Annotated in this window: 53 protein-coding genes and 1 tRNA gene (2 of these 54 only partly in view); 21 read left to right on the forward strand and 33 right to left on the reverse strand. The window is 66.2% G+C overall.

Annotated features, from left to right (window positions below):
- On the reverse strand, window positions 1-522 hold the start of the coding sequence (ispG, locus tag CZ674_RS07165; RefSeq protein ID WP_086991842.1) for a flavodoxin-dependent (E)-4-hydroxy-3-methylbut-2-enyl-diphosphate synthase. The gene continues 621 nt to the left of window position 1, outside the view; 522 of the gene's 1,143 nt are visible here — the first part of the coding sequence; the start codon lies at window positions 520-522; its stop codon lies beyond the left edge, outside the window.
- Window positions 523-571: 49 nt separating this feature from the next.
- On the opposite strand from ispG, the gene CZ674_RS07170 reads away from it, so the two are divergent.
- On the forward strand, window positions 572-1,279 hold the full coding sequence (locus CZ674_RS07170) for a ribonuclease H family protein (RefSeq protein WP_086991843.1): 708 nt from the start codon (window positions 572-574) through the stop codon (window positions 1,277-1,279).
- Between the two features lies 1 nt (window position 1,280).
- Here CZ674_RS07170 and CZ674_RS07175 read toward each other — a convergent pair whose 3' ends face one another.
- From CZ674_RS07175 to CZ674_RS07225, 11 genes are read right to left on the reverse strand one after another with little or no spacing between them, the layout of a single operon-like run.
- Entirely contained in the window at window positions 1,281-1,772 is a 492-nt protein-coding gene (locus CZ674_RS07175; protein WP_086991844.1) for a GNAT family N-acetyltransferase, read from the reverse strand.
- 8 nt (window positions 1,773-1,780) lie between these two features.
- Window positions 1,781-3,112 carry a M50 family metallopeptidase gene (locus tag CZ674_RS07180; protein ID WP_086991845.1) on the reverse strand — a complete coding sequence of 444 codons (1,332 nt, stop codon included), beginning with the start codon at window positions 3,110-3,112 and terminating at the stop codon, window positions 1,781-1,783.
- Window positions 3,113-4,786 carry a ribonuclease J gene (locus CZ674_RS07185; protein ID WP_086991846.1) on the reverse strand — a complete coding sequence of 558 codons (1,674 nt, stop codon included), beginning with the start codon at window positions 4,784-4,786 and terminating at the stop codon, window positions 3,113-3,115. It lies immediately after the preceding gene.
- A gap of 11 nt (window positions 4,787-4,797) precedes the next feature.
- On the reverse strand, window positions 4,798-5,769 hold the full coding sequence (gene dapA, locus CZ674_RS07190) for a 4-hydroxy-tetrahydrodipicolinate synthase (protein WP_086991847.1): 972 nt from the start codon (window positions 5,767-5,769) through the stop codon (window positions 4,798-4,800).
- A gap of 17 nt (window positions 5,770-5,786) precedes the next feature.
- Window positions 5,787-6,275 carry a dihydrofolate reductase gene (locus CZ674_RS07195; protein WP_234988485.1) on the reverse strand — a complete coding sequence of 163 codons (489 nt, stop codon included), beginning with the start codon at window positions 6,273-6,275 and terminating at the stop codon, window positions 5,787-5,789.
- Between the two features lie 13 nt (window positions 6,276-6,288).
- On the reverse strand, window positions 6,289-7,089 hold the full coding sequence (locus tag CZ674_RS07200; RefSeq protein ID WP_086991849.1) for a thymidylate synthase: 801 nt from the start codon (window positions 7,087-7,089) through the stop codon (window positions 6,289-6,291).
- A 9-nt stretch (window positions 7,090-7,098) separates the two neighbouring features.
- Window positions 7,099-7,539, reverse strand: a complete 441-nt coding sequence (locus CZ674_RS07205; protein WP_086991850.1) for a hypothetical protein — start codon at window positions 7,537-7,539, stop codon at window positions 7,099-7,101.
- Window positions 7,536-8,249: a 4-hydroxy-tetrahydrodipicolinate reductase gene (gene dapB, locus CZ674_RS07210; RefSeq protein WP_234988486.1), complete on the reverse strand. Its 714-nt coding sequence runs from the start codon at window positions 8,247-8,249 to the stop codon at window positions 7,536-7,538. Before dapB ends, CZ674_RS07205 begins: the two co-directional genes overlap by 4 nt.
- Before the next feature lie 20 nt (window positions 8,250-8,269).
- On the reverse strand, window positions 8,270-8,872 hold the full coding sequence (locus tag CZ674_RS07215; RefSeq protein ID WP_086991898.1) for a histidine phosphatase family protein: 603 nt from the start codon (window positions 8,870-8,872) through the stop codon (window positions 8,270-8,272).
- A 13-nt stretch (window positions 8,873-8,885) separates the two neighbouring features.
- Window positions 8,886-10,217, reverse strand: a complete 1,332-nt coding sequence (locus CZ674_RS07220; protein WP_086991852.1) for a M16 family metallopeptidase — start codon at window positions 10,215-10,217, stop codon at window positions 8,886-8,888.
- Window positions 10,218-10,225: 8 nt separating this feature from the next.
- Window positions 10,226-12,445, reverse strand: coding sequence for a polyribonucleotide nucleotidyltransferase (locus CZ674_RS07225; protein WP_086991853.1), 2,220 nt, complete (start codon window positions 12,443-12,445; stop codon window positions 10,226-10,228).
- Between the two features lie 256 nt (window positions 12,446-12,701).
- Between CZ674_RS07225 and CZ674_RS07230 the strand changes: the two genes are divergently transcribed.
- Window positions 12,702-13,811, forward strand: coding sequence for a hypothetical protein (locus CZ674_RS07230; RefSeq protein ID WP_086991854.1), 1,110 nt, complete (start codon window positions 12,702-12,704; stop codon window positions 13,809-13,811).
- 119 nt (window positions 13,812-13,930) lie between these two features.
- Entirely contained in the window at window positions 13,931-14,965 is a 1,035-nt protein-coding gene (locus CZ674_RS07235) for a hypothetical protein (protein ID WP_086991855.1), read from the forward strand.
- A 63-nt stretch (window positions 14,966-15,028) separates the two neighbouring features.
- Here the strand turns inward: CZ674_RS07235 and rpsO are convergent, their stop codons facing one another.
- From rpsO to CZ674_RS07255, 4 genes are all read right to left on the reverse strand, one after another.
- Window positions 15,029-15,298 carry a 30S ribosomal protein S15 gene (gene rpsO, locus CZ674_RS07240; protein ID WP_086991856.1) on the reverse strand — a complete coding sequence of 90 codons (270 nt, stop codon included), beginning with the start codon at window positions 15,296-15,298 and terminating at the stop codon, window positions 15,029-15,031.
- A gap of 130 nt (window positions 15,299-15,428) precedes the next feature.
- On the reverse strand, window positions 15,429-16,706 hold the full coding sequence (locus tag CZ674_RS07245; protein WP_086991857.1) for a PrsW family intramembrane metalloprotease: 1,278 nt from the start codon (window positions 16,704-16,706) through the stop codon (window positions 15,429-15,431).
- 53 nt (window positions 16,707-16,759) lie between these two features.
- Entirely contained in the window at window positions 16,760-18,244 is a 1,485-nt protein-coding gene (locus tag CZ674_RS07250) for an aspartate ammonia-lyase (RefSeq protein ID WP_086991858.1), read from the reverse strand.
- A 42-nt stretch (window positions 18,245-18,286) separates the two neighbouring features.
- Window positions 18,287-19,090: a nitrilase-related carbon-nitrogen hydrolase gene (locus CZ674_RS07255; RefSeq protein ID WP_159456926.1), complete on the reverse strand. Its 804-nt coding sequence runs from the start codon at window positions 19,088-19,090 to the stop codon at window positions 18,287-18,289.
- Window positions 19,091-19,127: 37 nt separating this feature from the next.
- On the opposite strand from CZ674_RS07255, the gene CZ674_RS07260 reads away from it, so the two are divergent.
- Genes CZ674_RS07260 through CZ674_RS07275 form a run of 4 tightly spaced genes read left to right on the forward strand, consistent with a single transcriptional unit; the run spans window position 19,128 to window position 22,127 of the window.
- Window positions 19,128-19,439, forward strand: a complete 312-nt coding sequence (locus CZ674_RS07260; protein WP_086991860.1) for a thiamine-binding protein — start codon at window positions 19,128-19,130, stop codon at window positions 19,437-19,439.
- Window positions 19,440-19,479: 40 nt separating this feature from the next.
- Window positions 19,480-20,568: a trypsin-like serine peptidase gene (locus CZ674_RS07265; protein ID WP_086991861.1), complete on the forward strand. Its 1,089-nt coding sequence runs from the start codon at window positions 19,480-19,482 to the stop codon at window positions 20,566-20,568.
- Entirely contained in the window at window positions 20,565-21,509 is a 945-nt protein-coding gene (locus tag CZ674_RS07270; protein WP_143244674.1) for a hypothetical protein, read from the forward strand. Before CZ674_RS07265 ends, CZ674_RS07270 begins: the two co-directional genes overlap by 4 nt.
- 9 nt (window positions 21,510-21,518) lie before the next feature.
- Complete coding sequence (locus CZ674_RS07275; RefSeq protein ID WP_086991863.1) at window positions 21,519-22,127, forward strand: DUF4333 domain-containing protein; 609 nt, start codon at window positions 21,519-21,521, stop codon at window positions 22,125-22,127.
- Between the two features lie 52 nt (window positions 22,128-22,179).
- Here the strand turns inward: CZ674_RS07275 and CZ674_RS07280 are convergent.
- The 3 genes from CZ674_RS07280 to CZ674_RS07290 form a co-directional block, all read right to left on the reverse strand.
- Window positions 22,180-22,256 (reverse strand) — tRNA-Met (locus CZ674_RS07280).
- A gap of 60 nt (window positions 22,257-22,316) precedes the next feature.
- On the reverse strand, window positions 22,317-25,289 hold the full coding sequence (locus tag CZ674_RS07285; protein WP_234988487.1) for a UPF0182 family membrane protein: 2,973 nt from the start codon (window positions 25,287-25,289) through the stop codon (window positions 22,317-22,319).
- 53 nt (window positions 25,290-25,342) lie between these two features.
- The gene (locus CZ674_RS07290) at window positions 25,343-26,407 is read right to left on the reverse strand and encodes a YlbL family protein (RefSeq protein ID WP_086991864.1); all 1,065 of its coding nucleotides are present in this window, start codon (window positions 26,405-26,407) and stop codon (window positions 25,343-25,345) included.
- A gap of 99 nt (window positions 26,408-26,506) precedes the next feature.
- Between CZ674_RS07290 and CZ674_RS07295 the strand changes: the two genes are divergently transcribed.
- Window positions 26,507-27,853, forward strand: a complete 1,347-nt coding sequence (locus CZ674_RS07295; protein ID WP_086991865.1) for a zinc-dependent metalloprotease — start codon at window positions 26,507-26,509, stop codon at window positions 27,851-27,853.
- 688 nt (window positions 27,854-28,541) lie between these two features.
- Here the strand turns inward: CZ674_RS07295 and CZ674_RS07300 are convergent.
- Window positions 28,542-30,293: an ATP-dependent helicase gene (locus CZ674_RS07300; protein WP_086991866.1), complete on the reverse strand. Its 1,752-nt coding sequence runs from the start codon at window positions 30,291-30,293 to the stop codon at window positions 28,542-28,544.
- Entirely contained in the window at window positions 30,290-31,162 is an 873-nt protein-coding gene (nudC, locus tag CZ674_RS07305; RefSeq protein ID WP_086991867.1) for an NAD(+) diphosphatase, read from the reverse strand. Before nudC ends, CZ674_RS07300 begins: the two co-directional genes overlap by 4 nt.
- A 62-nt stretch (window positions 31,163-31,224) precedes the next feature.
- Here nudC and CZ674_RS07310 point away from each other — a divergent pair, with 62 nt between their 5' ends.
- Complete coding sequence (locus CZ674_RS07310) at window positions 31,225-32,412, forward strand: phosphotransferase (RefSeq protein ID WP_086991868.1); 1,188 nt, start codon at window positions 31,225-31,227, stop codon at window positions 32,410-32,412.
- Here the strand turns inward: CZ674_RS07310 and CZ674_RS07315 are convergent.
- Both CZ674_RS07315 and CZ674_RS07320 read right to left on the reverse strand, forming a co-directional pair.
- Window positions 32,409-35,579, reverse strand: coding sequence for an ATP-dependent helicase (locus CZ674_RS07315; protein WP_086991869.1), 3,171 nt, complete (start codon window positions 35,577-35,579; stop codon window positions 32,409-32,411). The genes CZ674_RS07310 and CZ674_RS07315 overlap by 4 nt on opposite strands.
- A complete protein-coding gene (locus CZ674_RS07320; RefSeq protein ID WP_086991870.1) occupies window positions 35,576-38,614 on the reverse strand; it encodes an ATP-dependent DNA helicase in 3,039 nt (1,012 codons plus the stop codon). Before CZ674_RS07320 ends, CZ674_RS07315 begins: the two co-directional genes overlap by 4 nt.
- Window positions 38,615-38,687: 73 nt before the next feature.
- Here CZ674_RS07320 and CZ674_RS07325 point away from each other — a divergent pair, with 73 nt between their 5' ends.
- Together CZ674_RS07325 and CZ674_RS07330 are read left to right on the forward strand one after the other, a co-directional pair.
- Window positions 38,688-38,906, forward strand: coding sequence for a DUF3107 domain-containing protein (locus tag CZ674_RS07325; RefSeq protein WP_086991871.1), 219 nt, complete (start codon window positions 38,688-38,690; stop codon window positions 38,904-38,906).
- Entirely contained in the window at window positions 38,906-39,205 is a 300-nt protein-coding gene (locus CZ674_RS07330) for a hypothetical protein (RefSeq protein ID WP_086991872.1), read from the forward strand. The genes CZ674_RS07325 and CZ674_RS07330 overlap by 1 nt, the downstream gene beginning before the upstream one ends.
- A 16-nt stretch (window positions 39,206-39,221) precedes the next feature.
- On the opposite strand, the gene CZ674_RS07335 is transcribed toward CZ674_RS07330, so the two are convergent.
- On the reverse strand, window positions 39,222-39,953 hold the full coding sequence (locus CZ674_RS07335) for a ferritin-like fold-containing protein (protein ID WP_086991873.1): 732 nt from the start codon (window positions 39,951-39,953) through the stop codon (window positions 39,222-39,224).
- A 74-nt stretch (window positions 39,954-40,027) separates the two neighbouring features.
- Here CZ674_RS07335 and CZ674_RS07340 point away from each other — a divergent pair, with 74 nt between their 5' ends.
- A complete protein-coding gene (locus tag CZ674_RS07340) occupies window positions 40,028-41,410 on the forward strand; it encodes a DEAD/DEAH box helicase (protein ID WP_086991874.1) in 1,383 nt (460 codons plus the stop codon).
- Here CZ674_RS07340 and CZ674_RS07345 read toward each other — a convergent pair.
- Window positions 41,379-42,275, reverse strand: coding sequence for a PHP domain-containing protein (locus tag CZ674_RS07345; RefSeq protein WP_086991875.1), 897 nt, complete (start codon window positions 42,273-42,275; stop codon window positions 41,379-41,381). The two genes, CZ674_RS07340 and CZ674_RS07345, sit on opposite strands and share 32 nt — an antisense overlap.
- 86 nt (window positions 42,276-42,361) lie before the next feature.
- Here CZ674_RS07345 and CZ674_RS07350 point away from each other — a divergent pair, with 86 nt between their 5' ends.
- Entirely contained in the window at window positions 42,362-43,372 is a 1,011-nt protein-coding gene (locus CZ674_RS07350; RefSeq protein WP_086991876.1) for an endonuclease/exonuclease/phosphatase family protein, read from the forward strand.
- Here CZ674_RS07350 and CZ674_RS07355 read toward each other — a convergent pair.
- Together CZ674_RS07355 and CZ674_RS07360 are read right to left on the reverse strand one after the other, a co-directional pair.
- Window positions 43,366-44,070, reverse strand: coding sequence for an esterase/lipase family protein (locus CZ674_RS07355; RefSeq protein ID WP_086991877.1), 705 nt, complete (start codon window positions 44,068-44,070; stop codon window positions 43,366-43,368). The genes CZ674_RS07350 and CZ674_RS07355 overlap by 7 nt on opposite strands.
- Window positions 44,067-44,903 carry an alpha/beta fold hydrolase gene (locus tag CZ674_RS07360; RefSeq protein WP_086991878.1) on the reverse strand — a complete coding sequence of 279 codons (837 nt, stop codon included), beginning with the start codon at window positions 44,901-44,903 and terminating at the stop codon, window positions 44,067-44,069. The genes CZ674_RS07355 and CZ674_RS07360 overlap by 4 nt, the downstream gene beginning before the upstream one ends.
- A gap of 47 nt (window positions 44,904-44,950) precedes the next feature.
- Here CZ674_RS07360 and CZ674_RS07365 point away from each other — a divergent pair, with 47 nt between their 5' ends.
- On the forward strand, window positions 44,951-46,408 hold the full coding sequence (locus CZ674_RS07365; RefSeq protein ID WP_086991879.1) for an aminopeptidase P family protein: 1,458 nt from the start codon (window positions 44,951-44,953) through the stop codon (window positions 46,406-46,408).
- On the opposite strand, the gene CZ674_RS07370 is transcribed toward CZ674_RS07365, so the two are convergent.
- Window positions 46,405-47,136, reverse strand: a complete 732-nt coding sequence (locus CZ674_RS07370; protein WP_086991880.1) for a general stress protein — start codon at window positions 47,134-47,136, stop codon at window positions 46,405-46,407. The genes CZ674_RS07365 and CZ674_RS07370 overlap by 4 nt on opposite strands.
- 71 nt (window positions 47,137-47,207) lie before the next feature.
- Here CZ674_RS07370 and CZ674_RS07375 point away from each other — a divergent pair, with 71 nt between their 5' ends.
- From CZ674_RS07375 to CZ674_RS07385, 3 genes are read left to right on the forward strand one after another with little or no spacing between them, the layout of a single operon-like run.
- Complete coding sequence (locus tag CZ674_RS07375) at window positions 47,208-48,449, forward strand: magnesium transporter MgtE N-terminal domain-containing protein (RefSeq protein ID WP_086991900.1); 1,242 nt, start codon at window positions 47,208-47,210, stop codon at window positions 48,447-48,449.
- On the forward strand, window positions 48,442-48,939 hold the full coding sequence (locus CZ674_RS07380) for a DUF1003 domain-containing protein (protein ID WP_086991881.1): 498 nt from the start codon (window positions 48,442-48,444) through the stop codon (window positions 48,937-48,939). Before CZ674_RS07375 ends, CZ674_RS07380 begins: the two co-directional genes overlap by 8 nt.
- Window positions 48,929-50,032: an Mrp/NBP35 family ATP-binding protein gene (locus CZ674_RS07385; RefSeq protein WP_200810058.1), complete on the forward strand. Its 1,104-nt coding sequence runs from the start codon at window positions 48,929-48,931 to the stop codon at window positions 50,030-50,032. Before CZ674_RS07380 ends, CZ674_RS07385 begins: the two co-directional genes overlap by 11 nt.
- A gap of 30 nt (window positions 50,033-50,062) precedes the next feature.
- On the opposite strand, the gene CZ674_RS07390 is transcribed toward CZ674_RS07385, so the two are convergent.
- Window positions 50,063-50,434 (reverse strand): Sec-independent protein translocase family protein, encoded by a 372-nt coding sequence (locus CZ674_RS07390; RefSeq protein WP_234988488.1) that lies wholly within the window; start codon window positions 50,432-50,434, stop codon window positions 50,063-50,065.
- A 75-nt stretch (window positions 50,435-50,509) separates the two neighbouring features.
- Here CZ674_RS07390 and CZ674_RS07395 point away from each other — a divergent pair, with 75 nt between their 5' ends.
- Window positions 50,510-51,142 (forward strand): O-methyltransferase, encoded by a 633-nt coding sequence (locus CZ674_RS07395; protein ID WP_234988489.1) that lies wholly within the window; start codon window positions 50,510-50,512, stop codon window positions 51,140-51,142.
- A 63-nt stretch (window positions 51,143-51,205) separates the two neighbouring features.
- Here CZ674_RS07395 and CZ674_RS07400 read toward each other — a convergent pair whose 3' ends face one another.
- Window positions 51,206-51,379 (reverse strand): DUF3117 domain-containing protein, encoded by a 174-nt coding sequence (locus CZ674_RS07400; RefSeq protein ID WP_086991883.1) that lies wholly within the window; start codon window positions 51,377-51,379, stop codon window positions 51,206-51,208.
- A gap of 74 nt (window positions 51,380-51,453) precedes the next feature.
- The gene (gene dapE, locus CZ674_RS07405; protein ID WP_086991884.1) at window positions 51,454-52,536 is read right to left on the reverse strand and encodes a succinyl-diaminopimelate desuccinylase; all 1,083 of its coding nucleotides are present in this window, start codon (window positions 52,534-52,536) and stop codon (window positions 51,454-51,456) included.
- Window positions 52,537-52,553: 17 nt separating this feature from the next.
- On the opposite strand from dapE, the gene dapD reads away from it, so the two are divergent.
- The 3 genes from dapD (at window position 52,554) to CZ674_RS07420 (ending at window position 55,863) form a co-directional block, all read left to right on the forward strand.
- Window positions 52,554-53,465: a 2,3,4,5-tetrahydropyridine-2,6-dicarboxylate N-succinyltransferase gene (gene dapD, locus CZ674_RS07410; protein ID WP_086991885.1), complete on the forward strand. Its 912-nt coding sequence runs from the start codon at window positions 52,554-52,556 to the stop codon at window positions 53,463-53,465.
- 62 nt (window positions 53,466-53,527) lie between these two features.
- Complete coding sequence (locus tag CZ674_RS07415; RefSeq protein WP_086991886.1) at window positions 53,528-54,304, forward strand: ABC transporter ATP-binding protein; 777 nt, start codon at window positions 53,528-53,530, stop codon at window positions 54,302-54,304.
- The gene (locus CZ674_RS07420; RefSeq protein WP_086991887.1) at window positions 54,286-55,863 is read left to right on the forward strand and encodes a hypothetical protein; all 1,578 of its coding nucleotides are present in this window, start codon (window positions 54,286-54,288) and stop codon (window positions 55,861-55,863) included. Before CZ674_RS07415 ends, CZ674_RS07420 begins: the two co-directional genes overlap by 19 nt.
- A gap of 25 nt (window positions 55,864-55,888) precedes the next feature.
- Here the strand turns inward: CZ674_RS07420 and CZ674_RS07425 are convergent, their stop codons facing one another.
- Window positions 55,889-56,668: a hypothetical protein gene (locus CZ674_RS07425; RefSeq protein ID WP_143244675.1), complete on the reverse strand. Its 780-nt coding sequence runs from the start codon at window positions 56,666-56,668 to the stop codon at window positions 55,889-55,891.
- Window positions 56,653-56,736 carry part of the coding region annotated (locus CZ674_RS07430) for a hypothetical protein (RefSeq protein ID WP_234988490.1) on the reverse strand (this coding region is incomplete at its 5' end). The annotated region continues 547 nt past the right edge of the window, so 84 of the 631 annotated nt are shown. The genes CZ674_RS07430 and CZ674_RS07425, both read right to left, overlap by 16 nt.

The raw sequence follows: 56,736 nt of genomic DNA on the forward strand, positions 1-56,736 counted from the left end.
CGCCTCCCACACGGCGCTCTCGACGAGTGCCTCGGGAGTCGCCTTGCCGTGCTTCTGCAGCAGGCGAGGGTCGAGGCTTCCGGCGTTGACGCCGATGCGCAGGCTCACGCCAGCGTCGCTTGCCGCGCGCGCGATGGCGCCGACCTGATCGTCGAACTTTCGGATGTTGCCGGGATTCACCCGAACGGCCGCGCATCCGGCTTCGATCGCAGTGAAGACGTACTTCGGCTGGAAGTGGATGTCGGCGATGACCGGAATCTGGCTCTTCTTCGCGATGATGTGCAGCACATCGGCGTCGTCCTGGGTGGGGACCGCAACGCGAACGATGTCACAGCCAGCCGCAGTGAGCTCAGCAATCTGCTGCAGCGTGCCGTTGATGTCCGTCGTCTTCGTCGTGGTCATCGACTGCACCGAGACCTGAGACTCGCTGCCGACGCCGATCCTGCCGACTCTGATCTGTCGAGTCTTCCGACGGGGTCCGAGGGTCATGGGCTCGGGATTGCCGAGATTGATCGCAGCCATGCTGTCAATGGTACGCGTTCACAGGCCGTGCTGCTGGCATGATCGAGGGATGACTCTCATCGCGGCAGCAGACGGATCAGCACTCGGCAACCCGGGCCCCGGAGGCTGGGCTTGGTTCATCGACGAGAGCCGCTGGGCTTCTGGCGGATGGCCGACTGCCACCAACAACCAGGGCGAGCTGCAGGCGGTCATCGACCTGCTGACCCAGGCTGCCGATGAGCCCGACCTCCACATCCTGCTCGACAGCCAGTACGTGCTGAAGAGCGCGACCGTCTGGATCGCGGGCTGGAAGCGCAAGGGCTGGAAGAAGTCTGACGGCAAGCCCGTGCTGAACGTCGAGATGATGCAGGAGCTGGATGCCCTGCTCGAGTCACGCAGGAGCGCCGGCTTCACGACGGAGTTCGAGTGGGTCAAGGGCCACGCCGGCCACACCCTCAACGAGCGCGCCGATGATCTCGCGCAGGCCGCTGCTCGCGCCTTCCAGGCTGGACGCACCGCAGAACAGGGCCCGGGGCTGTCGCCCTCGGCCGCATCCGCTCCCAGCGCGACGCAGCCCGCTGCCCCGCCGGCCGCACACGACGACGAAGCGCCGATGTCGCTCTTCGACGACGACCTCCTCGAGCCCGCGACTCGCGAAGAGCGATTTGAGCCTGCTGACGACCTGCGCCTGACCGTGTGGCGCGACGTGCAGACTCACGAGGTCATGAACTTCAGCATCGAGCAGCTGGGCGGCGAAGGCTGGGCCAAGATCGGCTGAGTCAGAGCGGCTTCTTGAAGCCCTCGTGGGAGGCCGTATAGCCGTGCCGCTCGTAGAATCTGTGGGCCTCAGCGCGTGACTTGTCGGTGGTGAGCTGCACGAGTGTCGCTCCGTGACGATGGCCGTGCTGCTCTGCCCATGCCAGCATGCTGCCGCCGAGGCCAGCGCCCCTGTGGCCGGCTGCGACCCTGACCGCTTCGATCTGCAGTCGTGTGGCCCCTCCCCTGCTGAGGCCAGGGATCAGCGTGAGCTGCATCGTGCCGGCGAGCGCGCCGTCTGCGTTCTCGGCTGTGCTCTCCACGACCGCCAGGAACTGCCTCGGGTCGCCATCGATCTCACGGAAGGCGCGCTCGTAGCCGGCAGCGTCACCGCCTTCGCGAGTGCTTCCCAGTGTGTCGTCGCGCAGCAGCTCGACGATCCCGGGCACGTCTTCGAGCGTCGCACGACGCACAATGCAACCCGATTCGCCGAGGCGCTGCTGACTGTCTGGCATCAGCGTCGCTACGGAAGCCAGAGTGAGATCGGCTTGACGATGTCGGCGTAGATCAGCAGTGCGCCCATGATCAGCAGCACGACCGAGACCGCCATGGTCACCGGCACCCACTTCGCCGTGTCGATCGGTCCGGGATCGTCTCTGCGGAACAGCTTCGCGAATCCGCGTCTGAAGACATCGACGACCGCCCCCAGGATGTGACCTCCGTCGAGCGGCATCAGCGGAATCAGGTTGAAGACGAACAGCGCCACGTTGAGGCTCGCGAGGAGTCCCACCATGGAGGCGACGCGCTCGACGACCGGGATCTGGTCGGTTGCAGCGATCTCGCCAGCCATTCGACCGACGCCGACGACGCTCACGGGGCCGTTGGGGTCGCGCTCCTCGCTGCTGAAGGCTGCGACTCCGACATCCCAGAGCCGTTCGGGCAGGTGCAGCACCATGTGCACGACGCGCTCGACGTTCTCGCCGACCGCGGGCAGCACAGCGCTGACCGGCTGCTGCACGGTCTCGTACTGCGGCGAGATGCCGACGAAGCCGACGGGGATCGTGACGATCGCACCGTTCTCTTCGACGATCTGGCCGAATCTGTCGGTGACGGGTCGCTCGGACTCCATGGGTGTGACGGTGAGCGTCAGCTCTTCGCCGTCGCGCACGATGACGACGTCGGACTCCGTGTCGGCACGGTCTCGGATGAGCCCCTGCATCTGGGTCCAGTCAGTGACAGCAGTGCCGCCGAAGGAGACGATCTCGTCGCCAGGCTGGATGCCCGCTTCAGCGGCGGGAGCGAGCGGATCGTCGGCAGCGCACTCAGTGCGCTCCTCTGCCGCGCTGACGACGCACTCTGAGACGCTCGCGACCGTTGTGCTGGGCTGCGCTGTTCCGAATCCGCACAGCAGCACCCCGTAGAGCAGCACCGCCAGCACGAGGTTCATGAGCGGCCCGCCGAGCATGATCGTGACCTTCTTCAGGAAGGGCAGGTTGTAGAACGTGCGAGTCTCTTCGCCCTCGACGATCGTCTCGGCATTCACGGTTCGGGCGTCCTGCACGACGGCGTCGAAGAAGCCGGTGCTGGCAGTCCTCGCTTTTCCGCCCGGCTTCGCGGGCGGGTACATGCCACTCATCGAGATGTAGCCGCCCAGCGGAATCCACTTGAAGCCGTACTCGGTCTCGCCGACGCGCTTCGAGAAGATCGTCGGACCGAATCCGATCATGTACTGCGCGACGCGCACCTTGAACAGCTTCGCCGGCAGCAGGTGACCCACCTCGTGCAGGCCGATCGAGACGGCCAGGCCGACGACGATGACCAAGACGCCTGCGGTGAAGAGCAGTACGGCTTCCAACTACACCTCGAGGACCATGGGAACGATCATCGGGCGGCGGCGGACTCGAGTGCCCATCCAGCGCCCGACAGTGCGTCGCACGACCTGGCTGTAGTTGTGCTGGCCGCGCACGCCGTTCTCTGCCGCCTCCTTCAGGGCAGCGACGATCTTCGGCTTGATCGTCTCGAAGATCTTGTCGTCCTCAGCGAATCCGCGTGCGTGGATCTCGGGGCCGACGACGATCTTGCCCGAGTTGGGCTCGAGCGCGACGAAAATCGAGATGAAGCCCTCTTCTGCGAGCGTGCGGCGATCCTTAAGGTCGGACTCGTCAACCTCGCCGACCGTTGTTCCGTCGACGTAGACGAAGCCGATCGCGTGCTGGCCGGCGACGCGGATGTCACCGTCGGTCATGTCCCAGACCGTGCCGTTCTCGCCCACGAACGTGTTGTCGACGGGGATGCCCGTCTGCACGGCGAGCTTCGCGTTCGCCTGCAGGTGACGGTATTCGCCGTGCACCGGAATCACGTTGTTGGGCTTCAGGATGTTGTAGCAGTACAGCAGCTCGCCTGCGGAGGCGTGCCCTGAAGTGTGCACCTTGGCGTTGCCCTTGTGCACGACATTCGCGCCGAGCTTCATGAGGCCGTTGATGACCCGGAACACCGCGTTCTCGTTGCCCGGGATGAGGCTCGACGCCAGGATGACGGTGTCGTCCTCGCCGATCTCGATCTTGTGCTCGAGGTTCGCGATGCGCGACAGCACTGCCATCGGCTCGCCCTGCGAGCCGGTCGACATGTAGATGATCTTGTCGTCGGGGATGCCATCGGCCTTCTTCTGGTCGATGAGGATGCCGTCCGGCACCTGCAGGTAGCCGAGCTTCGACGCGATCGTCATGTTGCGCACCATGGAGCGCCCCACGAAGGCGACGCGGCGGCCGCTGGCGACCGCTGCATCCAGAACCTGCTGCACACGGTGCACGTGCGACGAGAACGACGCGACGACGACCTTACCGGGGGTCTTCGCGATGACCTGCTCGAGCACCGGCCCGATCTCGCGCTCGGGCATGCCGAAGCCCGGCACGTCGGCGTTGGTCGAGTCGACGAGGAAGGCATCGATGCCCTCTTCGCCGAACTTCGCGAATGCACGCAGGTCGGTGATGCGGCCGTCGAGCGGCAGCTGGTCCATCTTGAAGTCGCCCGTAGCGAGTGCTGTGCCGGCGTCCGTGCGGATCATGACGGCCAGAGCATCGGGAATCGAGTGGTTCACCGCAACGAACTCGGTCTCGAACGGGCCGAGCTGTTCGACGTCGCCCTCTTTCACCGTGAGCGTGAAGGGCTTGATGCGGTGCTCCTTGAGCTTCGCCTCGACGAGGGCGAGCGTCAGCTGCGAGCCGACCAATGGGATGTCTGCCTTGAGCTTCAGCAGGTACGGGACAGCACCGATGTGGTCTTCGTGACCGTGCGTGAGCACGACTGCCACGATGTCGTCGAGGCGGTCTCGGATGGGCGTGAAGTCGGGCAGGATCAGGTCGACGCCCGGCTGGTGCTCTTCAGGGAAGAGGACTCCGCAGTCGACGATCAGGAGCTTGCCGTCGATCTCGAAGACGGTCATGTTGCGACCGACCTCGCCGATTCCGCCGAGCGGAATGATGCGAAGTGTGCCCGGCTTGAGCTTTGCCGGTTCGGAAATGGTGGTCATGCGACCCTTTCTTAGCGTGTAGTGCCGTGAATCTTCGGCAGCGCACCGCCCGCGGCCGCGTTGCGGTCGGGGCGGAATCGCGTCAGGTCGAGTCCTTCGACTCCGACGACGGATGCGATGTCGTCTTCGATTCGGGCGGCCTCTGCGTCTTCTGGTCCGACGAGCGGCAGACGGACGCGAGGCGATTCGATACGGCCGAGGCCGTGCAGGATGTACTTGGTTGACACAGTGCCCGGCACGTGAGTCATCGTGGCGCGCACGAGCGGCTCCAATGACTTGTGGTGCCGCTGTGCCGTGTGCAGATCGCCGCTGTTGACGGCGTCGATGATTGCGCGGTAGGGCGCAGGAGCGATGTTGGCGGTGACGCCGATGAGGCCCGAGGCGCCGATCGACAGCGCTGGCAGCACGTTCGCGTCGTCGCCCGAGAAGTAGAGCAGGTCGGTCTCGTTGAGCACTCGGCTGACCTCTGCGAAGTCACCCTTGGCGTCTTTCACCGCGACGATGTTGGGGTGCTTCGCAGCGCGCAGCAGCGTCTCGTACTTGATCTCGATGCCTGAGCGGCCGGGGATGTCGTACAGGACGACAGGCAGGTCGGTCGCATCGGCGATCATGCGGAAGTGCGTCAGGATGCCGGCCTGCGTCGGCTTGTTGTAATACGGGGTGACGATCATGACGCCGTCGGCGCCGGCCTTCTCAGCCTGACGGTAGAGGTCGATCGCGTGCGCGGTCTCGTTCGAGCCGCCGCCCTGGATGATCTTCGCCCGGCTGCCCGCGACCTGCTTCGCCACGTCGATCAGGCGGATCTTCTCAGGGTCGGTCAGCGTCGACGTCTCGCCGGTCGTGCCCGACACGACGATGCCGTCGGCACCGTTCGCGACGACGTCTTCAATGAGACGCTCGACGTCGTCCCAGGCGACCTCGCCATCCGCTTGGAAGGGAGTCACGAGTGCTGCGAGCACTTGGCCGAAAGGATTCTCTGTCACAGGACTAGCGTAACCGCTCACGCACGCCGGTAACTGACAAAGCGGTACGGAACGCCTTTGCCCGAGACATGAAACCCTTCGTCGGGATCTGCTGTGACCGTCTGCCAGTCACGGCCGATCGCCGGGGCGAGGACGGAGCCTTCGGCGTCGATGTCGAGATGCGTGACCTCGAGCACGTCTGCCCGGTCGATCGCCTGCTCGTAAACAGACCCTCCTCCAACCACCCAGCAGGTGTCGCCGTGCTCTGCAGCAGCGACGATCGCCGCTTCAAGGCTGTCGACGACCTCAGCGCCGTCGGCTGAGAAGTCGCTCTGAGTCGTGAGCACGATGTTGTGCCGGCCCGGAAACGGACGGAAGCGCTCGGGAATCGAGTTCCAGGTGCCCCGCCCCATGATGACCGGATGCCCCATCGTAGTGCTCTTGAAGTGCGCGAGGTCCTCGGGAACGTGCCACGGCATCCCGTCGCCCGTCCCGATGACACGGCCTCTTGCCTCGGCCCAGATCATGCCCAGTTGCATGTCAGACCGCAACGGGTGCTTTGATGCCCGGGTGGTGCTCGTACCCGACGACCTCGAAGTCCTCGAACTCGTAGTCGAAGATCGAGTCGGGGCGTCGGCGGATGGCGAGCTTCGGCATCGGCAGCGGCTCGCGGGCGAGCTGCGTCTGCACCTGCTCGACGTGGTTGTCGTAGATGTGCGTGTCGCCGCCGGTCCAGATGAAGTCGCCGACTTCGAGGCCTGTCTGCTGCGCGACCATGTGCGTGAGCAGCGCGTAGCTCGCGATGTTGAAGGGAACACCGAGGAACATGTCGGCGCTGCGCTGGTACAGCTGGCACGACAGCCGGCCGTCTGCGACATGGAACTGGAAGAGGGCATGGCACGGTGCCAGTGCCATGTCTGGGATGTCAGCGGGGTTCCAGGCCGAGACGATGAGTCGGCGCGAATCCGGGTTCTCGCGGATCTGCTCGATGACCTGGGCGATCTGATCGATCGTGCCGCCGTCTCGTGTGGGCCACGACCTCCACTGCACGCCGTACACAGGGCCGAGGTCGCCGTCGTCGGCCGCCCACTCGTCCCAGATCGTGACGCCGCGCTCCTGCAGCCAGCGCGCATTGCCGTCGCCCCTGAGGAACCAGAGCAGCTCGAGCGCGATGGACTTGAAGTGCACGCGCTTCGTGGTGACGAGGGGGAACCCCTCGCTCAGGTCGAACCTGATCTGCTTGCCGAAGAGGCTGCGAGTGCCCGTGCCGGTGCGATCGTCCTTGTGCACGCCCTGTTCGAAGACCTCGCGAAGCAGGGTCTCGTACGCTGTCGAAGTCATGACACCAGGCTACTTGGCCTTCGAGAGCTCGATGGCTTTGCGAGCAGCCTTTCGGGCGCGCTTGCGGTCACGCGCCGCGTCGTACGCCATCGAAAGCCGCAGCCACGACTCCCACGACTCCGGATTGGCCTTGGCATCGTCGCGGGCGACCGGAAAGGCTTCGAGCGCGGCGTCGAGGTCTGCGCGACCGGACGGCGTCGCCGGCAGCGGCTCGGGCATGCCGTCGGCACGCTCAAGACGACGGACGAGGCCATCGAGCCTGATGCCGAAACGCACTTCGACGAAAAGGATCCAGACGCCGATGAGCGGGAGCACGAGCAGGGCCGCGCCCATTGCGTAGCCGATCGGCTCGCCCGACGAGAAGAAGTCGAGCGCATGGCGCAGCGCGAGCGCGAGGTAGAGCGCGAGCACCAGCGCCATGACGAAGGCCATCGCCTTGTTCAGCTTCATGAAGGCCTTTGCGCTTCGAGCCCGAGGAGGTCATCGAGGCCGACGGCCACGCCGTCGACCCTCTCTGCCTGGATCGCGAGCAGGATTCCCGCACGATATGAATCGCTCGACACCGTGTTGTGGGCAATCGTGAGCGTCTCGCCGAGGCCGCCGAAGACGACCTCCTGCCTGGCTGCGACCCCTGGCATCCTGACGGCGTGCACGGGGACAGTGTCGACGACCGCACCGCGTCCTGGTTCGTCGGGAGTCGGAACATGCTGGCGTCGCACCTCGGCGATCCGCTCGGCGGTTCGCGTGGCGGTGCCGCTCGGCGCATCGCGCTTGCTCTCGTGATGCGTCTCGATGATCTCGGCGTAGTCGAAGTGTCTCGCCGCGACCGTCGCAAGGTGTGTTCCGATGACGCTCCCGATCGAGAAGTTCGGAACGATGCGCACACCGCTGGCGCCGTCAGACTGCAGCTGCGAGACTCGCTCAGCCGACCATCCGCTCGTGGCCACGACGATCGGAATGCCCGCCTCGACTGCGACCCTCACGATCCGCTGGCTCGCAGCGAACACCGTGGCATCGAAGACCATGTCGACTCCGTCGAGCGAGATGTCGCCGTGCGAGTCGAGCTCGACCGCGCTGAGTCCGGGAGCAGATTCGATGACGCGAACAGCCACTTGGCCGAGGCGTCCGGTCGCGCCGGCGACCCCCACTGTTCGTGTCATGCTTTCAAGGGTAGACGGCGTCAGACCGTGTGCGGAACAGAGAGGCCGGTGCGATCCTCGGGCGCGATGTGGCCCAGGTCGTTGTACGCCACCAGCTGAGCCGGCCTGCCCGAGCGAAGGCGGATGATCGTGAGCCCGCCGTTCGCAGTGTTCAGGCCCATCCACTTCCAGTCGGGCGCATCGAGCACATGGCGCACGAACCACGCGATGACGAAGTTGTGGGTCACCAGCAGCTCGTTCGAGTCAGAGGTCTTCGATCGGATCCAGCGGTTGACGGCGTCTGCCATCTGCGCACGCCCCGCCTCTGCCTCGGCGTCGGTCACACCCGAGAAGAACGACTTGTAGGCCGCCGGCGGGTCTGACTCAGGGCCGGTCGGAATGCAGTCCATGAGCAGCGAGTGAGGTTCGAACGCGACGTCTGGCATGACGCCGCCCATCACACGGGCGGTCTCGGATGCGCGCTCAAGCGGCGAGTGGAAGGCGTTCGAGAACGGCACTCCGCGCAGCCGGTCGCCGATGGCCCTCGCCTGGCGGACGCCGCGTTCCGAGAGTGGGCCGTCGTCGACGCCGTGCTCGGCATCACGATGCTCCCCGTGTCTCACGAGGTATAGGAAGTGCGGCACAGAATCACCTTGTTCAGCCAGCGAACCGGTCAGCATCCACCCTACCCACTGCGACGACAGAGCGCTCGCCAGCGAGGAGCTCGCCGGCAAGATCGCGAACGTCGTCACTCGTGACAGCGCTGATGCGGGCCATGTTGGTCTCGAGATCGCTGAACTGGCCGAAGCTCAGCTCGGCGCGGGCGAGCCGAGCCATTCGGGTGTCAGAGTCTTCGAGTGCGAGCGCGCTCGCACCGCCGGTCATGCCGACGGCCCTCTGACGCTCGGTCTCGGTGATGCCCGACTCGGCGATCCCTTCGAGCTCTCGCACCATCAGATCAGCAACCTCACGAGCCTTTGCGGGGCCGCAGCCGGCGTACATTCCGAACATGCCCGCATCCGCGTACGCTCCTGCGAACGAGTACACGGAGTACGCGAGCCCTCGACGCTCTCTGATCTCTTGGAACAGCCGCGACGACATGCCGCCGCCGAGCACCGAGTTGAGCACGCTGACCGTCGGCCGGCGCTCGTCTGTGGCCACCAGGGCAGGCATTCCGACCATGAGGTTCACCTGTTCAAGGGGACGGTCGATGACCTTCACTCCCCCAGGGCCAGGCTGCAGCAGCTCGGTCGACCGTCGTGCGAGCGGAGCAGCCTGCTCGTCGAGGCTCCAGCCGCACTTCTGGAGCGCGCTGGTCACCAGCTGCACCAGGATGTCGTGGTCGACTGCTCCTGCGACCGTGACCACGAGGTCGCTGGGCGTGTAGCGCTGCTTGTAGTGCGCCCACACGCGTTCGCGATCGGCCTTTCGGATGCTCTCCTTCGTGCCGCCGATGGGGCGGCCGAGGGGCGTGGTCTCGCCGAACACGAGCTCTGAGAGCCGCTCGCCGGCCACGTCGGCCGGATCGTCGTCTGCCATCGCGAGCTCTTCGAGGATCACACCGCGCTCTGTGTCGAACTCAGCCGGGTCGATCGTCGACGAAGTGACCATGTCTGCGAGCACCTCGACGGCCATTGCCAGGTCGGTGTCTCGCACCTTGGCGTAGTAGCAGGTGCTCTCTTTCGAGGTCATCGCGTTGTGCTCGCCGCCCACTTCGTCAAACGATGTGGCGATCTCGAAGGCGCTCCGCGACGGAGTGCCCTTGAAGAGGAGATGCTCGAGGAAGTGCGTCGAGCCGAAGGTTCCCTCGGTCTCGTCGCGGCTGCCCACCGGAACCCAGAAGCCGACGGTCGCGGATGCGGCCGCCGGCATGTACTCACTGAGCACTCTCAGCCCGCTCGGCAGGACGGATCGCCGCACAAGCGATCCGCCCCCCGAGAGGACTGAGATGTCGGGTTCGGTCAGCGGAAGCTGAACCGGATCAGACACGAGTTCTGCTACTCCTTGGCGTCGTCTTCGTCGTTGCCGACGAGGTCGAGCGAGAGCTTGCCGCGGTCGTCGATCTTGGTGATCTGGACCTCGATCTTCTGCCCCACCGAGACGACGTCTTCGACGCTCTCGATGCGCTTGCCGTCGTTGAGCGGGCGCATTGCCGTCACGTGCAGCAGGCCGTCGCGGCCCGGTGTGAGCGAGACGAAGGCACCGAACGACGCGATCTTGACGACCGTGCCGAGGTAGCGCTCTCCGACCTCGGGAACCAGCGGGTTCGCGATCGCGTTGATCGCCGAACGAGCTGCCTCTGCCGAAGGCCCGTCGACGGCGCCGATGTATACGGTGCCGTTGTCTTCGATCGAGATGGTGGCGCCGGTCTCGTCCTGGATCTGGTTGATGACCTTGCCCTTGGGCCCGATGACCTCACCGATCTTGTCGACCGGAACCTGCACGCTGATGACGCGAGGCGCCGTGGGAGCCATCTCGTCGGGTGCGTCGATTGCCGAGTTCAGCACGTCGAGGATCGCTGCGCGAGCCTGCTTGGCCTGCGTCAGTGCGCCGGCCAGGACGCTCGCGGGGATTCCGTCGAGCTTCGTGTCGAGCTGGATCGCGGTGATGAACTCGCTTGTGCCGGCAACCTTGAAGTCCATGTCGCCGAGGGCGTCCTCGGCTCCGAGGATGTCGGTGAGAGCCGCGTAACGGGTCTCGCCGTCGACCTGGTCGGAGACGAGGCCCATGGCGATGCCTGCGACCGGTGCGCGCAGCGGCACTCCGGCGTTCAGCATCGAGAGGGTCGAAGCGCAGACCGAGCCCATCGAGGTCGAGCCGTTCGAGCTCAGTGCCTCGGAGACCTGGCGGATTGCGTAGGGGAACTCCTCGCGCGTGGGCAGCACCGGCATCAGGGCACGCTCTGCGAGCGCTCCGTGGCCGATCTCGCGACGCTTGGGGCTTCCGACGCGACCGGTCTCGCCAGTCGAGTAGGGCGGGAAGTTGTAGTGGTGCAGGTAGCGCTTGCTCTTGACCGGGTGCAGCGAGTCGATCTGCTGCTCAAGCTTGAGCATGTTCAGCGTGGTGACACCCATGATCTGGGTCTCGCCGCGCTGGAAGATCGCTGAGCCGTGCACGCGCGGAACAACCGCGACCTCGGCGTCGAGCGGGCGGATGTCAGCGACACCGCGACCGTCCATGCGCACGCCGTCAGCGAAGATGTTGCCGCGAACGACCTGCTTCGTGACTGCCTTGTACGCAGCGGAAACCTGTCCGAGAACAGACTCGTCGAGTTCGCCTGCTTCGACGCGCTGCGCGATCTGGTCCTTGACCTGACCCTTGAGCTCGTCGTCGGCGTCCTGGCGCTCGATCTTGTCGGCGATCGTGTAGACCTTCTTGACACCCTCGAGAGCGAGGCTCTCGACTGCGGCGTATGCCTCGTCACCGTACGGCGGGAAGAGCGGGAATTCCTTCTGCTCCTTGGCTGCGGTCTTGGCGACCTCGGCCTGTGCCTCGATCAGCTGGCTGATGAACGGCTTCGAAGCCTCGAGACCGGCTGCCACGACCTCTTCGGTCGGCTTGGTCGCACCCGACTGGATCAGGTTCCAGGCGTTGTCGGTGGCCTCTGCTTCGACCATCATGATCGCGACGTCGCCGTCGTCAAGCTGACGACCGGCGACGACCATGCTGAAGACTGCGTCCTCGAGCTGGTCGTGCTTGGGGAATGCGACCCACTGGTCTTCGACGAGCGCGATGCGGACGCCGCCGATCGGGCCCGAGAACGGCAGACCCGAGAGCTGCGTCGACATCGATGCCGCGTTGATCGCGAGCACGTCGTAGAGCACGTTGGGCTCGATCGAGAGGACAGTCACGACGACCTGAACCTCGTTGCGGACGCCCTCGGCGAACGACGGACGAAGCGGACGGTCGATCAGGCGGCACGCAAGGATCGCCTCGGTCGAGGGGCGGCCCTCGCGACGGAAGAAGCTTCCGGGGATCTGGCCGGCAGCGTACATGCGCTCTTCGACGTCGATGGTGAGCGGGAAGAAGTCGAAGTGCTCCTTCGGCTGCTTCGAGACGCTTGTCGCGCTCAGCAGCATGGTCTCGCCGTCAAGGTATGCGGCGGCTGATCCCTGTGCCTGCTGCGCAAGGCGGCCCGTCTCGAATCGGACGGTGCGGGTGCCGAACTTGCCGTTGTCGATGACGGCTTCGGCGAATGTGATCTCTGGACCCTCCATAGGGTCACTCCTCTCTGCAGGTGCGCAAGAAGCGCACGAATGCTGTCCTGCGCTGCAAAGAGGTGGCCATCAGTGGCGAGTCTCGAGGTCTGTGACTCGGGAATCGCCACCAACGACCAGCTGCTTCGCACGCGCGCAGGTGCGACCGATGCCGGTCGCCTGCCATGAGCCTACCAAGGATGCACCGAATCGCTCAGCAATCGCCCGAGAAACGTGCGTAGCCTTTCCAAGACGACCGATACAAGAGGGAGACGGTGTGAACGAGCAGCTGCGAATCAACCCGGATGCGTACACGCGTCCGGTCAGCGCTGACGACCGTCGCGAGTACGGCCACGACAGCTCACCGCTGGCCTGGATCGTTGCCGGGATCACGTTCGTCGTCCTCACGCTCCTCCTCGGATCGCTCTTCCTGCACGCTGACAACCGGCTGTGGCTCTGGCTGCTGGCGGCTGGCATCGCGGCTACGGTCTCGATCACGACCCTTGTCTTCATGGTGCTGCCCGACAAGCGGGGCATCCGCAGCAGGCGGTTCGCGGCAGAGCACGGCTTCGTCTATGCGCTGTCGACCGGGGGCAGCGGCATGCAGGGCGTGCTCTTCGAGGGCGGAACAAAGCGCCATACGAAGCACGCGTTCAGCCTGCCCGGCGGCGTCGTGGTGTCGGACTTCGAGTTCGAGCCCTCCGGCAGCAATGCGACGGTCACCTGGCGATACATCGAGCTTCCGCTCCCCCGCATGCTGCCCCACCTGGTGCTCGATGCCACGAGCAACAACGGGCTCTTCGGCACGAACCTGCCGCAGTGGCTCGCGCAGAGCCAGCGCATCTCGCTCGAAGGAGACTTCAACCAGCACTTCGCGCTCTACGCCCCGCGGGGCTACGACTTCGATGTGCGATACCTGCTGCCGCCCGACAGCATGGCCCTCCTGATCGACAATCTCGCGCAGTTCGACGTCGAGTTCTTCGGCGACCGCATGCGCATCGTCACGAAGGGCGGATGGCCGCACGGCGACCCGCAGACGTGGCAGTTCGTCGAGTGGGTCGTGAATGTGCTGTGGCCGCACTTCTGGCAGAGCACGATCCGCTATGAGGATGCTCGTGCGCACCACCTGCAGCAGCCCGTCCGCAGGGCGGAGACGCAGGCTGCCCCCGCACCCGGCGACGACCAGGATCCAGTCGAGCGATTCCGAGAGCAGTGGGAGCGCGGCGAGCACATGTCGGCGAACGCCCATGCAGCGCCGAGCTCAGCCGGATCAGTGGCGCCTTCGGGGCGAAAGCTCAGTCGATCCCCCTGGAAGACCGTGCTCAGCGCCGTCGCCTCGATCACCATGGTCGTGGTCTTGTCGGTGCTGTGGTTTCTGAACCGCTGAAGACACCGCGCCCGCACCCCTGGCTCAGCAATGCCACAGCGGGTGTGCGGCAGACTTGATCAGGCCCGAGACGTCGGCATCAGCCGACCGGGCGCAACCATGCTGAGCACGGAGGAGCCATGCAGCCGTTCAGGATCGACACATCACCGCTGACTGCGCCGGTGACTGCAGAAGACAAGCATCGCTATCGGGCCCACAGGTCGTCGACGGCGACGCGGATCTTCACTGCGCTTGGAGCTTCCATGATCCCGATCGTGGTCGCGCTGGTGGCGCTCATGGTGATCAGGACTGTGTTCGGCAGCCTTCCGACTGCGATCCTCCTCGGCATCGCAGCGGTCGCCCTCGGACTGGCCGCACTGCTCTTCGTCGGCGTATTCCGGGGCGGACCTTCGCGCATTCAGAAGCTCAAGTTCGCTGAGCGCAACGGATTCGTCTTTCACCAGAATGAGCCTCCTCAGCGGCTGCGAGGCGTGCTCTTCGGCACCGGCGGCTCGAGGACGAACCATAATGTGTTCCAGATGCACGGCAACGTGCGGCTCGGCAGCTACAGCTACACGACAGGATCCGGCAAGAGCCGCACGACGCACCACTGGCGCTATGTTGAGGTTCCGCTGCCACGCAACATGCCGAACCTCGTGCTCGACTCGAAGGACAACGACGGACTGTTCGGCACGAACCTGCCCGTGCGTCTCAGCCGCAGCCAGCAGATCGAGCTCGAAGGCGACTTCAACGAGTCCTTCGCCCTGTTTGCGCCGCAAGGGTACGGCGTGGATGTCCGGTACGTGCTCCCCCCAGACACCATGGCACTGCTGATCGACAACCTGAGCACGTTCGACCTCGAGTTCATCGACGACCGCCTGATGATCATCACAACCGGCAGCTGGGACGTCCACGACGATGCGCCGTGGCGGTTCGCGGAGTGGGTCGTGAATGTGCTCCACCCCCATATCGTCGACCGGACAGACAGATACGTCGACGACCGCGCGGCTCAGATGGCGACGCCTGCGCACGGCCAGCAGACGAACCAGTCCTTCCACGAGAGGGGCACTGTCAGCAGCTCCGGGAAGCGCCTGAAGCGCAGCTTCCCTGTGGTCAGCGTCGTCTTCTTCGTGGTCATCGCCGCAGTCGTCTTCCTCCCGCGACTGCTCTCCTGATCCAGCAGCAGCAAAGCGGCGGATGACCCGAAGGTCATCCGCCGCTTCTGTCTCTGACTCGTCTTATCGACGGAGTCCGAGGCGCTCGATCAGTGCACGGTAGCGCCCGATGTCGGTCGACTGGAGGTAACCCAGCAGGCGACGGCGCTGGCCGACGAGGAGCAGCAGGCCACGACGCGAGTGGTGGTCGTGCTTGTGGCCCTTGAGGTGCTCGGTGAGGTCTTTGATGCGACGCGTGAGGATCGCAACCTGCACCTCGGGGCTTCCGGTGTCACCCTCGTGGGTGGCGAACTCGGCAACGATTTCCTGCTTCTGTTCAGTGGTGAGGCTCATGGAGCGTCCTTTCCGTCGCTGCGCGGCGCAGCTGCCGGTCTGCAGCTGCTCTCTGATTCCGCGGCCGATACACGGCAACCTGCCAATGCTACCACCGAGTCGCCGTCGGCACCAACAGCGCCAGCGGGCGTCAGGGGCGCTGCTGCGGGTGGCGGTGCGGGTAGGAGCGGCCGGCACCCGTGAAGTACTCGTCACCGAAGTGCGCGGGGCTGCTGACCGATGCGAGCGCTCCTCCCGGAGCTCCCATCTGCGCGTTGCCGTGCGAGCGCTGCAGCAGCGACTGCCGCAGCTCGGTGAAGCGGGCGATCGAGTCGGCCTCGTGCCCCTGGTGCTCGCGGAACGAGCGGCCGGTCACAGCACGCTGGCGGTTGAACGCGAGCCTCGTTGCGGCGTAGATGTAGCGTCGCATCTCGGCCTTCACGCCGTTTCGTCGCGCCCAGCGCATCAGCTGACTGCGACCCTGCCCGCCCGAGAGCCGATGCACCTCTTCAGGCGAGAGCCAACCGGCCCTCGAGTAGTCGAGGAGGCGTTCACGAGTCAGCTTCGCCTCGCTTCTGCGAAGCATGAGCACGAGAAGGGCCGCGCCGATTGCGATGGGCACCTGAATGATGAAGTACGAGATGAAGAAGCTGTTGCCGAGCAGCAGCGAGCTTCCGTTCCAGAGTGCGTGCAGGAACGTCGATATCGCCCAGCCCGCGGGGAACATCACGAGCGCCCAGATCCGCGACTTGTGAGCGACCAGGCCCATCATCAGGCCGAATCCGAGAGCCGTGAAGATCGCGTGCGTCAGCGGGCTCATGATGCCGCGGACGACGAAGATCAGGCTTGCGTCGCCCGCCTCGATGTACGACCCGCTGAAGTACTGGATGTTCTCGGTGTACGCGAATCCGGCGGCGCTCAGGCCAGCGATCACCATGCCGTCGATCGGCCCGTCGAGCTGGCGTCTCATGAACAGGAAGATGAACAGCAGCGGAATGGCCTTGGCGAACTCCTCCACAACCGGGGCCTGGATCACGGTTCCGTAGAACTCGAGCTGAGGCTTGGTCTGGATGATCCCGCCGCCGACGAGGAGCCCTGTCGCGATCTCGGCGATCAGCAGCGTCAGGAGAATGGCTCCGACGCCTCCCCAGAGCAGCGTCGCGACCTTGATGAGCAGCGGCTCGGGCTCCCACTTGTCGATCGCGTGCAGCGCCCAGACGACGAAGGCCAGCGGGACAAGTGCCAGGATGCTCGAGAGCACCTGATACGAGACCCGCTGGCCTTCGGCGTCGCTGAGGTACAGCACCACGACTGGCGTCAGCAGCACCAGCACCACCACGAATGCAACGGTCAGCCAGAGGCTGAGCTTCCGTGAGGAGTCGGTGTGACGGGTGGCCGGGAGCGTGACGTTGTTGCTCTGCACGTTCATGCCTGCAAGCGTACGTTCCCGGCCCGGTGAATCAGCTGAATGTCACCCGAACGTCAGCCGCGAACAATCGGGATGCTCTGCGTCACCGGCTGGGGCGAGCTCAGTCGCGAGGGCTGCAGCAGCTTCTCGACGTCGGCGCGCTCCATCAGACCCGAGTCGACGACGAGGTCGATGATCGAGTGGTGACCCGTGAGCGCCTTGTGCGCGAGCTCAGCGCTCGCAACGTAGCCGATGTACGGGGTGAGCGCGGTGACGACACCGACGCTTGTTCCGACCATCTGGCTGAGACGCTCGCGGTTGACCTCGATGCCGTCGACGCAGTTCACGCGCAGCGTGAGGCAGCTCTGCGTCAGCCAGTGCAGGCTCTGCAGCAGGGAGTGGGCGATGACCGGCTCGAATGCGTTGAGCTGCAGCTGGCCAGCCTCTGAAGCCATCGTGACGGTGACGTCAGCACCGATGACGGCGAACGCAACCTGGTTGACAGCCTCGGGGATGACGGGGTTGACTTTGCCGGGCATGATCGACGATCCCGCCTGCTTCGCGGGGAGCGCGAGCTCGCCGAAGCCAGCCTGGGGTCCGCTCGAGAGCAGACGGAGGTCGTTGCAGATCTTCGAGAGCTTGGCTGCGAAGCGCTTGAGCGCTGCCGAGAGGCGCATGAATACGCCGGTGTCGCTCGTGGCCTCGATGAGGTCGGTCGCCGTGACGATCGGGAGGCCTGTGATCTCGGACAGGTGGCGGGCTGCCGCCGCTGCATAGCGGGGGTCAGCGGTGATGCCGGTGCCGATCGCGGTCGCGCCGAGGTTGACCTCGCTGAGCGCCGGGATGATCTGCTCGAAACGCTGGAGCTCCTCCCGAAGGGTGTTCGCCCATCCGCCCATCTCCTGTCCGACGGTCATCGGCACTGCGTCCTGCATCTGCGTGCGGCCGACCTTGAGGACGTCGGAGAACTCCTTCGACTTCGCTTCGAACGAGCCGATCAGCTGCTCGAGCTCGTCGTGGAGACGACGCACCGTGAAGGCCATCGCGACCTTGATCGAAGTCGGGTAGGTGTCGTTGGTCGACTGCGAGCGGTTCACGTCGTCGATGGGGTGGAAGTGCTTGTAGTCGCCCTTCTCGTGCCCGAGCATCTCGAGGCACACGTTGGCGATGACCTCGTTCGTGTTCATGTTGGTGCTCGTTCCGGCACCGCCCTGGATCACGCCGACCTTGAACTGGTCGTGGAACTCGCCGTCGATGATGCGCGCAGCGGCCTTGTCGATGAGCTCTGCCTTGTCGGCGGGCAGCGAACCGATCTCATTGTTGGATCGTGCGCAAGCCTGCTTCACCATCGCCAGGGCACGAACAAGGTCACCGTAGACCGAGATCGAGCGTCCTGTGATCGGGAAGTTCTCAAGCGCTCGCTGCGTGTGGATTCCGTAGTAGGCATCCTCCGGCACTGCAAGCTCGCCGAGCGAGTCGCGCTCGATGCGGGTCGGACCCGTCACCTCGTGCTCGCCGATGCGTGCGGGGTCGAGCTTGTAGTCAGGAATATCGGTCATTTTCTGGCCTCATTGCCTCTCTGCGGAAGGGATCATGCGGTACTAGGCTAACGCCTTCGGAGACACTTCGTAGCGCCTCAGGCTCACCGACGGATTCGCGCTGCGGACGCGGGCCACCTCACCAGACGACAGTTGGGTTCTCACGATGGCTTCGGGCGCGTCTCCGGCGGCGGCGATGGCGACTCCGCGAGGGTCGAAGGCCGTCGTGTGCCCCACGCCGAGGGGCGGCGCGACGTCGACGGCAAGAACATACGAGGTGTTCTCGATTGCGCGCGCTGATGCGAGCGTGAGCCACTGCTGCTCCTTGAGTGATCCGGGCACCCAGTCGGCAGGAATCACGATGGTCTCGGCGCCGCGGTCGACGAGCCTGCGGGTCGTCTCGGGGAACCTGAGGTCGTAGCAGGTCTGCAGACCGATCGGCGCTCCGGCGACGTCGATGACCGCAGCCTGCTCTGCGCTGCCCGCGCTGGCCCAGTCGGATTCGCCTCCGCCGAACGAGTCGTAGAGATGCACCTTGCGGTAGGTCGCTGCGACTGCGCCAGCAGTGCAGGCGACGAGCGTGTTGAAGACGCGGTCGCCGTCGCGCTCGAGCATGCCCGCGATGACCGTCGCCTCAGTCTCAGCCGACATCTCGCGCAGCGCCGTGACGAACTGCCCGTCGACGGCCTCGGCAGCATCGGCCGCCGTGACGTCCAGGCGCTCGCTCAGGTGCTGCGAGTACTCCGGGAACACGATCAGATCGGCGTCGGATGCGGTTCTTGCGAGGTCATAGACCCTCGCAGTGTTGTCAGCGGGGTTCTCTTGCGGCTGCCACTGCACCATGGCGACGTCGAGGCGATAGTCCATGTGGCAATGGTAATGGGGCGCATGTTTGACTGGCCTCATGCTTGCAGCCTTCTCAGTAGCCCCGTCCGTGTCGCAGCCCGGCGGCCACGTCCACAACGCAGTCGCCGCGGCTGTCGAAGTGGTTCGCGCATCCGGACTCCCCCATCGCACCGATGCGATGTTCACCACCATCGAGGGCGAATGGGATGAGGTGTTCGACATCATCAAGCGCGCGACTGACGCCGTGCTCGAAGCGAGCCCGCGCGCGTCGCTCGTGATCAAGGCAGACATCCGCCCGGGAGCCACGGGCGAGATGGAGGCAAAGCTCGATCGACTCGAGTCGGCAGTGGACGCTCGCCGCACCGACTGATCTTCAGAAGACACTCAACCCCACGGCCTACCATCTGGGCATGGCTCATGATCGAAAGCGCACCTCGGCGCTCGCAGCTGTGGTTGCTCTCTCGGCGCTTCTGGCGGGGTGCTCGGCGCCGTCGCCGCAGGGCGCCCCCACTGGCGAGTATGCGCCCGTCCCCGACCTGGTCACGACAGAAGAGGTGACCTTTCGCGAGTCCTTCGAGATGAGCCCCGAGGACACGCATGAGTACTGGTCGGATCCGACCATCTTCAACAACGCCGACACCTTCAACTACACCTCTCCTGACGGCGCGATCGGCGAGCAGTCGGCTGACAGGCCCACCGGCGCGTACATCGAGCCGACCGACGGCATGGAGATCGGCGAGAACGGCAACGGGCCGGGCGACGTCGCGACAGCCCAGGAGTTCGAGCCCGACGGCCTGGCGAAGAACGCGACCGGACGCCTGTACATCGCATTCGGCGACCAGTTCAACTTCGTCTGCAGCGCAACCGTCGTCAATTCACGAACGGGCAGCGTCGTCGCGACCGCGGCCCACTGCCTGGTCGACACCGAGACCGGCGAGCTCGCGAAGAACGCGCTCTTCGTGCCGGACGACTACGACAACGGACGCGATCAGCCGCACGGCGCATGGAGCGCTGTCGACATGGTCGTGCCCTCGACGTTCATCGACGGCGTGAAGAAGAGCAATACCGACATCGAGGGCGACGGCTGGACGTACGACTTCGGGTTCCTCGTGATGGAGGAGCAGGACGGCTCCCCCATCCAGGAGGTCACCGGCGCCATGGGCATCGCCTTCGGTGTGCCGACCAAGACGCTGATAAGCACCGGCTACCCCGCTGCCGGCCAGTTCGACGGGTCGAAGCGGTTCTTCTGCTCCACGACAGGCTTCGAGCACGGTCGCTTCGGCGGCTACTACTGGCCCTGCAACATGACGCCGGGCATGTCAGGCGGCGGCGTGTTCGCGTACTACGACAGCGAGCGCTCGTCCGGGTACCTCGTGGCGGTGAACTCGCTCGTCTATTTCGAAGACGGCGACCAGGACGCCGTGCACCACACGGAGTCTGCCGTCCTCGGCGAGCAGGCGCAGCAGCTGTATGTCGAAGCAGGAGGCTGGGGAAGTTGAGAGCAAAGCGAGACTTGCGACTGGCCGGTCTGCTGACTGCAGTCGTCGTTGCAATGACAGGATGCGCATCCGCGGTCGAGCCGCAAGGCGTCGGGGTGCACGACGACGTGCTGGGCTACCACCAGTCGGCCACTGAGCAGCTGGTGAATGAAGACCTCATCGAAGGCCTCGGCCTGCAGACCAACTACGTGGCAGTCGGCTACAAGCACGGTGTCGCCAGCGACGGCTCGACCCTGCACGTGCAGCACACGACGAGCTACGTCGACGGCTCGTACCTCGAGCGGGAGGCAAACGAGACGACCGGGCTGTCGATCGACTCGTACCACGAGGCCGGCAGCGACAGGATCTACTACCTCTTCGGCGACGAGTACACAGAAGCGCTCGACATCAAGCCCTGGGGCGTGCTGCCCGGCGCCGACCTCGACCTCGAGAACAGCCCCCGCAGCGTGTGCCAGCTGAGTGCGCCCAACTACGCGTGCCAGATCCTGAGGTCGTGGAACTTCACCTCGGAGCAGCTGTTCGACGACGAGTCATCCGAGAGGATGCCGAACCACGTGCAGCGAAACGGCGACGGCTCGCTGTTGCTCACGACCGCCGTCTCGCTCAGCGCGATGACGGAGTCGAACATGTTCACGTTCTCGGGCTCCCTGGCTGAGCTCGTCACCGACGAGACCCTCACGCAGCTGATTCCGGCGAAGATCTGGTTCGACAGGGACGGCGTCGTGGTGAAGGCCGAGGTCAACGGCACGATCACCTCACCCGACAGCGATCTCACGCTTGAGCTGCAGATCGGGTACGAGGTGACCGGAACCGCCGACCCCGAAGAGGTCTCGGTCGCTGTGAACTCGCTCGACGACGACTACACCTTCGAGCTCACCGACCAGGCTGAGATCGATGCCTTCTGGGATGACATTCAGGCCGTTCGCCTCGGCGAGTACTAGGAGATCCACATGACACAGCAGCCTCCCTACGGATCCGGCCATGATCCTCGCTACGGCAGCCGTTTCGGTCCCCCGCCAGGGGCACCTCAGCCGAGGCCGGGATTCGCCAGCCCGCCTCCTTCGGCACCGCCGGCCAGTGCGCCTGAGCGCCGGTACGCGCCGCCGTCAGCAGCGCCGCCATCAGCGGCTCCCCCGACACACGCTCCCTCGCCTCAGGGCTTCTACGGGCCGGCAACGCCGCCTCCTGCGATGCAGCAGCCGTCGCCAGAGCCGCAGCAGAAGCCGAAGAAGAGCCGCCGCGCACTGGCAGCCGCGCTCATCACCGGTGGAGCAGTGGCTGTGATCGCTGTGCCCCTCGGCATGGCACTCGGCTGGTTCATGCAGACCAACCAGTACTTCGACCAGGCCGCCGTCGAGGCACAGGTCGAGCAGGTGCTCGGCGAAGACTACGGCCTCGCCGAAGTCTCAGAGGTCTCGTGCCCCGCAGAGGTCAAGCCCGAGCAGGGAACCTCATTCGAATGCACCTACGTGCTCAACGACTCGACGCAGTCTGTGCCCGTGACCGTCGGATCTGACGACGGCCAGCTGCTCATCGGCTCGCCAGCGGACGAGCAATAGCGCGCAGAAACCAGAAGAGGCGCCCCGCGGGGCGCCTCTTCTGGTTTTCACTTGGTTGCGGGGGCAGGATTTGAACCTACGACCTCCGGGTTATGAGCCCGGCGAGCTACCGAACTGCTCCACCCCGCGTTGCAAGAGTCAACATTAGCATGACGCCTGACCGGGGGCAAATCCGCTCGGCAGCCGCCCCTACTGACCGTCTTCAGGAGGCGATTCGCCGTTCGCCTCTGCGATCCGGTCACTGATCACAATGGCCTCCTCGAGCGCGGTCTGCAGCTTCGCATCGGCTTCAGCCGCAGCCACGAGGTCGTTCTCGGCGTACGCCGCCGTGCGCTCGTCGATGGCTGCCTTCGCGTCTGCGAGCGCTTGGTCGAGCTGCTGCTGCAGCGACTGCTGCTCCTCAGACTCGGTGCCGTCACCCTCGGTTCCGTCGCCTTCGGTGCCGTCGCCTCCGGTCTCATCCGAATCGGTGTTCTGGCCTTCGTCACCGGCGACCGCACCCGAGTCACCCTCGAACAGGATGTCGAGCGCTTCGTCGAGTGTGTCGGCGAATGCGATCTCGTCACCGAATGCCACCAGGATCTTGCGAAGCACAGGGAACGAGGTCGAACCGGTCGAGCGCAGGTACACCGGCTGGACGTAGAGCAGTCCGCCGCCGACAGGCACCGTGAGCAGGTTGCCTCTCATGACCTCGGTCGCACCCCGTTCGAGGATGTTCAGCTCAACCGAGATCGCGTTGTCGGTGTTGAAGTTGTTCTGCATCTGGCCGGGGCCCGGAACAGACTGGTCCTTCGGCAGCTGCTGCAGCGTGAGCTGGCCGTACGACTCGCTCACCTCGCCGGCAGTCGAGCCCGCATCTGCGTTGACCGACAGATAGCCGTAGAGCACGTTGGGCGCATCAGCTCCCGACGGAATGTACGTCGAGTACAGCGTGAACGCCGGATCAGACTCACCAACCGACATCGTCAGGTAGTACGGGGGCTGATAGGGCGCCGGGTTGTCGCTGCTCCACGTCGGCTCGCCCGGGGTGCGCCACTGGTCGTCGCCCGAGTAGAACGTTCCCGGGTTCGTCACGTGGTACTCGCCCAGGATGAAGCGCTGGACCTTGAAGAGGTCCTGCGGGTACCGAACGTGCGAGAGCAGGTCGGCGCTCATCTCCTCCACCGGCGTCACGCTGGCGGGGTAGATGCTCGTCCACGCCTTCAGCATCGGGTCTTCTGTGTCCCAGGCGTACAGCGTCACGCTGCCGTCGTAGGCGTCGACCACGGCCTTGACCGAGTTGCGGATGTAGTTGATGCCTTCGATCGGCCCGTTCGACGGATTCGGGTTCGTCGTGTCGGCGATTGCGGCCGACATGTTGATCTGCGACGAGTACGGGTACGCGTTCGTAGTCGTGAATCCGTCGACGATCCATACGACCTTGCCGTCGACGACTGCCGGGTAGGCGGTCTGATCAACCGTGAGGTACGGAGCGACTGCCTGCACGCGATCCACGGGATCGCGGTTGTACAGGATCTGCGACTCCTCGTTCACCGCATCCGAGAGCAGGATCTGCTCACTCTGGAACTGCAGCGCGTACGCGAGGCGGTTGAACAGGCCTCCGAGGCTCGGTCCGCCGTCGCCGGAGAAGGTCGTCGTGGCGTTGCCAGCCCCCTCCTCCTCGCTGCGGGGGTAGTCGAGCTCGCGGTCGCCGTCTCCTTCGGGAGCGCCGACGATCGAGTACTCGGGAGTCGACTGGCCGAAGTAGATGCGAGGCTCGTACTCGCCCAGATCGCCGGAAGTCGGGACTCCGCCCTGCATGAACACCGGCTGGCCCTCAGGACCGCGCTGGTTTCCGTAGGCGGCGACGACGCCGTATCCGTGGGTGTAGACCGTGTGCTGGTTGATCCACGACTCTTCGTTGCCGAGCTGGTCGACGTTGAGCTCGCGAACGGCGATGACGGTGTCGACGATCTCTCCGTCGATCTCGTAGCGGTCGACGTTGAGCTGCTCAGGGAACGAGTAGTACTGACGGAACGACTGCAGGTTCTGGAAGGCGCCGGACACGAGTGCCGGGTCCATGATGCGCAGGTTGGCGGTCGTCTGGGCGTCTTCGGCGAGCTGCCCGGCTTCGGTCTCGGTCTGCGTGTTCGTCGGCTCGACGTTCACGTCAGAGACGCCGTAGGCATCGCGCGTCGCCTGGATGTTGCGCTCGATGTAGTCGGCCTCGAGCGTGATCGCGCTGGGGTCGACCTGGAAGCGCTGGATGATCGCGGGGTAGGCGATGCCGACCACAAGCGACAGCACGACCAGCACGGATGTTCCAATGATCGAGATGCGCCAGCGTCCGATGATCGCGGTGACGACAAACGCAATCGCGACGAGGACCGCCGACACCGCCATGATCTGGATGCCGGGAATCGTCGCGTTGACAGCGGCGAAGCCTGCACCGGACCGCACTGTTCCGCTGCCCTGCTGCGAGAGCGCCGCGTACTGGTTGAGCCAGATGTTGGCTGCCAGTGCGAGCATGAACAGCGCCGCGATGACCGCAAGCATGATGCGTGTCGCCCTCGCGACACGGAAGTCACGTCCGCTGATGCGCAGCGAGCCGTAGAGGTAGGCGATGGCGATGGTCGCAGCGAAGCAGGCGAACAGCACGAGCTGAGCGAACCCGAGCACCTGCTGGTAGAACGGCACCTCAAAGACGAAGAAGCCGATGTTGAGGCCGAACTGCGGATCAGAGCCAGCGAAGTCCTGTCGGTTCAGCCAGAGCTGAGCCGTCTCCCAGCGGCTGGCTGCCGCTGCTCCGGCGAAGAGGCCGAACACAGCAGGAATGGCGACCATGCCGAGCTTGCGGAGCGGCTCGATGAGCTCCTGGTAGCGATCCAGCTGGCTGGAGAGCTGCGCGTACATCGGTCGCGTCCGGAACGCCACCTGCATGACAGCCAACAGCGGCACGGCCATGGCCACGAAGCCGATGGCGAACATCACCGCAATCGAGATCCAGCGCACCTGCAGCACATTGGCGAAGCCGAGCTGGTCGAACCAGAGGTAGTCGGTGTAGAAGCCAGTGAAGTAGTAGAACGCGACTGCCACCGCGATCACCACGAACAGCGTCAGCACCAGTGGTGATCGCTTGCGGGGGGCAGCTGCGTCGGGTCTCTTCTCAGCGGAACTCGTCACGTACTTCTCTCCAGCTCATCATGCTCGTCGCGGCATCCGCCGCCTGTTTGATTCTATCCGCCGCAGGACGGCAGCGCTGCCGCGGCCTCGGGGGCTCCGTCGGCCGCGGCAACCTGCTCAATCGCGGCCACGGCCTCGTCGAGTGTCGACACCGGAACAACGTGCAGCCCATCCGGAACATTTCCGACGACCTCACCGCAGTTGTCCTGCGGCACCAGCATCCAGCTGGCTCCGTCGTCGAGTGCGCCGTGCATCTTCTGCACCACTCCTCCGATGCCGCCCACCGCGCCCTCTGCGGTGATGGTTCCGGTGCCGGCCCATGCAACGCCGCCGGTCATGCTTCCCGGAGTGAGGGTGTCGATGATCCCGAGTGCGAACATCGTGCCCGCGGAAGGGCCGCCGACGTTCGGCAGATCGATGTCGACCTCGAACGGGAAGACGTACTCGGCCATTGCCTGCACGCCGATCAGCTTGATGCCCTGTGTCTCCTCTGGCGTCACAGACACCGTCTTGCGCTCGCCGTCGCGTTCGATCACGATGTCGACGGCACCGTCGACTGCCGCTGTGGCTTCGCGGATCGAGTGAGCGTCCCAGATGCGCTCCCCCTCGATCGTCACGAGTCGATCGCCTTCGAGAATGATGCCCTCAGCCGGCGAGTCGGGCACGACCCCGACCGCGGTGACAGTGACTTCGACGTCGTGTCCCTGGTGCACGAGCGCAGCCGCCACTGCCGTCTGCTGGGAGTCGGTCATGGCCGCAGCCGACTGCTGGTTGCGCTCTTCGACCGTGATGCTTCCGTAGACGGACTCCATCGGAATCACGATCTGGCCCGGCGTGAAGTAGGCCGTGGCCGCTTCGGCCCAGTTCAGCGGCTGCTCGGGATTGCCGCGTGTCGAGACGGTGAGCAGGCGAAGCTCGCCATCGGCCTCATAGGTCTCGACGTCGTGCACCTGGATGATCGGGCCGTCTTCGCTCTCGCCCAGCGTGTCGAACGTGGGCCCTGGCAGCTGCGCGATGAAGGGCGACGGAAGAAATGCCATGGCGACGACCGCGACCAGGGCGGTGAGCGAGGCCCCCGTGCCGACGGTGCTCTTGAGCGAAGCGCGGCGGCGGAACATCCTTCTCCCTGGAGGTCGGTGGCCGCTGTTCGCGGCTGGCGGATGGCGTGGCGCCCTGAAATGGGGCGCGTTCACTGTCTCCACAGATATCGTAGTGCCATGAACGACGGCGAGAGTGACCGCGACAGAGATCCGGCAGAAGAGCTGCGCGAGATGATCCAGCGCATGCTGAGCGGCGACGGCGAGATGGACTTCAGCGCCCTCGCGAATGCGGCGGGCGTCTCCGGCGCCGATTCGCAGAGCATCGCGGGTCTCATGCAGCACCTGCAGTCGGCCCTGTCGAACCCGAGCGACGAGATCGACTGGTCGGCAGGCATGAAGCAGGCTGAGCGAGTCATCTCGCAGAACCCCGGCGCTGTCAGCAGCGACGAGCGCGACGCCACGAAGCAGGCTGCGAATCTCGCTGCCCTCTGGCTCGACGAGCAGACCGAAGTCGGCTCGATCGGCGAGATGGAGCTGCTCTCACGCCAACAGTGGGCGCAGGCGACCATGCCCGTGTGGCAGGAGATCGCGGCGCCGGTCGCGACGAGCATCGCCGACGCGCTCACCCAGGCCATGGGCGAGGCGACGCCCGAGTCCGAGTCAGAGATGATCGCCGGTGCCGGCCGTCTCCTGCGCAACGTCGGCGGCACGCTCTTCGCCGTGCAGCTGGGCCAGGTCGTCGGTCAGCTCGCCGGTGAGGTGCTCGCAGGCGGCGACGTGGGATTCCCGCTGCTCGACGACCGTGCAGCAGTCATCCCGGCGAACCTGCCGAAGCTGACCGACGGCCTCGAGGTGCCCGTCGACCAGGTGCGCATCTGGCTGGCGCTTCGCGAGTTCGCCCATGCACGCCTCTTCCAGCACGCGAAGTGGCTGCGGCTGCAGGTGCTCAGCGGCATCCGCAGCTATGCGGAGGGCATCCACGTCGATGTCCGCGCGATCGAAGACCTTGCTTCCGAAGTCGACCCCTCGAACCCCGAGCAGCTGCAGGAGCTCCTGCGCAACGGCTCGCTCATCCCTCCTCGCTCAGAAGAGCAGGAGCAGGCGCTCGCCTCGCTCGAGACCACCCTCGCGCTCGTCGAGGGCTGGGTCGACTGCGTCACAGCCAGTGCCGCGTCTCGCCTGCCGAGCGCACAGTCGATCGCCGAGGCGATTCGTCGCCGACGCGCGACCGGCGGGCCGGCCGAGAAGGCGTTCTCCACCCTCGTCGGCCTCGAGCTTCGCCCCCGTCGGCTGCGCGAGGCCAGCGAGTTCTGGCAGAAGGTGACGGATGCCGTCGGCAGCGAGAAGCGCGACTCCCTGTGGGCGCACTTCGACCTGGTGCCGACCGCTGACGACATCGACGACCCCAGTCGAATCATCGCAAGCCTCAAGGGCGAGCGAGTCGAGCCAGACGAGATGGACATCGCGCTCGCGCAGCTGTTCGACGAAGAAGAGGGCGACGGCCCTGTGGATAAGTCGGAGTAGCCCTTCTGGGCAGTGCACAATGCCTGCATGCTCAGACTCAAGCAGCGACTGCCCATAACCTGGACCTCCCCCACGACGCTTCGCGTCGGCGTCGAACCGCCGGCAGTCGAACTCGCGGTGAGCGACGACGAAGCCCGCGCCATCAACGCCATGCGCGAGGGCACCTCCAAGGCCGCCCTGACGCGCGCCGTCGGCCGACGCCGCGCGGCCGAGCTCCTGCTGGCCCTCGGGCCGCTACTCGAGACGGGCGAGCGAACCATGCCTCGCGTTCGTGTCTCCGGGGAGTCGTCGCTTGCAGACGCCGTGCGTGCGCTCGTGCGCGGCGCGCGGGTCTCCAGCGGCTCGGATCCCGCGACCGTGCTCATGCCCGTCTGCGACTGGAGAGTCAGCGAACGCATGTGGCAGCGCTATCTCGCGACTGAGCGCACGTGCCTGCCTGTGGTGGTCGGCGACCAGACGGTCACCGTCGGGCCGCTGTGGGACCCGCCGGCGTCTGCGTGCTGGAAGTGCGCGCATCCGTCACCCCCGCATCCGCTTCCCCTCCCCGAGGAGAGTGCGCTCGCAGTGCGACTCGACGCGCTGGAGGAGGCACTCGTGGTCGGATGCGCGGCCGAGGTCCTGCGCAGGCTGCGGGACGGCAGCATGCAGCCAGGCGAAGAAGCCGTGCTGCACCGCGAGGACGGCTCGGTCAGCTGGTGTCGCGTGGAGCCTGACCCGGAGTGCGCCTGCCGGTTCGAGCTGTCGGAGCTGCCAGCGATCGGAGGAACCTCGAAGGAGCCCTCCGACTGTGCCCCGATGCCTCTGAGCGAGTCAGCGTGATCGACTCGCGAGCACGCGTGACCGCCACATAGAGCAGCCGTCGCTCCTCGTCGATCTCGGCGTCGGTGCGGGCGTAGGAGATGGGCATGAGGCCCTCACTGAGGCCGGCGACGATCACGTGATCCCATTCGAGGCCCTTTGCCGCATGCATGGTCGCGATCGTGACCGCATTCGTCTTCGGATCGCTGTCAGAGGCCGCGAGCGCATCAAGCTGCTGCGAGAACTGCCGCATGGTGGTGCCGGCGGCTGCCTCTTCTGCCATGCGCACGAGGCTCTGCCCCGCCGCCCACTCTGCCCGTTCGGCGCCGTGGGCCTCTGGCTCCTTGGACGACCATCCGGCCTCGTGTGCCAGATCGACCACCTGCTGGAACAGGGGGCGGCCGTCGTCGCTGGTGCGGATGACCGTCGTGAGCCGGCGAACGAGGGGCAGCGAGAAGAACTTGCCGCTGTCGGATCGGACTGCGACTCCCTGATCGCGAATGGCACGCTCGATGGGCGGCGACTGCGCATGGAATCTCACCAGCACTGCGATCTCGGCGGCAGAGGCGCCGCGGTCGATGAGCTCGCGCACGCTCTGCGCAATGGCCTGCGCCTCAGCGGCGTCGGTCGCGGCTGTCAGGATGCGCAGCGCCTCGCCGTCCTTGCGCATGGGCTCGAGCTCGAGGCTCATCGATCCCTGCACACCGGCACGCGCCAGGCTGTTCGCGGCATGCACCACATTCGCCTGCGAGCGGTAGCTCTGCGTGAGCTCGATCACCCGGGCGTCCTGGTAGTCGCTTCTGAACTTCGAGAGGCTCGTCGGGTCTGCGCCCGCAAACGAGTAGATCGTCTGGTTCGGATCGCCCACAACGCAGACGTCTCGTCGCTGCCCGAGCCACAGTTCGAGCAGCTGGGCCTGCACCGGCGAGACATCCTGATACTCGTCGACGGTGAAGTAACGGTACTGGTCGCGAACCTGCTGCAGCACGCCCGGCTCACGCGAGAGCATGCCGGCGGTCGCAAGCAGCACGTCCTCGAAGTCGAGCTGGCGGCGGTCATCCTTCATCCGCTCGTAGGCGAGGTGCAGGTCGACGACCGCATCGATGCCGAGGCCACCCGGCATCCCGCGATGCTTGGCTGCCTCTGCGTAGCCCTCGATCGTGAGCGACCGGGCCTTGCGCCATTCGATCTCGCCGGCGACGTCGCGGAGCGTCGGTGTGTCGAGTCTCATCTGCAGCTGGGCGGCAGCGTCGGCGACGGTCGACACCTTGCCCGGCAGGATCTCGGCGACGCGAGTGCCGAGCACGCGGGGCCAGAAGTACCCCAGCTGCGACAGCGCCGCGGCGTGGAACGTTCTCGTGTGCACGCCGCCGGCTCCGAGGGCCAGCAGCCTCGCGCGCATCTCACCCGCGGCCTTCGTCGTGAACGTGAGCGCCATCACCCTCTGGGGGTCGATCGCACCGGTAGCGACTCCGTAGGCCAGTCGGTGCGTGATGGTTCGGGTCTTGCCGGTTCCGGCACCGGCGAGAATGCAGACCGGCCCCGTCAGCGCCGTCGCAGCGCGCTGCTGCTGCTCGTCGAGCCTCGAGAGGATGTCGTCTGCCCCCGGAACCTCGGAACCCCCGACAGCTGCGTCCGTCATCGCTGCGAGACCGCGCTCAGGTCGCCGTCCAGCCAGCGCTCGATGATCGTCCTCGCAATCGACCCGCGGCCGGGAAGATCCACGACTCCATTGCGAATGTCGTCTCGCGTGAGCCAGCGCGCATCCCGAATCTCAATGCCGTCGGGCTCGAGGTCTTCGGCGCGCTCGGCGACAGCCGAGAATCCCACCATCAGCGAACGGGGGTACGGCCACGGCTGCGACGAGACGTACTCGATTGCGGTCAGCTTCAGGCCGACCTCTTCGAGCGCCTCACGGGCGACCGCCGACTCGAGGGACTCCCCCGGGTCGACGAATCCTGCCACCAGCGAGTAGCGCCGCTCGGGCCAGGCGCTGTTGTTCGCGAGCAGCAGCCGGTCTCCGCTCCTGTCGAGGACAGCGACGATGACCGCCGGGTCTGTTCTCGGAAAATGCTGTCGACCCGACGAGTCCTCTCGTGTCCAGCCCGCATGCACGACACGGGTCGGCGAACCGTCGACCGGCGAGAAGCTGTGGTCGCGGTGCCACGTTGCGAGTGCCAGGGCCTGCACGGCAATGGCTGCCTCGTCGGAGCTCAGCGTCACTGCGAGCTCACGCGCCTCAGACCATTCGAAGCCGGGCTCATCACCGTCGAAGCCGATGGCGGCCACCCAGTGCTCGCTGCGCTCGTCGACTCCGAGCCATACGAGCACGTGTTCGGCGAGGTCAGCGTCGCGCACGTCCGCGAGGCGTCCGCCATCGACTGCGAGGCGTGCGCCGCCGCCGACGGCGATCACATGACGCTGCGGGTCGAGCATCGCTGCGTGGAGCATCGCATCGGCTGCTCCCTCTGCGTTGTCGAGCCCTCTTCGCGAGAGGCTTCCGAACGGCATGTGCCCTCCTCTTCGCCGCGTGGCACCTCGAGCGGCACCCGCGAACCGACTACCCTGACCGCATGGCCACGAACCCCTTCACTCTAGCCGCGCTGGCTACTACCGCGGTCGAAGGCATCGCCTTCTCGGCTGCCACAGATGACGGCTCGAACCGAGAATACGAGCGTGTCGCCGCGACGACGGTCGAGGGCGAAGTGCTCAGCATCGTGATCCCCAGAACCCCGAAGTCTCTCGAGCGGATGCGCAATGAAGTGACAGCGCTGGCTGCAGCGAGCGAAGGCGTCCGGGAGAGGCTTCCGTTCGAGGTGACGCAGCTGCTCGGCCGCGCACCGGTCGGCAACACCGAGCTGTTCATCTGGCGACGCCTCGGCGGCACGCCCATGGAGCTCGAGTCACTCGGCGACGACGGACTCGCAGCGAGCATCGGCGCGGCTCTCGCGGGCATCCATGAGCTTCCGACCAGCATCGTGGCCGACTCCGGGCTTCCCCACCGATCCAGTGCACGCGTTCGCGAAGACCTGCTTCGCGTCTTCGACAAGGCCGCGCAGACCGGCCGAGTGCCGGCTGGCCTGCTCGAGCGGTGGGAGCGCGCTGCCGACAATCCCGAGCTGTGGCAGTTTACCCCCACCGTCGTGCACGGCGACCTTGGCGCACCCGCGCTTCGGATCGACCTCGGACGCGTCAGCGGCATCGAGGGCTGGCACTCCCTGAGCGTGGGCGACCCGGCAAGAGACCTCGCGTGGTTGCTCGGCAGCGCGCAGTTCGACGCTGTCGACGAGGCCTTCGTCGCCTACGCGTCGCATCGCTCGGCAGATCGCCACCTCCGTGCTCGCGGCATGTTGCATGCCGAACTCGACATCGCCCGCTGGCTGCTGTTCGGGGTCGACGCGGGCGATCAGAGCACCATCGACGACGCCGTGAGCATGATGCACGCGCTCATCGAGCGTGTCGACGACACCGAAGACGACTCCGTGAAGATCCAGCCCCAGAGGCTCGACACCATGGACCTCAGCGAAGTGCAGCAGATGCTCGACAAGAACGCGTCGCTCGGCATGGCCCGCGGCTCGCTCGGAGCATCCGGCAGCGAATCAGCCGCCGCCAGCGCTGCCGATCACGAGGCCACTGTTCCGGTCGCCGACGAAGAAGCCGAAGCAGCAGACACGGAAGACGCCGACGAGCTCAGCGATCTCTCGGCCGACGACCTCGACATCGACGACCGCGAGTCACCCGAGAGCGCCGACCGCAGCTAGAGCTGCAGCCGGGCCTCGTCGAGCTGCGCGATCAGCTCGTCTTTCGTCATCGGATGCTCGAGGCGCACGACCTCGTCGTCAGCGACGTAGTAGAGCTCGACATCGACCAGGCTCGGATCGATGCCAGCGTGCTCGGCGTATGCCGCACGATAGAGCGCGAGCTGCAGGCCGCGAAGCCGCACCTGCTCACGCCCCACCGGCTTTCGTCCCGTCTTCCAGTCGACCACGAGAATCCGGTCTCCGTCGGCGAACACCGCGTCGATCTTGCACACCACGGTCGTCGCTCCGAGCGGCAGGTGCACTTCGATCTCCGTGTGCAGCGGCTGCAGACGGCTCGTCGTGTACTTCGATCGCAGGAACGTCTGGCGAAGCTCTTCGAGGCGGTCGACGTCGAGGCCCGGCAGCTCGGCATCGCCGAACGACTCGGGCTCGAAGTCGATCTCGTCGCCGAGTCCGGGTGCCGCCAGAAGCGACTCGGCCATGGAGTGGAACAGTGTGCCCAGACGAGCCTGCGGCCACGGCTTCTGCGGCATCGGCCGCTGCTGCTGCTGTTGCGCGTGCACAGGATCGGTGACCCACTCGTGAAAGCTCGAAGCATTGAGGCGTTCTGGCAGAGGGGCATCCGGCTCTCGCGAGTCGCGTGCTGACAGCAGGGCTTCGATATGACGCTCGAGCTGCTCGTCGTCAAGATCGCCTGCGCTGGCGACCATCTCTGCAGCGTCTTCAACGCGCTCTCGTCGAACGGAGAACGGATCCGGAGGCCACACGACCGTGTCATCGCGCGATTCTGCTCCGGAGTCCGGAATCGGCTCAAGGTCGGCTCCCAGCGCTTCTGCACACTCGACGAGGAACGCGCCTGGGGCACTGGGCTTCTTGCCTGCTGGGAGAAGGCTGGCGCCAGAGAGCCAGAGCGAGTTGCGGGCGCGCGTCGCGGCCACATACGCGATGCGCCGCTCCTCTGCCGCATGCTGGTCGCGGTTCTCGTCTTTGAATCGCTTGAGCTCGGTCGCGAAATCGGATGCCGTGGTCACCGAATCGAGGTCGAACACCGGCAGCGAGTCGCGGTCACCGCGGAACTCGAACGGCAGCGCACCCGACGAGAACCATCCGTTCGTGTCTCTGGAGTTCTTCGGAAACTTCAGGTGAGCCTGACCCGGCACGGCGACGAGATCCCACTCCAGGCCCTTCGAGCCGTGCATCGTGATCAGCTGCACGACACCGGGCTGAGGTTCAGGAGGCGGCGTGGTGATGCTGTCATCGTCTTCTGCGACTGTGATCCACTCGACGAGTGCGTCGAGGCTGAGCCCCGGCATCGACACCTGCAGCGATGCGACCTGATCGATGAACTGGTCGAGCACTGCTGTGTCGCGATGCTCGTTGGCCTCGAGCTCGAGGTCGATGCCCATGGTGCGGATCACGAGGCGCACGAGCTCGACAGGAGCAAGGTGCCTGTTGCCTCTGATGAACCGAAGCTCTGCTGCCAGCGACTGCATCCGCTCAAGCCCGACCACCGAGATCCGGTGGCTGGGCAGCCAGCTGCGCTCGTCGAGCAGCGAGTCGAGCGCATCTGCAGTCGACGCGATGTCGTCGTGACCGCTCTGCTCGCGCATCGACTTCGACTGTTCGCCGGCTTCGCGTTTCGCGAGTGCTCGCGAGTAGTCGACCAGTGCCTGCAGGTCGGCCGTGCCGATCCGCCATCTCGACGACGTCAGCAGCCGCAGCAGCGCACTGCCTTCGTCTGACCGAGCCGCGACCTTGAGCGTGGATGAGACGTCGACCACCGCGGGGTCGAAGAGCAGCCCCTCGCCGCCGACCATCACATAGTCGATGCCGTGGTCTTCAAGCGCATTCGCGAAGAAGCGCATGTGCTTTTTCACTCGAAAGAGGATCGCGGCCGTCGGAAGCTTGTCGCGCTGCCGGATGCGCTCGGCCATCCACGTCGCGAGCGCGGCAGCCTCGTCGCTGGTCTGCTCATAGAAGCCGATTGTGACCTCGCCCTCGCCCGCGTCGGGCCTGGGCTCGAGCGGCTCGACGCCTTCGCTGCCCGGCAGCTCGGCAGCGATGCGGTTCGCAACCGTGAGCACTCGGCGGTCGTTGCGCCACGATGTCGGCAGCGAGAAGCCCAGTGCCCCGTCGAAATCGTCGAGGAATCGCTCGAGGGTTCCGGCGGCGGCGCCTCGCCAGCCGTAGATCGACTGATTCGGGTCGCCGACCGCCATGACCGCGTGGGATGCGAACAGTGCAGACAGCAGGCGGACCTGCATCACAGAGGTGTCTTGGTACTCGTCGAGCAGCACCACCGAGAAGCGTGATCTGACGTCTTCTCGCACCTGCGGAATCTCTTCTATCGCCTGGATCGCAAGTCGCACCTGGTCACTGAACTCGACCACGCCGCGTGCGAGCTTCAGCTGTTCGTACGCCTCGACCAGATCGACCAGCGGCTCGAGGCGCCCGAGCGTGTCAGCGCGATCGACGAGGGTCGTCATGTCAGTCGCCTTCGACGCGGTGTCTGAGAGGCTGATGGCGTGCAGCTGCTCGGGCACTCGCTCGGCGAAGGCACGAAGCTGTGCAGCGTCGACCAGGTTGTCGCCCATGGCTCTTGCGAGGCCGAGCACCTGCTTCACCACTGTCGACACCGAGCCGATCTCTGCCAGGCGCGGGTCAACGCTCGCCGTCACGACTTCGCGAGCGAGCATCCGTGCCGACGCCTCGGTGAGCACCTGCGCATTCGGATCACGCCCGATGAGCAGCGCGTAGTCACGGAAGAGCTCGTTCGCGAACGAGTTGTATGTCGAGACCTTGGGGGTCTCGTCGGCTCCCTCGCGCGACAGAAGCCCTGCGCGGTCGAGCAGGCCGAGCCGCTTGCGGAAGCGCTCGTCAAGCTCGCCAGCGGCCTTGCGGGTGAACGTGAGGCCCAGCACCTGGTCTGGCCGGATGCCGGTTGCCTTCTCGTTGGCGAGCAGCCAGAGCACCCGATGAGCCATGGTCTCGGTCTTGCCGCTGCCGGCTCCGGCGACCACCAGCGCGGGCTGGTCCCACGGGGCGGTCACGACGGGCGACTGCTGCGCACTCGGCGGGAAGATCGGCTTCTCATCGTCGTCGCGCACCTCGTTCATGATGCGCGTGATCTCGTCGGGCCCGAGGAGCTGAAGGTCGGAGTCGGTCATGATGTCACCTGTTCGATGATGTGGAATGCACAGTCGGGTCTGAAGCCGTCGGAGTTCTCGCAGTGCGATGACGGATGCGCGATGAAGCTCGTGCCCGACATCTGCTCTGCAGCGGCGAGCACTCGTTCTCTGAACTCCTGCAGCGAGCTCTCGGTCAGGGGCTCCTGCTTGAGAGCCCATGTTTCAGGCTTCTTCGTTGTCTTGCTCGGGTACACGAGTCGCGCGTCGACGACTGCGGCATCGCTGAGCCCCTCGACGGCTCCTGTCGCCACGGCAAGCTGATACGACTGCAGCTGCGGGTTGGCCGAAACCTCTTCTTTCGACGGCGCCGACTTGCCCGTCTTGAGGTCTGCGATGCGCACGCCGTCTGGGCCGCGCTCGACCCAGTCGATGGACCCTCTGAGCTCGACGCCGTCGACGTCTGCGCTGAACTTCGCCTCGCGAAGCTGCGTGTCGATGCGATAGCCCTGGCTCTGCACGAGCTCGAAGTACGTCTCGAGCCGCTCGACGATCTCGCGCAGCTCGGCTCTGGACCGCTGGTCTTCCCAGGGCGCGGAGAACTGCAGCTCGTCCCAGTGCGCGAGCGCAAGGCCTTCGAGCTCGTCGGCTGTGAACAGCCGCGCATGCTCGACGGCCGCGTGGATGATCGTGCCGATCTGGCGGTGTGTGCCGATGGAGTCACCCGAGAGGTTTCCGACGACCCACTGCACCTGACACTCTTCGAATCGTTCGATCTTCGACGGGGAGACGCCCTGCGGCTTGAGATCGATCTCTTCTGCCTCTTCTGCGTGCGGAGCAGGCTCAGACAGCGCCTGACGCCCGGCCCATACATCGGGGTGGGCTCCCTCAACACCTCGATCAGCCAGGAGACGAAGTGCCGCCGCCGCGCGCGCTCGTTCAGCCGTGTCGCTGTCGAAGTCAGTCAGGGTTCTTCGCAGCTGCGCCGTCAGGGCGCCGAGCGTCGTGGCGTTGCGAGCTGTTGCCGCGGTGATGCCGAGCCGCACAGCGAACTCTGACGCGTCGGAGTCAGCAGAGTCGACCGCAGTGACCAGCAGGCGATTCGCAGCCCGTGAGACCGCGAGGGCGAGCAGTCGCGCCTCGTCGCTGCGGACCTCCTCTCGGCTGGCCGAGCCGCGAACGAATGCCGCAGCGTCGAGCAGCGACGATCGGAGCCTGAGGTTTGGCCAGACGGCGTCGTTGACGCCGGCAACGCAGACGGTGTCGAACTCACGGCCGAGAAACGACGACGGGGTTCCGACGGCAACAGTCTCTGCGGCTCCCCTGCCCGCCAGCGAGTCGTCTTCGACACTGGCCGCCTGCCACTGCTCGACGAACTGGAGCGCGGTCATCGTCGGATGGCGTTCGGCCACGAATCCGACGTGCCGCATCAGCGCGACCACGGCATCGAGTCGCTCATTGGCCGCGCGCGCAACAACGCCATCGCCGCCCGCCTGCTCAGCCCAGGCCTCTGCGGTGCCGAAGCCCTCCCAGAGCTGCCACAGCAGGTCTTGCGGTGACGCATCGGCCGAGCCTGAAGACGCTGACAGCACCGTGGCGAGCCTCCGTGCTCGACGGATCACACGCGACTGCGGAAACGCGTCGAAGTCATCTGGGCTCGTGAACAGCTCGACGAGCCGCTCGTCGACGCTGAGCGCTGAGTCATCGGCCAGCAGCTGCACCCACAGCGCGCGACGGAGGCGACGCAGCTGCAGCGAGTCGAGGTCGATGAACGGGCTGCTGAGCAGCCGCAGGAGCGTCACCGCATCGAGCTCTTGCCGACCGGTCGCAATGGCCATCGCATCGATCAGCCCCTGCACCGCCACCGAGCCTCGCAGCGCAGTCGAGCCGGATCTCGATGTCGGAACATCGAGCCCCACGAGTGCTGACGTGAGCTGACGTGCAAGGCCGCTGGTGCGTGTGATGACCGCCATCTGCGACCACGGGACGCCAGCGACGATGTGTCGCTCGCGCAGTTCGTCTGCGATGAGCCTCGCCTCGGCAGCGGCGCTCGGTGCCGACTGCACGAGTGCTTCTGCATCGTGACCGGCCTCTGCGAACTGCCGCTGATCCGTTGAGCCTGCAACCCCGACCCGCTCGACGACCGTGCGATACGCGCTGGCGACAGCCCCGCCCATCCGATGACTCTTCGGGAGACGAATGGTCTCGTCGACGCGCATGCTGTTCATGATGCCCGGCTGTGCGCCGCGGAACATTCCGGTCGCGACGTCGGGATCGCCGGCGATGACGAGCCCTGTCTTCGCATCATGCGCACCGGCAAGCGCTTCGACGAACTCGAGCTGCCCCTGCGTCAGCTCTTGCGCATCGTCGATCACGAGCAGATCGAACTCGGGCGCCTGCCCGGCTGCTGCGATCTGCGTGGCCTCTCGCAAGAGGGAAGGAGTCGTGACGATTCTCGCGGAATCACCCGATTCGAGCAGGAGCCCGAACTCGAACTGCTTCCAGATGCGGGCGACAGCCTGCCACGTCTCGTTCGGCTGCTGCATGTTCAGCGCGTGTTCGAGCAGGTCGTCTGGGGTCATGCCCCGCTCGGTGGCCCGTGCGATGAATTCGCGCAGCTCTGCACGGAACTCGGGCAGCAGCCGGACCTGCTCGCGCAGATGCGAAGGCCAGACGACGCCGTCTGCCGACGCGCCGTCGATCTCGAGAACCTCACGCCACCTTGCGTCTTCGTCGCTGCCGCCGAGCAGAGCAGACGGTGCTCCGTGCTCGGCCATCGAGCGCTGTCGCACGATCGCATGGGCAAGCGAGGCGAAGGTTCGGGCCAGCGGGCCCGGGGTCGTGACGGCCAGCGCTCGAGCGATGCGGTCGCGGAGGCGCGAGGCGGTCTCGCGGGAGCCTGTGAGCAGCAGCACGCGATCGGGAGCCCCTCCGTCGGCGATGAACTGCGTCACGCAGGCCACTGCCGCCGTCGTCTTGCCGCTGCCCGGAGCACCGAGCAGCCGCACGCGACTCTGGGGTGCCAGTGCGACGACGCGAAGCTGTTCTGAGCCGAGTTCTGGCTGCTGATTCATCATGCGATTCACCCTACTGATTACCCCTGACGCGAACGGCTGTGCATGCGGGCGAGAAACCCAATATCCTCATGGCATGGACATTCGCATCGGCATCAAAGACACTGCACGCGAGATCGCGTTCGACACCGACCAGTCGCGCGACGACGTCGAGCGGACGGTGGTCGAAGCACTCGACCAGAGCGTTCTCACGCTCGACGACAGCAAGGGTCGTCGTTACATCGTGCCTTCGTCGCAGATCGCGTACATCGAGATCGGCACCGACAGCGCTCGCAAGATCGGCTTCGTGGCCTGATGACGCTCCTGGTCGTGATGGTGATCGGGGCGGCCCTCGGCCTCCTGGTCCGCTACGTGCTGCCCTACCGCGAAACGTACGGAGCCCTGCTGACTGCAGGAGTCTCATGCGCCGTCACCGGCATCGTGTGGGGCGCGCTGCTGCTGACGCTCGAGATGACACCCGACCAGCCGGCGATCTGGCTGATCTCGCTCGCCGCCGGCTTTGTCGCCGCCGCGATCATCCCCTTCGCCGTCGGCAAGTCACGGCCCAAGCGCGACCGCGAGCAGCTCGAGAGCCTTCTGGCAACGCGAAGCTGAGCAGACGCTGCCGTGTCTACGCGGTGAGGCCCAGCGCGTCCATGCGACGCGAGTGACCGGCGACGATGTCGTTGAACGCGGGCTCGAGCAGGCCCTCGCCCGGCGCATTGTCGGCGAGGGTCGAGCTGTCTCCGCCGTTGACAGCGATGTACATCTGCAGCAGCGTGTCGCCGACGAGCCTGCGGCCCCACAGCGCCAGGCGTGATCCGAGGCGCGGGTTCGCCTCGACGACTGTGCGCAGCATTGACGAGAGGATCGGCTGACCGGTCTCGCGCTCAAGCGCCCGCAGCACGGGCCCTCGGTATGACTCCGGCAGGCCGCCCGCATATGCGATCAGGAAGTCGATCAGCAGACCGCTCGTGACGTGCAGGCTGAGCAGCAGCTCGTACCAGTCGGCGCCGCTCGTGGCGCGCATGAATCGCTCGGTCTCGGTCAGGAACGGCTGCATCGCCTCTACGGGATCAGCCTCGTCGCTTCTGATCAGCGACGCGAAGGCAGAGTACCGATCTGCGACGATTCTCGTCACTTCGGCGACCTGTGCCTTAGACTCTAGGTTGGGAGCCTCACTGACCGCCGTTGCCGCCTGCTGGAGAACAGCAAGCTCAAGCGCCGCAGCCTGACCGAGATAGACACCCGGCTCGGGCCGCAGGTCCTGTAGAAGAACGAGGTCACCCTGTGCCCGGGGCTTGCGAGGACGCAACAACGGGGCAAGCGCCTCTCTGGGCGTCCGATCAAACCACTTCACCACGCCATGAGTCTATGCGCAATCGGATGCCTGGGCGCTATCCGCAACGCGGCGTGGAAGACGAGAACAGGTATACATTGACTTTCGAAGAACTCAGCATCGACAGCGACATCAGCGCTGCACTGGCCGACAAGGGCATCCTTGAGCCGTTTCCGATCCAGCAGCAGTGCATCCCCCTGGGGCTGCGCGGCACCGACATCATCGGCCAGGCGAAGACCGGAACGGGCAAGACGTTCGCGTTCGGCATCCCCGTGGCCCAGCGACTCGGCCTCAGCCCCGAGCCAGGCGTCAAGGCGCTGATCGTCGTTCCCACCCGCGAGCTCGCGGTGCAGGTGACAGAAGACATGGAGCTCATCACCTCCCGCCGTGACACCAAGGTCGTCGCCATCTACGGCGGCAAGGCGTACGACGGCCAGATCGCAGAGCTGAAGGCCGGCGCCCAGATCGTCGTCGGCACGCCCGGCCGTCTGCTCGACCTCGCCGGACAGCGCATGCTCGACCTGTCGAAGATCGAAACGATGGTGCTCGACGAGGCCGACCGCATGCTCGACCTGGGCTTCCTGCCCGACGTCGAGCGCCTGTTCTCGCTCACGCCCGAGGGCCGCCACACCATGCTCTTCTCGGCGACCATGCCCGGTGCCATCGTCTCGCTCGCGCGCCGCTTCATGTCGCGTCCCATGCACATCCGCGCATCCGAGCCCGACGAGACGAAGACTCAGGCGAACATCCGCCACATGGTCTACCGCGCGCACGCACTCGACAAAGACGAGGTGATCGGCCGCATCCTGCAGGCTGAAGGACGCGGCAAGACCGTGATCTTCACGCGCACGAAGCGTGCCGCCTCGAAACTGGTCGAAGAGCTGCGCGATCGCGGATTCGCAGCCGCATCCGTGCACGGCGACATGAGCCAGGAGGCTCGCGAGCGCGCCATGGTCTCGTTCAAGACGGGCAAGAAGGATGTGCTCATCGCCACCGACGTCGCGGCACGCGGCATCGACGTGCTCGATGTCACCCACGTCATCAACCACACCATTCCCGAAGACGAGAAGGCATACCTGCACCGTGTGGGCCGCACCGGCCGCGCGGGCCGCACCGGCATCGCCGTCACCTTCGTCGACTGGGAGGACATGCACAAGTGGTCGATCATCGATCGCGCTCTCGACATGAACCAGCCCGCGCCCGTCGAGACCTACTCGTCGAGCCCGCACCTGTTCGAAGACATGGGCATCCCTGCGGGATCAAAGGGCCGTCTGATCGCGACTCCCCCTGCACCCAAGTCGTCGAGCAGCTCACGCCGCGAGCGCGGTGACCGCAGCCGCTCCAACGAACGCAGCCAGTCGAACGAGCGCAGCGAGCGTCCCGCACGCGAGGCGAAGGCCGATGGCGACGCAGCTCCTCGCCGTCGCCGTCGCCGTCGTCGCACGTCTTCTAGTCAGAACTCCGCAGAGACGTCGGAATGACCGGCTCCGTGCCGGAAGCCTCTTCGACGATCAGCTGAAGCGCCACTGGCGCGGTCGTGTTCTCGCCCATCCTGTTGGGCTTGCCGCGTCCGTGCCAGTCGCTTGAGCCCGTCGCGACGAGGTCGAACTCCTGCGCGCGCTCCATCAGCCACTCCCGATCCTGTTCGGGATTGTCGCGGTGGAACACCTCGAGGCCGAACAGGCCCGCGTCGACCAGCTTGACGAGTTCGTCGCGCTCCATCATCGCTCTGCCTCGGGCGGCGGGGTGTGCGATGACGGGCACTCCCCCTGCCTCGCGGATGATGCGCACTGCGTGGGCGGGCTCTGGCGCACGGTGCGGCTGGTAGTAGCCGCCGCGCCAGTGCAGGATGCCGTCGAACGCCGCTGAGCGGTCGGGCACGATGCCGAGAGCCACCAGCGCATCGGCGATGTGCGGCCTTCCGATCGTGGCCCCTTCTCGGGCCTCGTCGACGACGTGCTGCCAGCGCAGCGGGTGATCGGCGCCAATCCGCTCGACCATGAGCTTCGCGCGTCCGAGTCGCTCCGCACGGATCCGCTCCCGCTCCTCGAGGAACGCGGGCGCGTGCTCATCGAGCAGGTAGCCGAGGATGTGCACGCTGCGGTATTCGAGCTGCGACGAGAATTCGACGCCCGGAATCAGGGCGACTCCATGCTCCTGAGCGGCTTCGGCAGCCTCCTGCCATCCTGCAGTCGTGTCATGGTCTGTGATCGCCACCGCGCCGAGCCCCGCACGCTTGGCGGTCTCGACCAGCACACGCGGCGCATCCGTTCCGTCTGACGCGTTCGAGTGCGCATGCAGGTCAATGGGGCCGGCCAGGCCGTGCCAGTCGAATGCGGTGGGCATGCCCTTCATCCTAGGCTGGCGCGCTCACAGGGATCGCCAGGCGTGTTCTGTGCTTCGCACACAGTGGGCGCTCGTAGACTGACCCCGTGAAGAGGACCCTGCTCGCGACCGTTTTGGCACTGCCGATCCTGGCATGCCTCGTCGTGGCGGCTGTTCCGTCGCTGTTCGGGCTCGAGCAGGCGCCGATCGTCGCGCAGGTGGTCGCTGTTCGCATCGGCGTCGTCGGCATCGCCGTCGTGCTCGCGCTGCTGTTCTGCCTGCTGCTGGCACCGAAGGCGAGCCGGCGCTTTGCGGGCGTCGTGATCACGATGCTCGTGGTGTTCTCACTCGTGTCCTCCGGCATCCACTTCTCTCGCGGCACGGGATCGGGCGAGGCCGTGCAGGACGGTGACGTCACGGTGCTCTCCTGGAACACTCTGGGCGATGAGCCCTCGGTCGACCAGCTTGTCGCGCTCATCCTCGAGACAGAGGCCGACATTGTGGCACTGCCCGAGACAACCGGCGAGTACGCGACCGAGGCGGCCGTCGTGCTTCGCGACGCCGGGCATCCGTTCTGGGTCCACACGACGCACTTCTCACTCGACTACGGCGCGCTGAGCACGTCGCTGATGATCTCAGCCGACCTCGGCGAGTACACGACCGACCTCGAGATCGGTCAGACTCGAACGCTGCCGACGATCGTGGCGACTCCCGACGACGACAACGGTCCGACGATCGTGGCGACGCATCCGGTCGCGCCCATCCCCCAGCAGATGCGCAACTGGCGTTCAGACCTCGACTTCATCGCGAGCCTGTGCGGCCAGAGCGACTCCGTGATCATGGCCGGCGACTTCAACTCGACGGTCGATCACTGGTCGAGCCTCGGTTCAGACGGCGGCGACATCGGCACATGCCGCGATGCTGCCGCCAGCGTCGGAGCCGGAACATCGGGCACGTGGCCGTCCTCACTGCCGGCATGGCTCGGCGCGCAGATCGACCACGTCGTGGCGACCCCCGACTGGAAGCCGATCGACGCACGGGTGATCACGAGCACCGGCGACTCAGGCAGTGACCACAGGCCCATCGTCGCGGTGCTGCGCGAACAGCAGAGTCAGTGACGCCGAAGCAGCTGGCGGATGCCCCACATGGCCGCGCGCGCCCCTGCGGCTGACGAGAGCGTCTGGAAGTGCCCGGGTCGACGGATGCGCAGCCGACTCGCGCGGGACGGCACGAATTGGCTGGTGACGTGCGGGTCGCGCTGGGGTCTGATGCTGACGATCCGCACGCCGCTCGCGGCGTCCTTGCGAACCTGAGCCACGACGTCGCTCGACAGCCGCAGCTCCTTGACGGCCTTCAGCCGCGTCCTGTCAGCCCATGCGCTGCCGCCGAACGGCGTCGACAGCGCGACCAGGCCGACGGGCTGCACCACGTTGCGAGCGATGCGCTCTGCGAGCACCCGCAGCCCCACGATGCCGCCTTTCGAGTGGCCGATCACGACCACCGGCCGTCCTTCGGCCTCTTCGACAAGGCTCTCGAGCGCGCGGGCGACGAGCGGCGCCGCCTCGTCGACCGACATCAGGTGATGTCCCAGCTCGGGGACGAACCTCACCCGCACTCCGCGTGCGGCAAGGCTCGTCGCCAGGGGCTCCATGAAGTGCCACGAGTCCCATGCGCCGGGAACAGCGAGCGCGAGCACGTCAGCGTCCTCGGAGCCGAGGGTCTGCGCCTCACGCCGATTGACGCGCGACCGCACCTGCATGCCGGCCGCGTAGACGCCGTCTGCCATCGCGATGCGCAGGTCTCTCAGCAGGCTCAAGCGTGCTCCCGCAAGAACTCCTCGACCAGCTCCGAGACCGGCTTGGATCCTGTGATCATGGCTTCGTGCCCCTTGCCCTCTGCCGTGCGCATGGTCGCATTCGGAATCATCTCACTGACGCTCCGCACCCACGGCTCAGGGCACACGACGTCGCCCTCGCCGCGCATCACGAGGGTCGGCTGCGTGATGCGAGGCGCGACGTCCTCGAGGCGATGCTCGAGCATCGTGCCGAACTTCTTGAGAAACCAGCGCGGCCCCGCCTTCGCATACATCTTCATCCCGAGGAAGGCCACGATCGGCGGGTCGTTCAGCAAGTCCTGCAGCAGCCGGACCACCTGCTTCCAGGCAGACCTCTCGTCGTCATTGACGGTCGGTGCGATTAGCACGACCCTGCTGACCAGGTCTGGCCTTGCCACAGCGAGCTCAGCCACGACCTGCGTGCCCATGGAGTGCCCGAGGGCCACGACGGGGCCCGGGAGCATCTTGTCGAGTGCCTCGCCCAGCAGCCGGGCGAGCTGGGGCATGCTCAGCGATGCATCGGGCTCGGGGGACGATCCGAAGCCCGGCAGATCGACCGCCGCGACGTTGGCGTGCTTGAGGAGCGCCTTGCGAAGCAGACCGAAGTACTGCTGCCCCATGCCGATCCCGTGCACCAGCACGATCGTGTGCTCGTGCCCCGCATCCCAGTGGTGCAGCACGAGCGTGTGGTCGCCGGAGGTGAAGCGTGCGCCCTCGTCGTCGACCGCATTCGCCTGCCGCCAGTCGCGGCCCCCGATTCGCGGATGCCGCAGCCTGCGCCACGCACGCACAATCCGTCTGTTCTCATCGATCATGATTCTTCGACTCTAGGCCGCTTGAACCGAGGTGACACAATGGAGGCATGACTGAGACTACCGAACAGGAAGCCCCCCGCGCCACCGAGAACCGCTCGACGGTTCCCAGCGAGGCGGCGTTCACCACGTACATCCAGGAGCAGTGGGCCGATCGCGACGAGGCGACCCCCGAAGCGCGTCCGGCCGCCGAGCGAGCAGCAGCTCGCCGCGCCCGCGTCAGCGAGCGATTCGCCGGTGCCGCCGTCGTCGTCACTGCGGGCGGCTACAAGGTGCGCTCGAACGACACCGACTACCCCTTCCGCGCCCACACCAACTTCAGCTACCTCACCGGCTGGGGCACCGACTCCGTTCCCGACTCGGTGCTGGTGATGACACCATCCGCCGACGGCCACACGTCAACGCTGTTCTTCCGCGAACGTGCAACCCGCACCTCGAAGGAGTTCTACGCGAACCCCGAGATCGGCGAGTTCTGGACCGGCCCGCGCCCGTCGCTCGACCACGTCGCCGCAGACCTCGCCATCGAGGTACGTCCGCTCACCGAGCTCTCCGAGGCACTCGCTGCGCTGCCCTCGAAGACACTGCTGGTCGGCGAGCCCGACAGCTCGGTCTCCGGAGCCCTCGACGGCTCAGCAGACGCCGACGGGAGCGCATCGCTCGACACCTTCCTGAGCGAAGAGCGCCTCGTGAAGGACGCCTACGAGATCGAAGAGCTCCGAGCCGCAGTCGATGCGACGCAGCTCGGGTTCGACGACATGATCGAGCAGCTGCCGGCGGCCATCGCCCACGCACGCGGCGAGCGAGTGCTCGAGGGCACCTTCTTCCGCCGTGCGCGCATGGAGGGCAACGAGCTCGGCTACAGCACCATCATCGGCGCTGGCGCCAACGCCTGCTTCCTGCACTGGACGCGCAACGACGGTGCAGTGCGCGAGGGCGACCTCGTGCTCATCGACGCCGGCGTCGAGGTCGACAGCCTCTACACCGCTGACATCACGCGCACTCTGCCGATCAGCGGCACCTTCTCTGACGTGCAGCGCAAGGTCTACGACGCCGTGCTCGAGGCAGCCGACTACGCGCTGTCGATCGTGAAGCCCGGCATCGTGTTCCGCGACGTGCACGCGGCGGCCATGGAGGTCATCGCCAAGCGCACGGCAGAGTGGGGCATCCTGCCCGTCTCGGCCGAGGAGTCGCTCGCCGCGACCGGCCAGCACCACCGCCGCTACATGGTGCACGGCACCAGCCACCACCTCGGACTCGACGTGCACGACTGCGCCCAGGCGCGCCGCGACATGTACATGGACGGCGAGGTGCGCGAGGGCATGGTCTTCACAATCGAGCCCGGCCTCTACTTCCAGACCGACGACCTGACCGTGCCAGAAGAGCTGCGCGGCATCGGCGTGCGCATCGAAGACGACATCCTCGTCACGGCAGACGGCGCCGTGAACCTCTCAGCGGGCATCCCGCGCACGGCCGACGAGGTCGAGCGCTGGGTCTCGAAGCGCGACTAGTTCGAGCGCGGCTGGTCTGCAGGCGCTTCGCCTGCGGGCCGGTCGCCCGAAGGCTGCTCAACCGGGGGCTGGTCAACCGGGGGCTGCTGCGGAGCAGACGGACGGCCGGATGCGGGGTCAGCCTGCGCAGGCGGGCTCGGCTGTGCGGGCGGTGCCGGGTGTGCCGAGGGCGGCTGCTGTGTCGGCGGCATCTGCTGCTGCGGGGGGGTCTGCTGCTGCGGGACCTGCTGCGGCGGCGTCTGCTGCACCGGCGGCGTTGCGTTGAAGTTCGGGCCGAGCACGCGCTTGGCGTCGATTGCGACTTCGTGAGGCGCGATGAGCTCGAACTTGGCCGGCAAAACCTGTTGCACGCTCTGGAACTCGCGGCTCTTGCGGGTCAGCGAGTGCGTGACGACTCCGAGCAGCATGCCGAAGGCGATGCCGAGCGCAGGCATCGCGATGATCGTGAGGCCCGCCTCGGGCACCAGCAGCCAGAACACGACGCCGAGGAAGACGCCGAAGTACAGCCCTCGCATGGCTCCTGCCAGAGCGACGCGGCCGTAGGTGAGCCTGGCGACGACGCGCTCGACGAGCCGCAGCTCGGTGCCGACGATGGCGACGCCCTTGACGTTGATGTCGGCCTCGGCGAGCTTGTTGACTGCGCCCTGGGCCTCGTCGTAGTTGCGGAACGTGGCGACGGAGGCGCCCTCGGGCATTCGAGTCGAGCCTCGTGCGGGGATCATCGTCATTGCCCAATCCTCCCACGGACGCGCGCGCAAGTGCACGGTGTTCGCACCTGGTGAACGATAGGTTGGTGACCATGAGCGTCGCCAAGGCTTTTGTAGCCCGTCTTGCGGGCGTCCCCGTCTTCAATCCCGATGGTGACAAGGCTGGGCGCGTGCGCGATGTCGTCATCGTGAACCGCGCATCCGCCACTCCCCGCGTCATCGGAATGGTCGTCGAGCTCGGCGGCAAGCGACGGGCCTTCATGTCGATCGGCAGAGTGCTGTCGATCGGCGGAGGCCAGGTCATCAGCACCGGCAGATTCAGCCCCAAGCAGTTCAAGCAGCGCGGCGGCGAACAGCTGGTGCTCTCTGAGGTGCTGGGTCGCAGCGTGACGCTGCTCGACGGCTCGAAGGCGACGATCGAAGACCTCTCGATCGAGCACCTGGCCAACGGCGAGTGGCAGGTCGACGAGGTGTTCCTGCGCAGGCCGCGCGTCGGCCCGTTCTCGAAGGGCAAGACGCTGCTGGTCGGCTGGGCAGAGACCCAGCGCGACGCCGAGGCAGAGAACGACTCCGGGCACCTGCTCGCGACGTTTGAAGACATGCCTGCGGCCGACGTCGCGAACGAGCTGCTCGACCTGCCGACGACGCGCCGGCTCGAAGTGGTCGACGACTTCACCGACGGCAGGCTCGCCGATGTGCTCGAAGAGATGAAGCTCGACAGCCAGGTCGACATCCTCGACTCGCTCGACGACGATCGCGCAGCCGAAGTGCTCGACCACATGCAGCCCGACGACGCGGCCGACCTGATCGCCCAGCTGTCAGACGAGCGCATGGAGACCCTGCTCGGCCTCATGGAGCACGACGAGGCCGAAGACGTGCGCATGCTGCTGTCGTTCGCCCACGACAGCGCTGGCGGTCTCATGACCAGCGACCCGATAATCCTCGCCTCCGACGCGACGGTCGCCGAGGCACTGGCGATGGTTCGCAATCACGAGGTGGCACCGGCCCTCGCCGCTGCCGTCTGCGTGACACTGCCGCCCTACGAGACGCCGACGGGCAAGTTCCTCGGCACCGTGCATTTTCAGCGCCTGCTTCGCTACCCGCCGGGCGAGCGCCTGGGCACGCTGCTCGATGACAACCTCGACCCGGTGCACGCCAGCACGAGCGACGCAGAGGTCACCAGGCTCATGGCGACCTACAACCTCGTGCAGCTGCCGGTCGTCGACGATGCAGGCCATCTGCTCGGTGTCGTCACCATCGACGACGTCCTCGACCACATACTGCCCGACGACTGGCGCGACCAGGACGACCGCCAGGAGGTGAACGATGGCTGACGACGAGATCACACAGCCCAAGCGCGGAGGCCGCAAGCAGAAGAACGACCGCGGCGACCGCTTCGGAGAGTTCACCGAGATGTTCGCCCGCGGCATGGGAACCCCCGCATTCCTCGTGGGCATGACGATCGTCTGCGGATTCTGGCTGATCTACAATTCGATCGTTCCAGAAGACGGCCAGTTCGACCCCGAGCGCCTCGGCTTTCCGCTGCTGACGCTGGTGCTCAGCCTGCAGGCCTCGTATGCCGCTCCCCTGCTGCTGCTCGCGCAGAACCGCCAGGACGACCGCGACCGCGTGCAGATCGAGCACGACCGCATGCGCGCAGAGCGCAACCTGAACGACACCGAGTACCTCGCCCGCGAGGTCACGGCACTGCGGATGGCGATGCGCGACATGGCGACGAAGGACTGGCTGCGCGCAGAGATCAAGGGGCTGCTTGACGAGCTCGAAGAGCAGCGAGCAGACGACAGCAGGGCCCGTGACACCTGAAGCCGCGGGGAGCGCTGACGACCGGCTGCTGCGAGCACTGGCGCACGTCCAGGATCCCGAGATCCGGCGGCCGCTGACCGAACTCGGCATGATCAGCCGCGCCGAGATCGACGGCGGCGTCGCCCGAGTGCAGGTCAAGCTGACGGTCGCCCACTGCCCCGCTGCCGACCGCATCCGCGACGACGTCCGTGCCGCCGCATCCGCCGCCGAAGGGGTCGACGAGGTCGAGCTCGACGTCACCGTCATGGAGCCCGCCGAGCGCAAGGCCCTCGTCGAACGCCTCAAGTCGTCGCGCCCGATGCAGTTCGGACCCGACACCCTCACGCGCATCATCGCTGTCACGAGCGGCAAGGGCGGCGTCGGCAAGTCGACGGTGACCGCGAACCTCGCCGCCACGCTCGCTCGCCGGGGTCAGCGGGTCGGCCTCATCGACGCTGACGTGCACGGGTACTCGATCCCTGCGATCCTCGGCCTCGAGGCGCGCCCCACCCGCGTCGGCGAGCTCATGATGCCGCCGCAGATCCACGGCATCAGCGTCGTCTCGATCGGCATGTTCGTCGAAGGCAATCAGTCGGTCTCGTGGCGCGGACCCATGCTGCACCGCACCCTCGAGCAGTTTCTGCGCGACGTCTGGTGGGGCGACCTCGACACCCTCGTCATCGACATGCCTCCAGGCACCGGCGACGTTGCCATCTCGCTCGGCCAGCTGCTGCCGCACGCCGATGTCGTCGTCGTGACCACACCGCAGAAGTCCGCCGCCGACGTTGCAGAGCGCAGCGCCCTCGTGGCCAGGCAGACCGGTCAGCGAGTGATCGGCGTCGTCGAGAACATGACCGGACTCCGGCAGCCAGACGGCAGCGCGATCGAGGTCTTCGGCTCCGGCGGCGGCGACGAAGTGGCTCAGCGACTCGGCGTGCCGGTGCTGGCGCGGATTCCCCTGGCTGTCGAAGTGCGCTCTGGCGGCGACTCGGGCAATCCGGTCGCCCTGCACGACTCACCCGCGTCGCAGCCGTTCACAGACATGGCGGATGCGCTCAGCGACTCCCGCAAGTCGATGCGCGGCAAGAGCCTCCCGTTCAGCACCGATCGGTAGAGGCGCTGTGGGCCGGGCGGCCGAAGTGGATCAGGTGGCCTCGGTGTCGAACGGCGCAGGCGCATCTGTTCGACTGATCTTGGGACGAACCTGCTGCGCTGTCGCGGCCGACGCCGCCACAGCCGTCGCTGCCGCGGGGGCCGGGTCGTCGGTCAGCGCATCGCGCACGATCCTTCGCGGGTCGTACTGCCGCGGATCGAGTCGCTTCCAGTCGACGTCGTCGAACTCGGGGCCCATCTCGTCGCGCATCTTCTCTTTGGCGCCCTTGGCGTAGTTGCGCACGGCTCTGATGCCGTCGCGCAGCTTGGCCGCATAGAGCGGCAGCTTCGCCGGACCGAGCACGGCGATCGCAAGCAGTGCGATGGGCAGCAGCTTGTCGAGGCTCAGACCGAGAAAGTTCACACTCCTCATAATAGGCCAGGGCGCGCCTCGGTCGCCTCCCCTGTTGACTGAGTACTCTTTCACCAGGAGGCGAGCGTGACGAACCCCAATCTCGTGAAGAAGTACACCGACAGCCTGCCGGTCGAGTCGGAGCCGATGAAGCGCGCCCGCGACTCAGCCGCAGAGGTCGAGATATCCCCTGTCGCTCCGGCGGTCGGGGCGCAGCTGGCTGTCTTGAGCGCATCCTGCCGCGCCAGCAGCATCCTCGAAGTCGGAACCGGCACCGGGGTCAGCGGACTCTGGCTGCTGCACGGCTCGCCCAAGGCGACCCTGACCTCGATCGACCTCGAGCTCGAGCACCAGCAGCATGCCAGGCGTGCGTTCACCGCTGCCGGCATCCCCTCGACCCGTGCTCGTCTGATCGCCGGCGACGCCACGACGGTGCTGCCCCGAATGAACGAGAGCAGCTACGACATCGTGCTGCTCGACGCTGGCTCAGAGCACGTGCTCGAGCTGGTGGAGCAGGCGCTGACGCTCGTGCGCGTCGGAGGCACCGTGTGCGTGCACGACGTGCTGCTCGACGGAGCCATCGCCGACCCTGCGCAGCGCGGCGAAGACGTGCAGGACATGCGGGCGCTCATCTCGACGCTGCTCGCGTCGGACGCGGTGGTCACGGCCATCAACCCTGCCGGCGCCGGACTGCTGCAGCTCACACGCCTCCCCGACTGAGCGGCATAGAAGAAGGGCGCGAGGCCTGCTGGCCCCGCGCCCTGTCGAGTTGCTCAAATGCGACTATGCGTTTGTGAGCACTCCGCTGATTGCCTTGTGCAGGTCGGCAGCTTCGGCGTCGTTGATCGACACGACGAGCCGTCCGCCGCCTTCAAGCGGTACACGGACGACGATGAGTCGTCCCTCCTTCACTGCCTCAAGAGGACCATCTCCGGTGCGCGGCTTCATGGCGGCCATGCGCCACCCCTTTCAGTTGTCTGCTGGACGCATCCATTCTCTCACGCTTCCCGACGCCCTGTGCGAGTCGGCGTTCAGGCGCCGCTCAGCCAATTGCGCAACCTGTTCTCACAGTCGCGGATCTGCTCGAGTTCTACGCGCTCCTGGTCGTGATGTGCCAGCAGCGGGTCGCCCGGTCCGTAATTCACGGCCGGCACTCCCAGCGCTGAAAAGCGTGCGACATCGGTCCAGCCCATCTTCGGCCGCGGTGTGAGGCCTGTCGCCCTGATGAACTCCGCCGCGAGCGGCACGGTGAGTCCGGGGCGTGCGCCTTCGGCCCTGTCGGTCACTTCGACGTCGTATCCGTCGAAGAGCTGCGTGACGTGCGCGATTGCTGCGTCTGCCGTCTTGTCGGGTGCGAACCTGTAGTTCACGGTCACTCGGCAGCTGTCGGGGATGACGTTGCCGGCGACTCCCCCTTCGATGCCGACGGCGTTGAGCCCTTCGCGGTACACGAGCCCGTCGACGTCGACGTGCGCGGCCTCGTACTCGGCAAGCACCGTCAGCACACCGGCTGCGTCATGGATCGCGTTGTGGCCGATCCAGCTTCGAGCCGAGTGCGATCTGACGCCGTGGGTCACGACGTCGAATCTGATGGTGCCGTTGCAGCCGCCTTCGACTCCGCCGTCTGAGGGCTCGCCGAGGATGGCGAAGTCGCCCCGCATGAGGTCAGGGCGCTCTCGTGCAACGATGCCGAGGCCGTTCTTGCTCTCGGCAACCTCTTCGTTGTCGTACCAGATCCAGGTCACGTCGAACGCGGGCGTTGCGATCTCAGCGGCCAGCTTGAGCTGCACTGCAACGCCGGCCTTCATGTCGACGGTGCCGCGACCCCAGAGGTACTCGACCCCGTTCTCGCTCTCGAAGCGCGTCGGAAGGTTGCCGTTGACCGGCACGGTGTCGATGTGCCCCGCGATGACGACTCTGCGATCACGGCCGAGCTCTGTGCGGGCGACCACCGTGTTGCCGATCCTCTCGACCGACAGGTGCTCGTGCATCCGCATTGTCGCCTCTATCGCGTCGGCGAGCGGCTGCTCCTCACCGGAGACCGACTGCAGGTCGCAGACGGCCTTCGTGATTGCGGCCGAATCAGCGGTCAGATCAAGCAGAGCATCAGGCATGCGGCTAGCCTAGTTGCATGGCACGCATGGCATTCGGACGCGGACTCGCAACGCTGTATCGCGGGCGGGTTCTCGACACATGGTTTCCTGAGCCCCGGCTCGGCAGCGCACCTGCGGGCGACGAGCGCTGGGTCACGGGCGACTCGCTGACCAGCGATGAAGATGACCGGCGCGGTGTCGACATCGAGCCGCGCGACGTCGAGATCGATCTTGATGCAGCACCCGCGGGAGTCGAAGACGCCTATCTGCGACTCCACCTGCTCAGCCACCGGCTCGTCGAGCCCAACAGCATCAATCTCGACGGCATCTTCGGCGTCCTGCCCGTTGTCGCATGGACCAACGGCGGCCCCGTCGATCCGTCGTTCGCCAAGGCGAATCGGCTCCAGCTACAGCGGGCCGGGCTGCAAGTGCAGCTCGTCGACCGCTTTCCGCGCATGACCGATTACGTGCTGCCTGAGGGAGTCCGCATCGGCGACTCGAGCCGTGTGCGTCTCGGCGCTCACCTGGCCGAAGGCACCGTCGTCATGCACGAGGGCTTCGTCAACTACAACGCCGGAACTCTCGGCCGCTCGATGATCGAGGGGCGCGTCTCGCAGGGAGTCGTCGTCGACGACGGAAGCGATGTCGGAGGCGGCGCATCCATCATGGGAACCCTGTCGGGTGGCGGCAAGGAGCGCGTCGTCATCGGCAAGGGCGTGCTGCTCGGCGCGAACTCGGGCGTCGGCATCTCGCTCGGCGACAACTCGATCGTCGAGGCCGGACTCTATGTAACTGCCGGAACCCGCGTCACGCTCGAAGGCCGCGAAGTGAAGGCAGTCGACCTGTCGGGCGTCGGCAACCTGCTGTTCCGCCGCAACTCGCTGACAGGCGCAGTCGAGGCAATCGAGCGATCAGGTCGCGCAGTCGAGCTCAACGACGCGCTGCACTGAGGCCAGGGAAATCCATCCCGCGACGGAGGCGAGCTGGTTGGATTCGCCCCTAGTGTTGAGCTGTGACTGAGCAACAGAGCACCCCGACAAGCTTCTCCCTTCGATCGCTGTCCAAGCGCTTCGGCCCCAGAACGGCCGTCGACAATCTGTCGCTTGATGTACCGCGCGGCTCGATGTTCGGGCTCCTTGGCCCCAACGGTGCCGGCAAGACCACGACGCTGTCGATGGCGACGGGGTTGCTGCGCCCCGATTCAGGAACCGCGTTCGTGCTCGGCCGAGACGTCTGGCAGGATCCCGTGGCGGCAAAGGCCGCGATGGGAGTGCTTCCCGAGGCTTCACAGCTGTTCGACCGGCTGACAGGCCGTGAGCTGCTGCGATACTCGGGCCTGCTCCGCCAGATGCCTCCCGCTGATGTTGCCCAGCGGACCGATGAGCTGCTCGATGCCCTCGGCATGACGGATGCGGCGAACAAGCTCGTCGTCGACTACTCGTCGGGCATGACCAAGAAGATCGGCCTGGCCACCGCCCTCATCCACGCGCCCGGGCTGCTCGTGCTCGATGAGCCGTTCGAGTCGGTCGACCCGGTCTCGGGCGAGACCATTCGGTCGATTCTGAAGTCGTACGTTGCCGGCGGAGGCACCGTCGTGCTCTCGAGCCACGTCATGGAGCTCGTCGAGAACCTCTGCGACCACGTCGCGATCATGGCGGAGGGGCGAGTCCTGTCGGCAGGAACCCTCGACGAGGTTCGCGGCGGGGCCGGTCTGCAGCAGAAGTTCCTCGATCTCGTCGGCGTGCACCAGCTCGGAGAGGGAAGCCTCGCATGGCTGCGCTCTTCGTAAAGCTGCAGTGGCGCCAGACGTTCAACATCGCCACGAAGAGCGTCTGGGCTATCGTCGGGCTCGTATTCGGAATCCTCGGTGCTTTCGGTCTCATGATCGCGAGCTTCTTCGGCGTTGTGGCGCTGCGCGTTGCACTGCCTGAGATCGTGCCGACGGCGATCCTGCTGATCGGCGCCCTCATCCCGGTATTCTGGACCGTCTCTTCAGTGATGCTCTCGGGTCAGGACCAGCTCGCTGCAGAGAAGTTCTCGCTGCTGCCCGTCACGGGCCGTCAGCTCGCAGCGGGGCACGTCGCGGCCGGCGTCTTCGGCATCGGCGGTGTCACGGCTCTCGTGTGGCTCGTGGCCGCGACGATCGGCTGGTCGGTCGCCTGGCCCGCAGCAGTCGCATTCGCAGTGCTCATACCCCTCACGCTCGTGAACACCGTGCTCATCGCACGCGTCGTCGCGATCGCCCTGGCTCGAGCGTTCGCGAGCCGCGCGCTTCGCGACGTGACGTCCATCGTGCTGATGCTGCTGCTCGTGACAGTCGGCGTCTGGGCGCAGCTCGCGATCGGCGCTGCGGCTGCCGTCGGCGAATCGTACGACCAGTTCGGTGCGGCGCTGAACGTCGTGGCCTACACACCCCTGGCAGCCACGTACGGCGTGAGCCTGGCGCTGCTCGACGGCAGCATGGTGGTCGCGGGCATTCGCCTGCTCATCGCAATCGCCACTGCCGTTGTGCTCTTCTGGCTGCTCGAGCGCATGCTCTCAGCGCGCCTGACCAACCCTGTGCAGATGCGCGGCGGCGGAACGATCAAGGGCGGCGGCCTGCTCGAGCGGCTCTTCCCGGCCACGCCGGTCGGCGCAATCGCAGTGCGAAGCCTGCGCTATCGCCGGCGTGATCCGAGACACGTCATGAACACCATTCTCATGCCGTTCCTGCCCGTGTTCATCATGGTGGTCTACTCGATCAACGACGTCGTCGGCCTCGAGACCCTGCCCTACCTCGGACTGTTCCTCCCGTTGATGGTGCTGACGGTTGTCGGCATGGATCTCGCATACGACCATGCCAATCTCGCGATGCACATCCTCGCCGGCGTGACGGGACGCGACGACCGCGCCGGGCGAGCCCTGGCAATCGGATGCTGGGCTGTTCCCTTCGCTGTGCTGCTCGTCGTTGTGCCCACGATCTTCACCGGCATCTGGGATCACCTCGTGCCCGCTCTGGCTCTGGTTCTTCCGGCCACGCTGATGGTGCTCGGAATCGCCAGCTTCCTCGGCGTGCATCTGCCGGGCCGTGCTCCGAAGCCCGGAACCAGCCCGTTCGGCAAGGGCTCAAGCGGCGGCGTTCAGGCCTTCCTGCTGATGGGGCTGGGGCTCGTGGCTGCAGTCGTGCTGATGCTGCCCACGATCGCACTGGTCATCGCAGGCATCTGGACGCCGTGGTTCGACTGGCTGGCACTTCTCGTCGGCGTGGCCAGCGGCATCGTCGTGCTGGTTCTGGGAATCCGGATGGGCGGCAAGGCACTCGACAAGCACTTTCCGCGGGTGCTCGCCGCGATCACGAGCGAGAGCTGACGGATGCGCGCTCGGCTGTCGCGTCTCAGGGCGCGTCACAGCCGGGGTCGAGCGGAAACTCGATGCAGTCCCCCCGCACCAGCCTGGTCTTGACCCAGTAGATGCTGACGGCCGCGTCGCCGGTGTCGATCGTGACCGTGCCCAGCACGGGAACTTGGGTGCCGCCGACGTGCACCACTGCCGAATACTCGACGGAAGCGCTCACGACGTAGTCGCCGGACTCGGTGTAGACGTGTGAGGTCTCGGTCTGTGCCCAGGGCTGACCATCGGCCCACGCGTGACCCGGGGCTGTGTGGCTGGTGACCGTGCCGTCGCCGTAGTCAACTGTGAACGAGACCGGCTGCCATGAGATTGTGACAGGGCGTCCCAGCACCGTGCCTGTGGACGTGTGCGCCTCGGCATCGGTGAACACATTCACCGGACGATTGACGATCCCCCACCCGTTCGGCTCGACGATCAGCTCAGAGGTCGAAGGCTGGAACTGCGCCACATCGCGCACCGTGATCACGACAGGGTCCGTCGGAACCGTGTCGTCATACGGCTCGCGATCAACCCACCGCTGAAACGCGCACTCACGCGGATCCGTGGCCGGGTCACAGCCGTAGTACGGGGCGTCGTCGCCATATGATCCGTCATCGTCTACGGGTTGCGTTGAGCTGTTGCAGTCCTCCGAGAACCCGACGAAGACACCCGTGCCAAACGTGCCCGTGCTTGGGTCAACGCTGCACACCGCGGTTTGCGGCATGCCCCATGGCGCTGCGACTCCGGCAATGACGACCAGTAGGAGCCCTAAGACTGCGCGCACAGTGACCCGCTCACCTCGTCGGCGTCCACGCCGACATCCTCATGAAGCTGCAGCTTCGATTCATCAGG

It is taken from the genome of Agrococcus casei LMG 22410 (assembly GCF_900163565.1).
Classification (GTDB): Bacteria; Actinomycetota; Actinomycetes; order Actinomycetales; family Microbacteriaceae; genus Agrococcus; species Agrococcus casei.

Excerpts from the sequence above, each read along its gene's own strand:
- CZ674_RS07170 (WP_086991843.1), top strand. The coding sequence starts at position 572 with ATGACTCTCATCGCGGCAGCAGACGGATCAGCACTCGGCAACCCGGGC.
- CZ674_RS07175 (WP_086991844.1), bottom strand. The coding sequence starts at position 1,772 with ATGCCAGACAGTCAGCAGCGCCTCGGCGAATCGGGTTGCATTGTGCGT.
- CZ674_RS07185 (WP_086991846.1), bottom strand. The coding sequence starts at position 4,786 with ATGACCACCATTTCCGAACCGGCAAAGCTCAAGCCGGGCACACTTCGC.
- CZ674_RS07195 (WP_234988485.1), bottom strand. The coding sequence starts at position 6,275 with ATGATCTGGGCCGAGGCAAGAGGCCGTGTCATCGGGACGGGCGACGGG.
- CZ674_RS07200 (WP_086991849.1), bottom strand. The coding sequence starts at position 7,089 with ATGACTTCGACAGCGTACGAGACCCTGCTTCGCGAGGTCTTCGAACAG.
- CZ674_RS07205 (WP_086991850.1), bottom strand. The coding sequence starts at position 7,539 with ATGAAGCTGAACAAGGCGATGGCCTTCGTCATGGCGCTGGTGCTCGCG.
- dapB (WP_234988486.1), bottom strand. The coding sequence starts at position 8,249 with ATGACACGAACAGTGGGGGTCGCCGGCGCGACCGGACGCCTCGGCCAA.
- CZ674_RS07225 (WP_086991853.1), bottom strand. The coding sequence starts at position 12,445 with ATGGAGGGTCCAGAGATCACATTCGCCGAAGCCGTCATCGACAACGGC.
- CZ674_RS07235 (WP_086991855.1), top strand. The coding sequence starts at position 13,931 with ATGCAGCCGTTCAGGATCGACACATCACCGCTGACTGCGCCGGTGACT.
- rpsO (WP_086991856.1), bottom strand. The coding sequence starts at position 15,298 with ATGAGCCTCACCACTGAACAGAAGCAGGAAATCGTTGCCGAGTTCGCC.
- CZ674_RS07245 (WP_086991857.1), bottom strand. The coding sequence starts at position 16,706 with ATGAACGTGCAGAGCAACAACGTCACGCTCCCGGCCACCCGTCACACC.
- CZ674_RS07250 (WP_086991858.1), bottom strand. The coding sequence starts at position 18,244 with ATGACCGATATTCCTGACTACAAGCTCGACCCCGCACGCATCGGCGAG.
- CZ674_RS07255 (WP_159456926.1), bottom strand. The coding sequence starts at position 19,090 with ATGGACTATCGCCTCGACGTCGCCATGGTGCAGTGGCAGCCGCAAGAG.
- CZ674_RS07260 (WP_086991860.1), top strand. The coding sequence starts at position 19,128 with ATGCTTGCAGCCTTCTCAGTAGCCCCGTCCGTGTCGCAGCCCGGCGGC.
- CZ674_RS07265 (WP_086991861.1), top strand. The coding sequence starts at position 19,480 with ATGGCTCATGATCGAAAGCGCACCTCGGCGCTCGCAGCTGTGGTTGCT.
- CZ674_RS07275 (WP_086991863.1), top strand. The coding sequence starts at position 21,519 with ATGACACAGCAGCCTCCCTACGGATCCGGCCATGATCCTCGCTACGGC.
- CZ674_RS07290 (WP_086991864.1), bottom strand. The coding sequence starts at position 26,407 with ATGTTCCGCCGCCGCGCTTCGCTCAAGAGCACCGTCGGCACGGGGGCC.
- CZ674_RS07295 (WP_086991865.1), top strand. The coding sequence starts at position 26,507 with ATGAACGACGGCGAGAGTGACCGCGACAGAGATCCGGCAGAAGAGCTG.
- CZ674_RS07300 (WP_086991866.1), bottom strand. The coding sequence starts at position 30,293 with ATGACGGACGCAGCTGTCGGGGGTTCCGAGGTTCCGGGGGCAGACGAC.
- nudC (WP_086991867.1), bottom strand. The coding sequence starts at position 31,162 with ATGCCGTTCGGAAGCCTCTCGCGAAGAGGGCTCGACAACGCAGAGGGA.
- CZ674_RS07310 (WP_086991868.1), top strand. The coding sequence starts at position 31,225 with ATGGCCACGAACCCCTTCACTCTAGCCGCGCTGGCTACTACCGCGGTC.
- CZ674_RS07315 (WP_086991869.1), bottom strand. The coding sequence starts at position 35,579 with ATGACCGACTCCGACCTTCAGCTCCTCGGGCCCGACGAGATCACGCGC.
- CZ674_RS07320 (WP_086991870.1), bottom strand. The coding sequence starts at position 38,614 with ATGATGAATCAGCAGCCAGAACTCGGCTCAGAACAGCTTCGCGTCGTC.
- CZ674_RS07325 (WP_086991871.1), top strand. The coding sequence starts at position 38,688 with ATGGACATTCGCATCGGCATCAAAGACACTGCACGCGAGATCGCGTTC.
- CZ674_RS07330 (WP_086991872.1), top strand. The coding sequence starts at position 38,906 with ATGACGCTCCTGGTCGTGATGGTGATCGGGGCGGCCCTCGGCCTCCTG.
- CZ674_RS07345 (WP_086991875.1), bottom strand. The coding sequence starts at position 42,275 with ATGCCCACCGCATTCGACTGGCACGGCCTGGCCGGCCCCATTGACCTG.
- CZ674_RS07360 (WP_086991878.1), bottom strand. The coding sequence starts at position 44,903 with ATGATCGATGAGAACAGACGGATTGTGCGTGCGTGGCGCAGGCTGCGG.
- CZ674_RS07365 (WP_086991879.1), top strand. The coding sequence starts at position 44,951 with ATGACTGAGACTACCGAACAGGAAGCCCCCCGCGCCACCGAGAACCGC.
- CZ674_RS07370 (WP_086991880.1), bottom strand. The coding sequence starts at position 47,136 with ATGACGATGATCCCCGCACGAGGCTCGACTCGAATGCCCGAGGGCGCC.
- CZ674_RS07375 (WP_086991900.1), top strand. The coding sequence starts at position 47,208 with ATGAGCGTCGCCAAGGCTTTTGTAGCCCGTCTTGCGGGCGTCCCCGTC.
- CZ674_RS07380 (WP_086991881.1), top strand. The coding sequence starts at position 48,442 with ATGGCTGACGACGAGATCACACAGCCCAAGCGCGGAGGCCGCAAGCAG.
- CZ674_RS07400 (WP_086991883.1), bottom strand. The coding sequence starts at position 51,379 with ATGGCCGCCATGAAGCCGCGCACCGGAGATGGTCCTCTTGAGGCAGTG.
- dapE (WP_086991884.1), bottom strand. The coding sequence starts at position 52,536 with ATGCCTGATGCTCTGCTTGATCTGACCGCTGATTCGGCCGCAATCACG.
- dapD (WP_086991885.1), top strand. The coding sequence starts at position 52,554 with ATGGCACGCATGGCATTCGGACGCGGACTCGCAACGCTGTATCGCGGG.
- CZ674_RS07420 (WP_086991887.1), top strand. The coding sequence starts at position 54,286 with ATGGCTGCGCTCTTCGTAAAGCTGCAGTGGCGCCAGACGTTCAACATC.